Below are 48350 nucleotides of genomic sequence, written 5' to 3' on the forward strand. Positions count from 1 at the left end.
GATAGTCCGGTTCGGCGCGAGATGTCGCGGATCGAAAGATGGTCTCGGTAGTGCCAGCGTCGGATGACGCTCAATAACTCCATGTCGATCACTCCGATGTCCCCCACACAATCCGTGTGGGAGGAGCTTCAAACATGGGTCAATTCTCGATGGAAAAACCTCCGTCGACTGGGTCACTTCTCAGTGGAAATCAACACTCGCACATCATCGCGGCGGTGACGCTAGCTATCCCGAGCATGATCCTGGCCGAATCCGCGCTCAGCTTTCTAGGTCTCGGCCTTCAACCGCCGATCGTTTCTTGGGGCGTCCTGCTGCAGGACACACAGAATGTGCGGGCCATCACGCAGGCGCCATGGCTTTTCCTACCGGGCTTTTGCGTCGTCATCGCCGTGCTCGCACTCAACTTCCTCGGCGACGGCCTCCGCGACGCCGCAGATCCATACTCGAAGTGACAACCATGGCTGAACAACCGAAAGCCAAGACGCCGATCCTCATTGTGCGCAATGTCTCGGTAGATTTCCCCATCCGCAATGGCGTCGTCCATGCCGTCAAGAACCTCTCCTTCGACCTGCTGGCTGGGGAGACGCTGTGCGTCGTCGGCGAGAGCGGCTCGGGCAAGTCGGTGACGGCGCGCGCGATCCTTCAGCTTCTGGTCAAGCCGGGCAGGATCACGAATGGTGAGATCATCCTGCGCTCCCGCGACGACGAGACGGAGATCGACATCGTCAAGCTCGGCGCGACGGGTAAGGCGATTCGCGATGTTCGCGGCCGGCGCATCGCGATGATCTTTCAGGAGCCGATGAGCAGCCTTTCGCCTGTTCATACGATTGGCCACCAGATTTGCGAAGCCATCATGCTGCATGAGCCGGTGAGCGGGGAGGAAGCGCGCCGGCGCGCGGCGAAGCTGCTCGACCGTGTGAAGATCCCGAATCCCGAAAGGGCGCTGGATCGCTATTCCTTCGAGTTCTCGGGCGGCATGCGGCAGCGCGCCATGATAGCGATGGCGCTGTCCTGCAATCCGGACATCCTGATTGCCGACGAGCCCACCACCGCCCTGGACGTGACGACGCAGGCCGAGATCCTGTCGCTGATCCGCGAGTTGCAGCACGACCGCGGCATGGCGGTCTTCTTCATCACCCACGACATGGGCGTCGTGGCGCAGATCGCTGACAGGGTGCTGGTGATGTTCAAGGGCGACCCGGTTGAGACTGGCGACGTCTTCGAGATATTCGGATCGCCAAAGGAACAGTATACGCGGGCCCTGATCGGCTCCGTGCTGAAACTGGAAAAGCCGGCGCCACGGCCGGCGCGTCCCGCGAATGAAAAGCCGCTTGCACAGGTCAACGACCTTTCTTTGCACTTCATGACCGATCCGGGCGGCTGGCGGCGACCGCCGACCTATTTCAAGGCCATAGACGGCGTCAGCCTGACCATCAACCAGGGCGAGACGGTGGGCGTGGTCGGCGAGAGCGGCTCGGGCAAGACGACGCTCGGCCGCACGATCCTTCGTATCTACAACCCCACCAGCGGGCGTGTGGACTATACGCGCGCGGACGGCTCCCATGTCGACATGGCGAGACTGAACAGGGACGAGATGAAGGCGCTCTATGGCGAAGTTCGCATGGTCTTCCAAGACCCGCATTCTTCCCTAAACCCGCGCATGACGGTGTTCCAGATCATCTCTGAGCCCTTGCGCATGAACACCCGTATGTCGGAGAAGGATATCCGCGGCCGAGTATCGCAGTTGCTGGAACGCGTCGGCCTGCCCGCCGAAAGCGGCGATCGCTATCCGCACGCGTTCTCGGGAGGGCAACGCCAGCGCATCTCCATCGCCCGCGCCATCTCCCTCAACCCCCGCCTGATCATCGCCGACGAGCCGACTTCGGCGCTCGATGTGTCGCTGCGCCACCAGATGCTCGACCTGATGCGCGGACTGCAGACCGAGTTCGGCCTGTCCTACCTCTTTATCAGCCACGACATCTCCGTGATTCGCTATTTCTGCGACCGCGTCGCCGTGATGAAGAATGGCAGGATCGTCGAGATTGGCGATGTCAGGCAGATCTGCGATGCCCCGCAGCATCCGTATACCCAGACGCTGATCCGCGCGGTTCCGCGGCCGGATCCCACCCTGCGGCAGCTCGCCCAGACTTGAGGGTTAAAAATGTCACGTATCCTGCTCACAGGCGCCGCTGGCCGCCTTGGAACCTACCAACGCCGTCGCTTCGCCGAGCTGGAGCTCGATGTCCTGGCGACGGATATCGTCCAGCCGCCAGGAGCGCCGCCCCTGGAAATCGCGGATTTCTGCGACCCGGCGCAGGTGGCCCGGCTGATGCAGCAGGATATCTCCGCCGTGGTCCACCTTGGCGGCGTCGCCAACGAACAGCCCTGGCAAGCCATCCTCAGTGCCAATATTGTGGGCACATACAACATATTTGAAGGCGCGCGCCTCGCGGGCGTCAGGCGCATCGTCTACGCCTCCAGCTATCACGCCGTGGGCATGTACCCGGTCGATGACATGCCCGTCGACACGCATGCCGCGTTACGGCCAGACTCCCTTTACGGCCTCAGCAAGGGTTTCGGCGAAACCCTGGCGCGGCTGTACCACGACAAGTTCGGCATCGAGTCCATGTCGATCCGGATCTGCACGGCGCTCAGGCCGAAGACCGAGCGCGAACTGCATCTATATTGCAACCAGGACGATCTGTTCGACCTGGTGAGGACCGCCATTGAAGCGCCGCGACTAGGCTGCAAGCTCGTATACGGCATCTCCGAGCGGGACGGCGCGTGGTGCGTCAACGACGAGGACCAGTTGCTCGGCTGGGAGGCGAAGCACCGTTCGAGCGAGCTGCCGCCTCCTGGCGGCAACAGTTGGCCATCGCGCGATCCCAGCTATGTCATGCTCGGCGGCGTCTTTGGTATCCGCGGCCACCCGGATGACCTCGACGTTCTGGCCCCGGCCCCGATGGCGGGCGCGGGGCGCTCGCAGACAAACTAGGCGCGCCGGCGCGTCACCCGAGGTCTGAAAGCAGTTGCCGCCGGCGTGCCGCGACGGATTGGAGCGTTGAAGATGACTAGCCAACCTGTCTATGTTGCAAGCAATCTTCCATTCGACGCGGGCCAATGGAAGCGACTCGAGGATGCGATCGGACCGAATCTCATGATGCGGGTCGATCCGGCGGACGAAGCCGCCAGCGCCGAGGCGTTGCGGAAAGCGAAGGTTGCCATACTTTCGGGAGATCTTGATGAACGACATCTCGGCGCACCCAATCTCAGATGGATCCATTGCGACCATTCGGGGTTGACCAAATCCGCCAGACCAGAGATTTTCAGGCGTGGCCTTCTCGTTACCGGGTCGGCCGGGAGATCGGCACCTGCTCTTGCAGAGCACGTCATGATGTTCGCACTCCTGCTAGGGTCGCGCTATCCGGACTTCTATGAAAGCCAGAAGCGGCATGAGTGGAGGCGCACGCCGGACATGGCAGGCCTCCGGGCCCTCTGCGGCCGGACAATCGGTATCCTCGGGATGGGCAAGACTGGCATGGAACTGGCCAAGCGCGCGAAAGCGTTCGAGATGCGCGTGCTCGGCTATCGTCGTCGCGACCTGCCCGTCCCGCCGGGGGTCGACCGCATGTACAGCACCGACAAGGGCGAAGGGATCAACGACATCTTGAAGCAGGCCGACATCTTGGCACTGGTCTTGAACCTGTCGAACGACACTTACCACCTGATAGGACGCGACGAGATCGCGTTGATGAAGTCCTCGGCGATCATCATCAACCTGGCCCGGGGACAGGTCGTCGATCAGGATGCGCTCGTAGACGCGCTAAGGAGCAACCGGCTCGCGGGTGCCGGTCTCGATGTCACGACCCCCGAGCCCCTGCCTCGCGACCATCCGCTATGGGATGTCCCGAATCTGCTGATAACTCCGCACTTCACGGCTGCTGTCCCCGACAGGAGCGAGCGGTCCCTTGCAATAATCACCGAGAATCTACGCCGGTATAAAGCGGGCGAGACTCTACTCAATCTGCTCACGCCGGAAGACGTCTACACGTATTGACTGACGGCGCGTGAAGTCATGGTCGCGGAGCAAGCAAAGCGGTACCGTCGCCTTAACTCGGGATGAAGCGTGCGGAGGCTCGAGGGCCGTTTTCACCCGGCGGTCGGGATGGTAATCCGGCTCCATGTTTCCATGGAAGCCGTTCGAAGTTTGCGATACTGGGCTGAGGTGAGAAGGTTGCGCGGATAGTGGAAGAGATTTGCTATCGGGCCGTGGATGGAAACGAAGCGCTGACATTGCCGGCTCGACTTGAAACGCTTCATCGTCCGCTCCCGTCTTCGGACGATAAGATGAGAATTCTCCGCCGTGTTGTTCAACCCCTTGTGGGATCGATGTTCCATGTCGGGCATGAGTTCGTTCCTTGCCGCGCCATATGAACGAAGATTATCTGTAATCATGACGCGGGGTGCGATACCCTGTTGCTTGAGCAGCTTTCGCAGTAGCCTCAGCGCAGCTTTACGGTCTCTTCGGCTTTGCACAAGGGCGTCGAGAACATGGCCGTTTGCATCGACCGCTCGCCACAGCCGGTGTTTCCTGCCCTTGATGGAAACGACCACCTCATCGAGGTGCCAGTTGGAGGCCTCGAAATACCTCGCCATTGACGTCCCGAACTGATTCACTGTCCCGGTAATTTGGGGGGAGGGAATGGATGCGGGGACAGGCAGGGTTTTGGGACGTTGACGAGCGGTATATCCGTCTGAGCGAGGCCGGCGATCCGCTGGAAAAACTGAATGCGGTAGTGCCGTGGGAGGTCTTCCGGAAACCACTGGCCAAGGCGCTGAAGCGCTCGGACGGCGCGAAGGGCGGCCGGCCGCCTTACGATCCAGTAATGATGTCCTGGTGCTGCAGGCGCTCTACAGCCTGTCGGATGACCAGGCCGAATTCCAGATCATGGACCGGCGCACCTTTGGCCGGTTCCTTGGTCTTTTGGATGCTGGCGACAGAGTGCCGGACGCCGAGACGATCTGGCTGTTCCGGGAGCACCTGACGCAGGCCCGCGCGGTGGAGAACCTGTTCGCCCGCTTTGACAAGCACCTCACCAAGGCCGGTTATCTTGCCATGGGCGGGCAGATTGTCGACGCCAGCATTGTTGCGGCACCGAAACAGCGCAATACCGACGCCGAGAAGGCCGACATCAAGGCAGGCAAGGTACCGGACGCGTGGAAGGACAAGCCCGCGAAACTGCGGCAGAAGGATCGCGACGCGCGTTGGACGGTGAAGTTCTCGAAGGCCAAGGCGGCCGAGGATGGCAAGCCGCAGCAGCGCGACATCGCCATTCCCGCCTTCGGCTATAAGAACCATGCCGCGATTGACCGCCGGCATGGCTTCATCCGCGGCTGGAACGTCACAAGCGCGGCGGCCTATGACGGCGCTCAGCTTCGCAATTCAACGAGGAAACAACGAAAATCCCCCAGAGACCGCTTCCATATGTCTCCGAGCGGTCCAGCCGGAATCGGAGCAAGGCATCAGCATCGAGGGGAAAGGGGAGATTTCTCTTCCGCAGACTAATATCTTTCTCTAGTCTGCGGCATCCTGCTAAGCTATTGAAAAGATTGGCGCGCCCGAAGAGATTCGAACTCCTGACCCCCAGATTCGTAGTCTGGTGCTCTATCCAGCTGAGCTACGGGCGCGCGGAAGGCCGTAACGACGACCCGCGAGGGTCAGCCGACAGGCCAACCGCAAGCGAGACGTTCCCTAATGGCTGGCTTTCGGAAAAGCAAGCCGCCGCAAGAAACTTTTGATGGCGCCTGTGGAAGGGTGGCCGTGGGCTTTCGCCCTTCTCGTCTTTCGAGGTCGTCTGTCCCGATCCCTGCGACCGATCGAGTGCTTGTGGGCCGATCGCCGCAACGGCGCCGGCCATGGATGGGGTACGCCTGCGCCGGTTGGTGCATCGCGCACCTGTGCAGACCATGCATCGAGCGGGCCGGCCGGTCGCGGACCGAACAATCATGTGGCGGGAAAGCGGCGTCTGAAGCGGGGTGGTCAATGGGCCTCTCGATCTCGCCGACGTGACGCGAGTGCGATCCCTCATCGGCGAGGTGGAGACGCAAGCCGGTCAACCATGCCTCCGCAGGCCGCCGCGCGCTTCGTCCAATCGTACCGGCTGGTCGGGGATGGTCACCGAAAACACCGTGCGGCCGCCACGGCTCTCGACCAGCTCCAGCGAGCCGCCATGGGCGCGCACCAGTTCGTGGGCGATGGCGAGGCCGAGCCCGGTGCCGCCGCTGCGCGCCGCGCCGCGGAACGCCGCGAACAGGTTTTCGCGCGCTTTCTTCGGCAGGCCGGGACCGGTGTCGGTCACCAGGATGCGGCTGACGCTGCCCTGCCGCTCGGCGGTGATGCTGAGCCGGTTGACGGCGGCGGCCTCGGTCTCGGCCGTCATCGCCTGCACCGCGTTGCGGCACAGATTCGTCAAGATGCGGAAAAGCTGCTCGGCGTCGGCGTCCACCTCGAAAGCGGCATCGACACCGTTGACGAACTCGACGCCGCTCTCCGGCTCGATGCCGAGCAGATTGTGAACCTCGTCGACGACTTGCCGAAGCCTGAGCCGCCGGCGGGCGGGCGGCGGTTCCTGGGTACGGCCGTAGGCCAGAACGCCTTCCGAATAGGAGACGGCGCGGTCGAGCGCGCGCAGCAGGCGCGGCGCCAGCGCCTGCACGGTCGGATCCTTCACCGTGCCCAGCCTGTCCGACATCAACTGCGCGGAAGCAAGGATGTTGCGCATGTCGTGGTTGATCTTGGAAACGGCGAGGCCGAGATCGGCCAGATGTTTCTGCTCGCCAAGGGTCTTTTGCAGCCGCGCCTGCATGCCCGCCAGCTCGCGCTCGGCGACGCCGATTTCGTCGCCCCGGTCCTCCGGCCGGATAATCTGCGCGGGATCGTCGGGCCGGCGCGAAAAATCCAGCATGGAACGTGTCATCGCCCGGATCGGCCGGATCATGATGCGGTCGATCGTGTAGAAAACCAGCATGGCGGTGATCAGCGAGATCAGCAGCGACAGCAGCGCGACGTTGCGCGAATAGTCGAGCATCGCCACGCGCAGCCGGCTGTCGGGGATGATCAGCTCGAATTCCTTGTTGCTGTCGCCGACCTTGCCGAACACCCTGAGGACGCGGCCGCCGCCATAGACCAGCGTGTCGACCGCCCCGGTCATCGCCTCGAACAGGCCGATATTGCCGAGGTCGATGTGCTCGTCGACTTCCGGCGGCACCTCCGTCACGACCAGCAGGCGCGACATGCCGTCGTCGCGCACCGCGATCGCCTTGGCGCCGATGGCCATCAGCACGTCGTCCTGCACCTGCCGCGACAGGCTGTTGGCGTCTTCCTCGACAAGCACGATGGAAAGCGCGGCCGCCGTGCCCAGCCGCTCTTCCAGCCAGCTTAGCCGGAAATTGGCGATCGACGGCACGAAGATCAGCACTTCGGCGATCAGCACGAAACAGGCGGTCAGCACAAGCAGCTTGGCGGAAAGGCCCCTGGCCAGCGAGACCGTCCTCGTGGCGTCGGTGGGGTCTTGCCTGTCGTCCGCGATCTCCCGGTCGCTCATGCGGCCGTATGGTCCTTCTCCAGCGGCCGCGCAATGTTCTCCGGTGTGAAGGGCGGCACGTGCAAGCAATGAATGCAACATGCCGGCGACATTCGGGCAGCACGGTCAAGATAGGGGATTGCGCCGCATTTGCCAAATTGGCCGATCGAAGGAGGCGGGTGTGCTGATGGGTGGGCGGTTTTATTTCCCGGGGGGAAAATCGCAGCCGCGCTCGCCGCCACGCCGCGAAAAATCGGCGCCGGCCGTCGACCCTTCGGTTTACGGTGTCCGGCCAGCGTCGCGGTCATGACGTGTCGCGGCGATCCAGCGCGTAGACGGCGAGCGCGTGGGCATGGGCAAGAATTTCGTCGACCTCGCGGATTTTTCCCGGATGGGTCGCGCCCGGCTCGTAGCGCGACAGCCGGCCGCCGGGCGGACGTCCGCGCCGCAGCGCCGAGACGCGCCGGCCGGAGACGGGGCCGTCCCGCGCGATTGCGGCGTCGCGCCGTGCCTGCCAGCGGGCGAAGCGTTGTGCCTGGCCCGGCAGGTCGTCGAGCGCGGCGCCGAGCGCGGCAAGGCGCTGGCCGAGACGCGCGGCATCGATCGGATCGTTGGAAGATGGCGGCGGCGGCAGCGGGCGGTACGTCGCGCCGAAATCGAGGCCGAGGATGCGCGGGGCGGCGTGGGCGGGCACAGCGCGGCGGGGGACGTGGAACGGTCGACGCGGCGGATCGAGCAGGGACAGCGAGAGGGTGCGCGGGGCGGGCTTGGGACGTTTCTTCGGGCCCTTTGGCAGGAAGGCGCGGGGCCCTCGCAAGGTCGCGGGCTTTGGCTTGCGCGGGCGTAGCGGCGGAAGTGTTACCACGATCCCACGCGCGGCCGCGATGATCAGCCGCCGCGCGGCGGCTTCGGCCGGACGCAGCAGCCGCAGGATGGCGAGGTAGAGATGGCGGGGGAGGCTAAGTGCCGGGTTAAGTGCCGGGGACAGTTTACTTTTTTCCGCCAGCACCAGCCTTGAAGCGGCTGCGTCCTTCCGCGGAAAGAAAGTAAACTGTCCCCCAGCGCCAACGCCCCCAGCGCCCATCTCGGCCATGGCGACGAGCGTGACGAGGATGCGTTTCAACGCCTCCCAGTTTCGTTCGATTGCCGCACGTCCGTCCATCGCCACTCCTTCCAGGCCGGCGAGGATTGTCGCTCAGGTCGGGAAGGTGGGGATGAACTCGCAAAAAATTCACGGCACGCGGCGGCGGGCGATTGGTCAAGCCATTGAAAACGTGGGGGAGGGACCACCGGAAACAAAAAAATTTCTGGACGGAACGGCATTTCCCATCCCCTTTTCAGAGGGCCGTCGAATATTCCGCCTCCGGCGAGCGGCGGAGCAATCTGATAGGACCATGCCGTGCGGAGCGATCCGCCGCCTCTTCGCCCGATCGCAGGCGAAGCCGCCGATTGACTCGAAATACCTCTGCCCCTATAAGCCCGCCACGCTCGGGCGCGGTCGTCCGGCGCACCTTTTGTGTGCGCCTCGCAATGCCCGGCAAAGCTCCTGTTACTCGGTGACAGAATCAAGAAGGGCCGCACGCCGCGGTATTAAAACAAATGAAGCGTACCTATCAGCCGTCCAAACTCGTCCGCAAGCGCCGGCATGGTTTCCGCGCGCGCATGGCCACCAAGGGTGGACGCGACGTCGTCGCCGCGCGCCGCAACCGTGGCCGCAAGCGTCTCTCCGCCTGAACGAGAGGCCGGCGCGTTGCCGGTTTCCGGCATCTCCCAGCCGGCTGCTCCCGCGCGCCTGCGCAAGCGGGAAGAATTTCTGGCCGTCCGGCGTGGTGAAAAACGCCGCGGGCGGCTTTTCCTCATGGAAGTGCTGGATCGTGGCGATACGGCCGCGGCCCGCGTCGGCTTCACGGTGACGAAAAAGGTCGGCAACGCCGTGGTCCGCAATCGCGTGCGGCGGCGCCTGAAGGAGGCGGTGCGCGTCCATGCCGCCCGTGACATGGCCGCCGGCCATGACTATGTCATCGTCGGGCGCGAGGATGTGCTGACGGTGCCCTTCACGCAGCTTGCGGACGAACTGGCGCGGCGCATCCGCCCGAGGCGTTGAGATCTAGGACCCGATGGAAAACAACCGGAATTTCTTCATCACCATCGCGGCGTCGGTGCTGATCCTGACCTTGTGGCAGGTGTTCTACATGAACCCCCGCATCGAATCGCAGCGGGAAACCGCCCGCATCGAGGCGGAGCGCGTGGCGGCGGAGCAGAAGGCGGCGCAGCCTGCCCAGCCGGGAACCGCCGGAACCGATGCCGGCGTGCCGCCGCAGGGTGGTGTGCCGGGCCTTCCCGGTACCGATGGCGCGACGGAAGCCGGCCGCGAGCAGGCGCTCGCCAAGGGGCAGCGCGTGCCGATCGATACGCCGAGCCTTTCCGGTTCGATCAACCTGACCGGCGGCCGGCTCGACGATCTGCGCCTGAAGGATTATCGGCTGACCGTCGATCCCAACTCGCCGACCATAGAACTGCTGAATCCGCAGGTTTTGCCGAATGGCTATTTCGCCGAGATCGGCTTTGTCGGCAACGCCGAGACCGGCGCCGTTCCCGGTCCCGATACGGTCTGGACCGTCGAGGGCAACCCGACGCTGACCCCCTCCACGCCGGTCACTCTCACCTGGACGAACGACAAGGGCCTGACCTTCAAGCGCACGATCAGTGTCGATGCCGATTATATGTTCACGGTCTCCGACACGGTAAGCAATGCCGGAACGGTGCCCGTTAGCCTCTCGAACTATGGCCGCGTCACGCGCTTTGACAAGCCGCTGCACCCCGCCGGCTGGGTTCTGCACGAGGGGCTTATTGGCGTTACCGATGTCGACGGTTCGGGCAAGCTTCATGAGCACACATACGCCTCTATCGAGGAAGACAAGCAGTCTCAGCCCGACAAGACGTCACAGGGTTGGCTGGGCATCACCGACAAATACTGGGCGGTGACGCTGGTCCCTTCGACGAAGCAGCCGTTCCAGCCGCGCTTTGCCTTTTTTCCCGATGGCCGCCCCCGTTATCAGTCCGATTTCCTGACCGACGCCATTCCCGTGGCACCCGGTCAATCGGCCACGGTCGAGACCATGGTCTTTGCTGGCGCGAAGGAAGTCGCCAAGATCAATGCTTACGAACAAGGTCGCAGCATTCTGCGCTTCGACCTTCTCATCGACTGGGGTTACTTCTATTTCATCACCAAGCCGATGTTCTGGCTGATCGACAACCTCTACAAGCTGCTCGGCAACTTCGGTCTCGCCATCCTCGCCACCACCGTGCTCGTCAAGGCCGTGTTCTTCCCGCTCGCCAACAAGTCCTACAAGTCGATGGCGAACATGAAGAAGGTGCAGCCCAAGATGCTGGAAATCCGCGAAAAATACGCGGACGACAAGATGAAGCAGCAGCAGGCGATGATGGAGCTGTACAAGACCGAGAAGATCAACCCGATCGCCGGCTGCTGGCCGGTGCTGATCCAGATCCCGGTCTTCTTCGCGCTCTACAAGGTGCTCTACATCACCATCGAGATGCGGCATGCGCCGTTCTTCGGCTGGATCCAGGACCTTGCCGCGCCCGATCCGACCTCGCTGTTCAACCTGTTCGGCCTGCTGCCCTTCGACCCCAGCACGGTGCCGGTGTTCGGGCATTTCCTGATGCTCGGCGTGTGGCCGATCATCATGGGCATCACCATGTTCCTGCAGATGCGCATGAACCCGACGCCGCCGGACCCGACCCAGGCGATGATCTTCAACTGGATGCCGCTGATCTTCACCTTCATGCTGGCCTCGTTCCCGGCCGGCCTGGTGATCTACTGGGCCTGGAACAACACGCTGTCGGTCATCCAGCAAGGCGTCATCATGAAGCGCCAGGGCGCCAAGATCGAGCTGTGGGACAATCTTGCCGGGCTGTTCAAGCGAAAACCGACGCCGGCGGAGTGACGGCTGGCGGGTGCGTCCTTCGAGGCTCGCCCGCCGATAGTATCATTCAATCTGCTGCGTCGTGCGGGCTCGCACCTCAGGATGAGGGAGGTCGTACCTGCAACGCAAATCGTCGAAGTCCGCGACGTAGTATCGGCGAGCCATGAGAATCCGCGACGTCAACGATTGGCGTTGCAGGTAGGACCTCCCTCATCCTGAGGTGCGAGCCCGCCCGACGGCGCCTTGTTGAGCGATAATCTCGAAGGGCGAGCCTCGAAGGACGCACGGCTCACTTCTACAGCAATACCGCCAGCGCCATGCGTTTATAGGCCTCGACCAGCGCGTCGCCTTCGGCGCGCGGCACCGAGATCGCCAGCCGCATCGCCTCCTCGCCGAGATGCATGGCGATGAAGGCCGATGTTTCCAGCGCTTGCGGGTCGGCATCCGGCCTGATCCGCCTGAGGGTTTTGGCGACGAGCGCGCCGTTGCGGCGGCTGTCGGCCAACTGCGCGTCGCGCAGCGCCTTGTCGGCCTGCGCGCCGAACCAGATATCGCGCATCACCGGTTCGGCCAGGAAGATGCGGTAATAGATGTCGATCAGCGCCGAGAAGGCGCGGCGCATGTCATCCTCGCTTGTTACATCGGCCATGCCGTCGGCGATGCAGCGGCGGCCCGCTTCGTTGTAGCGCTCGACCAGCGTGCCGACGATCGCGCTCTTGTCCGGAAAGAACTGATAGAGCGAGCCGATCGACACGCCGGCGCGCTCGGCGACCTCGCTCATGCGCAGGGCGTCGCTGCCTTGCTCCGCAATCAGCGCGGTCGCGGCGGCCAGCATCCGCTCCACCCGCTCGCGGCTGCGCTTTTGCGTCGGCGTCTTGCGCGGCCCCGCAGCGTTGCCGGCCTCGGCCACCCCTGTCGGATTCTCCATATCCCGTTCGTCCTTCTTCCGAATGCCGCTTGACATTCATAATATGAGGATTTATTACATTTGCAAATATGAGGATTACTCATATTTAGATGGAGGTTTCGATGACCATCAATACTGAGGAAAAGCCGGTCCTTCTGGTCGGCGGTTATGGCAAGACCGGGCGGCGCGTCGCCCAGCGGTTGCAGGCGCGTGGAGTGCCGGTGCAGGCAGCCTCGCGTTCGGCAGCGCCGGCGTTCGACTGGGAAGATTCCGCGACATGGGCACCGGCGCTGCAAGGCGTGCGCACGGCCTACATAACCTACTACCCCGATCTTGCTGCGCCCGGAGCGGCGGACGCCATTGCGGCCTTCGCCGCGGCGGCTCTCGATGCCGGCGTGCACCGGTTGGTGCTGCTGTCCGGGCGTGGCGAACCCGAGGCTCAAAGGGCCGAGGAGGCGCTGCAGGCATCGCGTGCCGACTGGACGATCGTCCGCTGCGCCTGGTTCAACCAGAATTTTTCGGAAAGCTTTCTGCTCGACCCGATCCTGGCCGGCGTGGTCGCGTTGCCGGTCGGCGGCGTGCGCGAGCCCTTCGTCGATGCCGAGGATATCGCCGATGTGGTGGCCGCGGCGCTCACCGACGACCGCCACGTCGGAAAACTCTACGAACTGACCGGCCCGCGCCTCCTGACCTTCGGCGAGGCCTTGGCCGAGATCGCGGCGGCGACCGGCCGAAAAATCCGGCTGGAGCAGATATCGGCGGGCGAATTCTCCAACCTGCTGGTGGCGGAAGGCGTGCCGGACAGCCTGGTCCGACTGATCGTCATGCTGTTCGCCGAGGTGCTGGATGGCCGCAACGAATCCCTCACGGGCGGCGTCTTCGAGGCTCTGGGCAGGCCGCCGCGAGACTTCGCCGACTATGCAAAGGAAACCGCCGAAGCCGGGACATGGACGCCGCGCCGTGCGCGCCGTGCGGTGGGAGCGTGAGATGAGCGACCGTGTGTTGCAGACCCTCACAATCCTAGCCGCACTCGGCTCCGGCGTCATGGGCGGCCTGTTCTTCGCCTATTCGACCTCGGTGATGGGGGCGCTTGGGCGGGTTGCGCCGGCCGGCGGCATCGCGGCCATGCAGGCGATCAACGTCGTCATCCAGAACCCGGTGTTTTTCATCGCCTTCTTCGGCCCGGCGCTGCTCGCCATCGTGCTGGCCGCCGCGGCCCTGCTCGGCTGGCACGGCGGCAGCGCGGTGGCTATTTGCGCCGGCGCCTTCTTCTATCTCGTCGGCATCATCGGCGTGACAATCCTCATCAACGTGCCGATGAACAACGCGCTCATGGCGGTCGATCCCAACAGCGCCGAGGGCGCGCAATATTGGAGCACCTACCTGACCAACTGGACGGCGTGGAACCATGCCCGCACCGTCGCCGGCATCGCCGCCTGCCTGTCGTATATCCTGGCGCTGCGCTAGGCTTGTCGGCCAAGGGATGGCCGCCATGCGCGGCCGTTTCCGCTTGAACGGTTTTCTGCCCCGTGCAATGAGCCGAAGCGATCGAGAAGCAAGCGCCCGGCCGGCGGGCGGGCGACCGGCGCGGAAAGATGCTTCCGACCGACGGAGCGAGGCGCGCCATGCACGGACCCCACCCGAACATAAAACACCCGATCCCGATGCATTCGCGCGTGGGCTACCTGAAGCCGCTGGTCGAGGCGGAGAACATCGAGATCGGCGATTTCACCTATTACGACGATCCGGACGGGCCCGACCGGTTCGCGGAAAAATGCGTGCTGCACCATTATCCGTTCATCGGCGACAAGCTGATCATCGGAAAGTTCTGCGCCATCGCCGAGGGCGCGCGTTTCATCATGAACGGCGCCAACCATGCGATGTCCGGGTTTTCGACCTATCCGTTCAACATCTTCGGCCACGGCTGGGAGGAAGGGTTCGACGTGTCGACCTGGGAACAGGAAGTGCGCGGCGATACGGTGATCGGCAACGACGTGTGGGTAGGCATGGACGCGGTGATCATGCCGGGCGTCAGCATCGGCAGCGGCGCCATCGTCGGCGCGAAGTCGGTGGTGACGCATGACGTTCCCGCCTACGCCATCGTTGCCGGCAATGCGGCAAAGGTGGTGAAGAAGCGTTTCGACGAACGCACCATCCGACGCCTGCTCGAAATCGCCTGGTGGGACTGGCCGGTGGAAAAAATCACCCGCAATCTGAATGCCATTCGCGGTGCCGACCTGAAGATGCTGGAGGCAGCGCAGTGAGCATGACGACGAACCCGGCCGATACGACACCGGACTTTTTCGCAAAACCGTGGGTCTTCATCCGCAGCGTACCGTCGATGGACCTGCTGCCGCCGCAAGGGCCGGCCGAGATCGCTTTCGCCGGCCGCTCCAATGTCGGAAAATCGTCGCTGATCAACGCACTCACCGGCAAGAAGGGGCTGGCGCGCACCTCCAACACGCCGGGCCGCACCCAGGAACTCAATTATTTCGTGCCGGACGGTTTTACAGGGGAGGGGGCCGACCTGCCGCCGCTGGCGCTGGTCGACATGCCCGGCTACGGCTACGCCAAGGCGCCGAAGACCGAGGTGGATCGCTGGACCAAACTGGTGCTCGACTATCTCAGAGGCCGCGTCACGCTGAAGCGCGTCTACCTGCTTATCGATGCCCGCCACGGCATCAAGGCGAATGACCTTGAGGTGATGACGCTGCTCGACAAGGCCGCCGTCTCCTACCAGATCGTGCTGACCAAGATCGACAAGATCAAGGCCGCCGGCGTCCCGCGCCTGCTGGCGGAGACGGCGGAGAAGATCAGGAAGCGACCGGCTGCTTTTCCGGAGATTATTGCGACGTCGTCGGAGGAAGGCGAGGGAATTGAGCCTTTGCGTGCTGCGATTTCGTTGGTGGTGACGCAGTAGGCGTCGCGAGCATTTTCTTTTCTGGGGCGATTATCCTTTGAAGCAAGTGTCATGGAACCGGTCTAGTTGCGCATTCTTTGTCAGGAACCTCTTTGACCCCGTCTCTCACAATAGTGAGCGTGCGCCTTGGAAAGCTTTGGACGACGACAAAGCCAATTTTCTCACAAGCTACGACGCACCGCGTCACATTCAGGGGCGCCTTATTGTCCCGTCCGAAGATGTTTACTCCATAAGTGCCGCTTGAGCAGACCGCAGCGGCGCCATCCGACGCGCGGTGCATTATGACGCTGTCAAAAGTCTCGCCACCATAACATCCGGCCAACGCCGCCACCGAGAAAATGACGGCTCCGAAATTATGAGATTTCATGGATGAGTCCGTCTCTGCGCAATGTGATGCGAGAGGATAAAGCGTTGCCGCACACCGTCAACGGAGCTGCTGGCACGCACTAGCTAGCGGTTTTCGTCTGGCAAAGTAAAACTCCATAAAATTACGTTAACGTAAGGGTAAGTCAACGCCTAGGCGGCAACAATCGATTGTCACGGATTGTTGATTGGCCTACGGCTAGAGTCGCTTTCCACAGGTGTCGGCAACATCGATTATCTGATTATCAGACGAAGAGTTGCCTTTTCCTCAAGGTCAGCCTATATTAGGGCATGGCATTGGCGTTGCGCGAATATCTCCACGCTCGTCGTTCGGAGCTTGCCGAAGAAATCGGCACGCTCCGTCTCGAAGTCATGGAAAAGGAGAAGGAACTGGCGGAATGCCGGTCGCTTTTGGCTAGTCGTGAGCGTGAAATGGCCGATGTTGATCGTGCTGCATCGGCAATCCAGATGGTTAACAGAGTCCAAACGGACATTCCCAAACCCCTCCCGGACATCAAGGCTACCCGAAAAGGGACGATCAAGGACTACGTTGTTCAGGTTTTGTCCGATCATCCCGGTGGTCTTGTCGCGCTCGACATTCTTGCGAAAATGAACGAGCGGTTCGGGACCGAATTCGAGAGGACAAGCCTCAGCCCACAACTTACTAGGCTGAAGAATGATGAGATCATCGATCGCCGGGGCATGGTTTGGCATCTACTAGACACCGGAAAAGACGAAGGCCCGGACGACAATTCGTCCGGGCCTTCTATGGGAGACGTGTCCGTGTGGCAAGCGGTAACCAGATTACCCGTTTAGGAGCATCCTAGTTATGCTCGACCTTGGAGGCGCTTCGCGTTGCGGGGCGCCTTCATCATACAACAATATGGTCCGTATGGCGGAAAGTGTCAAGAGATTCAGCATCTTACACTTCTCGAAAGCCGCGAAAGACGGGCGATTACAAGAGTTTATAGGCCTTTAGGAACCCAGCATCGGTCCGATTGATGAGGCCGCATATTTTGCTCCGGCCTCGAAGGTCATCAAGCACGAGACACGATCGGGTGTCCCCTACCTGCCCTTCCCCACCCCATACGCCTTCAAAAATACCTCCACCCCGGACGTCACCACACGCTTGACCTCTTCCTCGGTCGGCGGCGCGCTGCGGTAGCCGAAGATGCATTGGCGGAACAGGCCGGCCATGCACAGGTCGGCGAACTGGTAGGCGGCGAGGTCGACGTCGGGGATGGCGAGCCTGCCGTCCTTGATTGCGCGTTCAAGATATTCGGCCAGCTTGTCGTGGCCGCGCTTCGGGCCGCGCTCGTAGAAGCGCACACCGAGTTCCGGCATGCGTTCGCAGATGCTGATCACCGTGCGCTGCGCCTTCAGCACCGTCGGCGAGGTGATCTTCCAGGCGAGCGCGATGCCGTAGCGGATCAGCGTCTCGCGCACGTCGCCCTTGCCTTCCAGCGCGTCATAGAGATTGGCGAAGATCGTGTTGCGCTCGTCCTCGATCAGCGCCTCGAAAAGTTCTTCCTTGTTGGCGAAGTAGACGTAGATGGTGCCCTTCGAGACGCCGGCCTCGCGGGTGATGTCGTTCATCGAGGCGGCGTCGAAGCCCATGTTGATGAAGATGCGGCGCGCGCCATCGATGATCTGCTTGCGTTTGGCGGGATCCTGGCCCGCCACGCGGCGGCCGCGGGGCAGGCTTTCCAGCGTGTCGTCGGCCGTCGCCACTGCCGACGTTGTGTCAGGAGACATCGTTTCCTCGAAAATATTCGAACCAGGCGGTTCGATTGCCTCTTGATATGCCTCTTTTAACGCGCTAAGTCAAGATCGAACCGAACGGTTCAGTTCAATCTCAAGGCCGATGTCCATGTCCGTCCGCACAGCCACAGCCCCGGTGTCCGAAGCGCTCGCCGATGCCTCCGTGCATCCGTTCCCGGCCATGAAGAACGTTCCGGACGCCGAGCGTCCGATTCCCGAGATCGCGCCGTCGCCTCCGGCCGCGGCGGCTCCGCCGGCCCGCAAGAAGCGGTCCGTGAAATCGTTCCTGCTGCCCATCATCGGTCTGGCGCTGCTGGGCGGCGCCGGCTGGTACGGCCATGAGTATTGGACCGTCGGCCGCTTCATGATCTCGACCGACGACGCCTATGTGCAGGCCGACATGGCTTTCGTCGCGCCGAAGATCACCGGTTACGTCGCGCGGCTCAATGCCGACGAGAACCAGCACGTCAAGGCCGGCGACCCGCTGGTGACGATCGACGACGGCGACTACCGCATCGCGCTGCAGCAGGCCGAGGCGCAGATCGACGTGCAGACCAGGACGCTGGACCGCATCAAGGCGCAGACGGAAGCCGCGCGCGCAGCCCTTGGTCAGGCCGAGGCGCAAAAAACTTCGGCGACCGCGGCGGCCGGCAATGCGCAGAGAACCTCCGATCGCGCCACCAAATTGCTGAAGACCCAGGTCGCCACGCAGGCGCAGGTCGACGACGCGCAGACGGCGGTCGACCAGGCCAATGCCGCGCTGGTGGGCGCCGATGCGCAGATCGCCAGCGCCAAGGCCAATATCGGCGTGCTCGACGCGCAGTATCAGGAGGCGCAGGCTTCGATGCGCAATCTGGAGCTTGCCCGCGACAAGGCGGCGCGCGACCTGTCCTTCACGGTGCTCCGCGCGCCCTATGACGGCGTGGTGGGAAACCGCGCGGTGGAAGTCGGCGACCTCGTCTCGCCCGGCCAGAAGCTCGCCGTCGACGTGCCGCTGAACAAGCTGTACATCGTCGCCAACTTCAAGGAGACGCAGCTTGCGCAACTGGCGCCTGGCGAGAAGGTGAAGTTTTCGGTCGACGCGATCCACAGCGACGCGTTCGAAGGCACGGTGTCCTCGCTGGCGCCAGCATCCGGCGCGGTGTTCTCGCTGCTGCCGCCGGAAAACGCCACCGGCAACTTCACCAAGGTGGTGCAGCGCGTGCCGGTGCGCATCGACGTGTCGGAGGCGGCACTTGAGTCCGGCAAGCTGCGCGCCGGCCTGTCGGTGATCGTCGACGTCGACAGCCGCACCGCGCCGCCGACCAAGACGGCCAGCATCAACTAAGAGGCCTCCCGGAGGCACCACCATGGCCACTGCTACCGCTACAATGGGCGCCGCGCCCGCGGTGCCACACGACGCTATGCCGGCTCGCCGCGTCATCGCCTTCCTGGCGATGGTGTTCGGCATGTTCATGGCGATCCTCGACATCCAGATCGTCTCGGCCTCGCTGGCCGAGATCCAGGCCGGCCTCAGCGCCAGTTCGGACGAGATATCCTGGGTGCAGACGTCCTACCTGATCGCCGAGGTCATCATGATCCCGCTGTCAGGCTTTTTGGCGCGCCTCGTCTCCACCCGCGTGCTGTTCGCCGCCTCGGCGGCGGGGTTCACGGCGGCCAGCGCGCTTGCCGCCACCGCCACCAACATCGACCAGATGATCGTCTACCGCGCCATCCAGGGCTTTATCGGCGGCGGCATGATCCCCAGTGTCTTCGCCGCCGCCTTCACCATCTTCCCGCCGTCGCGCCGTGCCATCGTGTCGCCGATGATCGGCCTCGTCGCCACGCTGGCGCCGACGATCGGCCCGACCGTCGGCGGCTATCTGACCAACGCCATGTCGTGGCACTGGCTGTTCCTGATCAACGTCGTGCCGGGCATCATGGTCGCTACCGCGACCTGGATGCTGATCGATTTCGACAAGCCGGAACCCGGGCTGCTGAAAAAATTCGACTGGTGGGGCCTGGTCGGCATGGCCGCCTTCCTCGGCTCGCTGGAATTCGTGCTGGAGGAAGGGCCGACCAACGACTGGTTCCAGGACGAGGCCGTCTTCATTTTCTCGATCGTGCTGGTGGTCGGTGCCGTCGTCTTCTTCTACCGGGCATTCAGCCAGGAGGAGCCGATCGTCGACCTCAAGGCCTTCACCAATGTGAATTTCGCCTTCGGCTCGCTGTTCTCCTTCGTACTCGGCATCGGCCTCTACGGCCTGACCTATCTCTACCCGGTCTATCTCGGGCGCATCCGCGGCTATGATTCCCTGATGATCGGCGAGGCGCTGTTCGTCAGCGGCCTGGCGATGTTCCTGACCGCGCCGGTCGCCGGCTTCCTGTCCAGCAAGATGGACCCGAGGAAGATGATGATGATCGGCTTCCTCGGCTTCGCGGCGGGCACATGGCGGATGACATATCTGACTGCCGACTGGGACTTTTATGAACTGCTCGTCCCGCAGATCCTGCGCGGCGTGTCGTTGATGCTGTGCATGGTGCCGATCAACAACGTGGCGCTGGGCACGCTGCCGCCCAGCCGGCTGAAGAACGCGTCCGGCCTGTTCAACCTGATGCGCAACCTCGGCGGCGCGGTCGGGCTGGCTGTCATCAACCAGGTGCTGATCGACCGCAACGCCTTCCACTACGAACGGCTGGCCGAGCACGTCACCTGGAGCAATCCGGAGGCGCTGCAGAAACTGAACCAGATGACGCAGAATTTCCAGTCGCACGGCTATGACGGGCCGACGGCGGCGCTGTCCAAGCTGAGCGGCATGGTCAGCCAGCAGGCGTCCGTCATGTCGTTCATGGACGTTTTCACCATGCTGACCATCCTGTTCGCATCATTGGCCTTTTTCGCCCTGATGATGCGCAAGCCGGCGCCTGCCCATGGCGGCGGCGGAGGCGGGCACTGAGGCGGTCAGGCGGCCAGCCCGGCGGCCTCCTCGCCGACTGCCTTCGCCAGGACGAAATAGCCCGGTTCGACGCCGTCGACGAGTTGGCGGATCCTGGCGGCATGCTCGGCGAAACGATCCGTCGCGTGAACGCGCTGGTGGTCGGCGATCGAATCGAAGGTGGTGACCATGATCGCCCTGTTGCCGTCGAGTTGGCGGTGCAGGCGGCTGCCGCGCCAGCCCGGCACCTTTCCACGCGAATCCTCCAGATAGGCCCGCTGGAGCGCGACGAATTCCTCCAACCGACCCGGCTTCACCGTGAAGATATTAATGAAAACAACGGGTTCCTTTTCCATATCGACGACGCGGTCCATGGCGGCTTCCTTTCCGGTTTGTCCAGGGACGAAGGCGTACGACCTCAACTATAGTTGAGGTCAAGAGGGGGGCGCCGAACTGGCGGTTCGCGCAAGGCGACGTCGCGGGAACTTCTGCCCGGTCTTATGGGTTCAGTCGGTCGAGGGAGCCTTTGGCGCGCCCGTCACCCAGACTGAAAGCGAATTTTCCGACCGATGCGAATTGCCCAGATTGCCCCCCTTTTCGAACCCGTTCCCCCGCCGCTTTATGGCGGCACGGAACGGATCGTCTCCACCCTGACCGAGGAACTGGTGGCGCGTGGCCATGAGGTCACGCTGTTTGCCAGCGGCGAGTCGAGGACGACAGCCAGGCTGGTCGCGGGCCGGGAGCGGTCGTTGCGGCTGGACCCGGCGCCGCTGAAATCGGAGATCGCGGCGCATCTGTCGATGCTGGACGACGTGCGGCGGCGCGCAGGCGACTTCGACGTCCTGCATTTCCATCTCAGCCATTTTCAGCATTTCCCGTTTTTCGAGCAGATGCGGGAGAAAACTGTGACGACGCCGCATGGCAGGCTGGACTATGTCGACCTTGTGGGGGCGTACCGGCGCTGGCCGGGTTTTCCGATGATCTCGATCTCGAAACGCCAGCGAAAGCCGTTGCCGGAGGCCAACTGGGTCGGCACCGTCTATCACGGCCTGCCGCTCGATCATTACCGGATGCCTGCCGAGCCAGACCGGAGCGGGCGGCCCTATCTCGCCTTCCTCGGCCGGCTGTCGCGCGACAAACGGCCGGACCGCGCCATCGAGATCGCCAGGCTGAGTGGGATGCAACTGCGCATGGCGGCGAAAATCGGCGATGGCGACCGCGCTTACTTTCACGAAAACATCGAGCCGCTGATCGACGGCGAAAACGTCGTCTATCTCGGCGAGGTCGGCGAGGAATCCAAGGCAAAATTCCTGCACGAGGCCGCGGGCCTGCTGTTCCCGATCGACTGGCCTGAACCCTTCGGGCTGGTGGTGATCGAGGCGATGGCGTTCGGCACGCCGGTCATTGCATGGAACGAAGGCGCGATGCCGGAGATCGTCGACGAGGGCGTTACCGGCTTTGTCGTCGGCAGCATCGAGAAGGCGGTTGAAAGGGTAGGGCAGCTCGCCGGGCTGGATCGGGCGAAGATTCGGCGGACGCTGGAGGCCCGCTTCTCGGTTCCGCGCATGGTGGATGACTACGAGGCGATCTACGCGGTCCAAATAGCGAGAATGGGCGGCGGCGCTCGCACCCCGTTGAGGGCTGTCTCCGGAGCGACGGCATGAACGAGCTTGCTCAAAACATTCCGCCGGCTGGTCTGTCGCTGGATGAGCAGAGGCTCGACCCTGCAGTTGCGCTTTCGTCGATCGACGAATCCGCGCCTCGCGAGCCGCATCGTCAGTTCGCGCTGAAGCACGAGGACTGTTTCATCGTCTCCGACGCCTATGGCGACATACGCGGTTCCGGTGACGGACTGTTCCGCGACGACACCCGCGTGCTGTCGCATTTCCGGCTGTTGATCGGCGGCCGGACGCCATCGCTGCTCGGCGCTTCGCTGTCGCAGGACAATATTTTGTTCACGGCCAACCTCACCAATTTGCCGCTCAGGCTGCAGGACGGACCGGACCTGCGCCAGGGCGTCGTGCACATAGAGCGGACGCGCTTCCTCTGGCAGGAGCGCATGTATGAGCGGCTGACGCTTTCCAACTATTCCGGGCGGCCGCTGCGCATCCCGCTGCGTCTCGAATTCGACGTCGACTTTCGTGACATGTTCGAGGTTCGCGGTTCGACCCGCAGCCGCCGGGGACGTTCCTACGACGCCGAGACCGTGCCGGACGCCATCACCTTTCGCTATGACGGGCTGGACGAGGTGGTCCGGCATTCGGTCGTGGCGTTTTCGAGGAGCCCGGACGAGTTGTCGCGCGCCCACGCGGAATTCAGCGTGCCGGTGGCGCATCGCGCGCAGGAGGTTCTCTACATCGAGGTCGGCAAGGAGCACGCGGTTCCCGACCGCGAGCGGTTCCGTGCCGCCGCCGCCCGCGCCCGCTGGGCGATGCGCACGAAACGCCGGCTGGGCGCTACCGTGCATAGTTCAGGGCGCGTCTTCAACGACTGGCTTACGCGCACCCGCGCCGATATCGCGCTGCTGACCACCGATCTCGCGACCGGGCCTTATCCCTATGCCGGAATTCCCTGGTTCTCGACGGCCTTCGGCCGCGACGGCGTGATCTCGGCCTTGCAGATGCTGTGGCTCAATCCCGGCCTGGCGCGTGGCGTGCTGGCATTTCTGGCCATCCACCAGGCGACGGAAACCGCGCCCTTCAGCGATTCCGAACCCGGAAAGATCATGCACGAGACGCGCAAGGGCGAGATGGCGGTGATGCGCGAACTGCCTTTCGCGCGCTATTACGGCGGCGTCGACACGACGCCGCTCTACATCTATCTCGCCGCCTCCTATGCCGAGCGCACCGGCGATCTTGCTTTCGTAGACCGTATGTGGCCGTCGCTCTGCGCAGCCGCTGGCTGGATCGAGGAAGCCTGCGCGCGCAATGCCGACGGTTTTCTCACTTACAAGCGGGCGGCGGATTCCGGCCTGTCCAACCAGGGCTGGAAGGACAGCGCCGACGCGATCTTTCATGCCGACGGCCGCATTCCGCCCGGCCCGATCGCGCTGGTGGAAGTCCAGGGCTATGTCTTCGCCGCCTTCCAGGGTCTGGCCGGGCTTGCGGCCATGCGAGGCGAGGAGGAGCGCGCCACCCATTGGCAGGGGCTGGCCGAAAAGATGCGCGACGCGGTCGAGGACCGGTTCTGGATGGAGGAGCAGGGGCATTATGCGCTCGCCATCGACGGCGACGGGCTGCCTTGCCAGGTGCGGGCCTCGAATGCCGGTCATCTGCTCTATGTCGGCCTCCCTTCGCGCGAGCGCGCGGCGCGGCTTTCAGAACAGTTGCTGGCAGGTTCGCTCTACACGGGGTGGGGCATCCGCACGCTAGCCGAGACCGAACTGCCCTTCAATCCGATGTCCTACCACAACGGCTCGATCTGGCCGCACGACACGGCAATCTGCGCCGCCGGCTTGGCGCGCTATGGCGACCGCGACAACGTCGTGAAGTTGATGAGCGGCACTTTCGAGGCGGCGGTGCATTTCAGCATGCGGCTCCCCGAACTGTTCTGCGGTTTTACGCGAGCGCCCGGCGAGGCGCCGGTCGCCTATCCCGTCGCCTGCCTGCCGCAGGCCTGGTCGGCGGGCTCGGCCTTCATGCTGCTGCAGGCCTGCCTCGGCCTCAAGGTCGACGGCTGGAAGGGCGAGATCGAGGTGACCAATCCGCGCCTGCCGATCGGCATCGACAATCTGGCGGTCCGCCACATCCATGTCGGCGACGCCAGCGTCGACCTTGTCTTCGAGCGCGTCCGCGACCGCGTCGTCTGCTACCTCGACCGCCGCCACGAGGGCATGGCGCCGCTGATCGTGAGGAGTTGAGGTAAGGGAAGCATGAGCGGGAATCCCGGTCGCATTGGTTCTCCTGTATGCCCCCTCCACCGCCTTCGGCGGTCCCTCTCCCCCGTACACGGGGGAGGATCAAGGGCGTACCGACGGCGCCGCCACGGTTCCTCCCCTGCGAAGCGGGGGAGGGGGACCGCCGAAGGCGGTGGAGGGGGCACGCAAGAGCGCTGCAAAAACGCATCTATTTTTGTGGGAACGTATTGCGCTGCGAAAAGTTAACCGTCCGCCGCCTGTTCGAAAGATCGGTGCCGGCAGCGTCGGGTGACGGCGGTGCGGGTGGTGATCGACCACAAGAAAAGTGACGATGACGCCAGACAGTTTGTTTCCCGCCGCCCTCCACTGGACCATCCTTGCCTCAAGTCTGATCGTATCGCTGGTCGCTCTGGCCTGCGTGATCGTGGTTCTAAGACGCCGTTCGCCGGTGCCTCCCTTCGCCGCCCCTCTGCCCGATCCTGCTCCCTTGCTGCGTGAGGGCGAGAAGAACGGACGATCGCCGGACGAGGCCTTCGTGCAATGGTCGCCCGACATGCTGCGGCAGATCCTGGCCAGTGAATTGCCGAACACCGAACTGATCGTCGTGTCGAACCGCGAGCCATACATCCACGAGCATGGTGAGGACGGCATCGAGCTGAAGGTGCCGGCCAGCGGCCTCGTCTCGGCGCTGGAGCCGATCACCCGCACCTGCGCCGGAACCTGGATCGCGCATGGCGGCGGCTCGGCCGACCGCGAGACAAGCGACCGCAACGACCATGTGATGGTGCCGCCGGACGCTCCCGCCTACACGCTGCGGCGCGTCTGGCTGAGCGAGGAGGAGTACAAGGGTTATTATCTCGGCTTCGCCAATGAAGGTCTTTGGCCACTCTGCCATATCGCCTTCACGCGCCCGCTGTTCCGGGCGGCGGACTGGGAGTGCTACCAGGCCGTCAACCGCAAATTCGCCGATGCGGTGGTCGAGGAAGCGAAGACCAAGCGGCCGATCGTGCTGATCCAGGACTACCATTTTGCCCTGTTGCCGAGGCTGATCCGCGAGCGGCTGCCCGACGCGATCATCATCACCTTCTGGCATATTCCATGGCCGAATTCGGAGGTGTTCAGCGTCTGTCCGTGGCGCGAGCAGATTCTTGACGGGCTGCTCGGCAGTTCGATCCTCGGTTTTCATATTCAGTTGCACTGCAACAATTTCGTCGAGAGCGTCGACCGCTTCCTGGAGTCGCGGGTAGACCGCGAGGGTGCTGCCATCTCCTATGGCGGCCAGACGACGCTTGTGCATTCCTACCCGATCTCGATCGAGTGGCCGGAAGACAAGGAGCGCCGCGAGACGGCGGCGGAGGCACGCCGCAGGGTCTTCGAGCGCTACGATCTCGCGCCGGACGTCAAGCTGGCGGTGGGCGTCGAACGCCTCGACTACACCAAGGGCATTCTCGACCGTTTCCACGCCCTGGACGAATTCTTCCACCAGCATTCCGACTGGATCGGCCGTCTCGTCTTCCTGCAAATAGCCGCACCCAGCCGCGGCACGCTGCCGGCCTATCAGGCACTCTATCAGGAATGCCTGGATCTGGTCGCCGAGATCAACGACCGTTATGGCAGCGACGGGTATCAGCCGATCGTGCTGGTGCCCGAACACCACGATCACAAGGAACTGGCCGACCTGTTCCGCGCCGCGGATGTCTGCGTCGTCTCCAGTCTGCATGACGGCATGAATCTCGTCGCCAAGGAATTCGTCGCGGCGCGCGACGACGAGGCCGGCGTGCTGGTGCTCAGCGCCTTCGCCGGCGCCTCGCGCGAATTGCTGGAGGCCCTGATCGTCAACCCGTTCGACGCCAGCGGCATGGGCGAGGCATTCTTCCAGGCGTTGACCATGCCGGCCGAGGAACAGACGATGCGCATGCGCCGGCTGCGCGAGGTGGTGCGCGCCAACAATGTCTACCGCTGGGCCGGCAGCATGCTCCTGGATGCGGCGCGGCTGCGCCAGCGGGAACAGTTTCGGGACCTCGGAGGGGGACCGGTGAACCGGATGACATCCAGGCCCGAGGACAATGTCGTGAGGTTGCGCGCATGAATGCTTCAATGAACCCCCCTATGCCCGAAAGCCCTTTCGCGCTGTTTCTCGATATCGACGGCACGCTGATCGAGCACCAGGCGCATCCTGAGGGCATCGCGGTCGATGACGAACTGCGTGACCTGCTGGTTTCGGCCGGCGAGGCGGCGGGCGGCGCGCTGGCTTTTGTCACCGGCCGGTCGGTGGCGATGGTGGATCGCATCTTCGCGCCCATGGCGATTCCGGTGGCCGGGCTCTATGGCCTGGAACACCGGCTGACGCACGGCGGCGAGATAGAGACTGCCGACGAACCGGAGGACGTGGCGGCGGTGGCGGAGGCCATGCAGCGCGAGTTCGCTGACGCTTCAGGGGTCTATTTCGAGCGCAAGGGACCGGTGTTTGCTGTTCATACGCGCGCCGCGCCGGAGGCCTTCGATGCCGTCAAGGCCTCGGCGGAGGCGGCGCTGGCGCGGCTGCCCACGGGTTATCGCATCGTCGCGGGCAATGCGGGCCTGGAATTCATGCCGGTCGGGGCGCTGAAAAGCGCGGCCATCGATCGATTCCTGCGGATCGAACCGTTCAAAGGGCGAGTGCCGGTGTTCATAGGCGACGACGTTTCGGACGAGAGCGGCTTCGAATTCGTCAACGACATCGGCGGCCTGTCGATCCGCGTCCGGCCGCGTGGCGAGACCGAGGCGCACTATGCTTTGCCCGACGTGGCGGCGGTGCGCCAATGGCTCGCCGAAATCATCGTGCCGGAGACGATCAAATCTCGTCGAACCGGCTCCCTTCGCGCGACGGATCGCGCTGGATGACCTTTTCTTCCAGATCGTCGGGCAGCGCCTCGTCGCTCTCCTGATAGGCGTTGTCGTCGTCCTCGTCGGGCAGATCGCCAGGCACCTCGCCTTCGATCTCTTCCTCTTCAAGCTCCGCCTCCGGGGCGAAGGGATCGGCGGCCTCGATATCGTCCCAGTCCGTCTCTTCCAGTTCCGGCGCCTCCTTTGCGGCTTCGAGGGCGGATTGTTTCGTCGTGCCGTTTGTCATCTGCGTTTCCTCCGCTGCTTGCATTTCAAACTCGCAGCGGGAAAAAACGCTCCGCGGAACTGGAAATTCCGTCGGCGCCTGCCGACGGCGAATGGAAAGCATGCTGAGCACCTTCTTTTCCCGAAGCGCTGTGGAAGTCGCCGGCGAATTGATCGGCGCGAGCCTTCTCGTTGCCGGTGTGGGCGGCATCATCGTCGAGACGGAGGCCTATCAGCCCGACGATCCGGCCTCGCACGCCTTTCGCGGCCCGACGCCGCGCAACCAGGCGATGTTCGGCCCGCCCGGCCATGCCTATGTCTACCGCTCCTACGGCATCCACTGGTGCCTGAATTTCGTCTGCCTGCCCGGCAGCGCCATGCTGATCCGCGCGCTGGAGCCGCGCCACGGTCTCGATACGATGCGCGCGCGGCGAGGGGTGGAGCCCGTGCGCCTGTTGTGCTCCGGACCCGGCCGGCTGACGCAGGCGCTCGGTATCGACCTCTCGTTCAACGCCCTGCCGCTGGATCGTGCGCCCTTCGACCTGACGGTGCCTGGCGAGAAGGCCAAGACGGTTTCCGGTCCGCGCATCGGCATCACGCGGGCGATGGAATTGCCCTGGAGGTTCGGGTTGGCCGGCTCAGCCTTCGCCAGCAAGCGTTTCTAGCGGACGGGGCAGCGCCGGCGACGCGACCGGGCCGCTGAAACGCACGACCAGCAAGGTGATGTCGTCCGACTGGTGCACGCCGTTCTCGAAGGTCTTGACGGTCGACAGGATGCCCTGCGCGACGGCGTCCGGCCCGCTGGCGTCGCGAAAATCCTCCAGCGCAAGGAGCAGGCGCGCATCGCCGAATTGGTCGCCCTCGGCGTTGAAAGCCTCGCTGACGCCGTCGGTGTAGAGCACGATCATCTCGCCCGGCGCGAGGTCGATCGAATGGCTGGTGAACTCGACCTCGTCCATGACGGCGACAGCGACATCGCTGTGGTCGGGGACCACCGAGACGCCGCCGTTCGGGCTCACCCGGATCGGTGCGCTGTGGCCGGCATTGACATAATCGACATGGCCGGTTCGCGGATCGAACACGCCGAACACCAGCGTCACGAACATCATCTGGTCGTTGTCGACCACGAGCAAGTCGTTGAGCTGGCGCACGCAGACGGCCGGGTCGTTCTCGAACAGCGCGATGGCTTTCAGCAGCGTGCGCGAGATTGCCATGAAGAAGGCGGCCGGCACGCCTTTGCCCGACACGTCGGCGATGACGAAGACCAGCTTGCCGTCGCCGCGCTCGAAGAAGTCGTAAAAATCGCCGCCGACCTCGTTGGCCGACTGCATCAGGCCCTTGACCGCGAAGCTCGGCCGTTCCGGGAAGTCGGCGGGCAGGACGGAGCGTTGCAGGTCGCGGGCGATGGCCAGTTCCTGCTGCAGCGTGGCGAGCTGGGTTTCGCGCACCAGCGCCTCGCGCAGGCGGGCGACCAGTTCGGACAGCCGCCGGTGCTGGTCGACGACGCGGCCCGACATCTGCTGCAGGACGGCCGCGATCGGGCCGAGCTGGTCGTCCTCGCGGATAAGCCGGGCGATCGGGTCGACGGCCTCCGAGGGTTCTGCGCCGCCCTTGGTTGCCGCCACGATGCGGCCGAGATCGCCCAGCACTTCCTCGCGGGCGCCGGGTTCAAGCGTTTCGGCGAGCGATTCCATCTGCCGGCGCACGAAGCGCTCCTGGCGGCGGCGCTGCAATTCGCGCTGCCGCCGCGCCTCGTTGAGCGCGACGAGGTTATGCCGCAGATCCGTGATCGCGGAGGCGATCTGGCCGATCTCGTCGTCGCTCCTGCGCACCAGTGTGGCCGAGGTGTCGCCGCGCGCCAGCGCCGCCAGGATGGTAACGGCGCGCCGCAGCGGGTTGAAACTGTAGCGGAGATAGAAGTAGAGGCCGCCCACGGTGAGGATTGCCACCGCGGCCATGATTATCATGGTGAGTGTCGTCAGCCGGTCGAGCGCCAGCAGCGTTTCGGTGGCGTCCTGCGCGGCGACCAGAAGCCCCGCCGAGCCGGCCGAGATGTCGGCCAGCGGAATGGCCGTGACCGCGTAGAGGCGGTCGTTGACTTCGTCCTGCTGGACCGAGCCGATGCGCTGCGGGAAGCTAAGCGCCAGATTCTGCCAGAGTTGCGATTCCGTGCCCTCGACCAGCCTGCCGCGCGTGCTGACCAGATAGCTTTCGGCGTTCATCGCCTCGGCAAAGCTCTTTAGCGGCCCGCTGGCCTTGGAGCCGATGGCAAGCACCGTCGGCGAGCCGTCCCAGTTCTCGAAGCGCTTGGCCGCGACGATGCGGAAAGCGTCCGACGAGACCTGGCGGATGCCGGCCGGTTCCTGCCCGTCGAGGATGGCGCCGATCGTGCTGATGTCCAGAAGCCGGGCCGGTTCGGCCAGCGCCGAACTGGAGACGAGAATGTGGCCCTGGTGATCGAGGATCTGCAGGTCGGAGAGTTCGCCCGAGGTCAGCCAGGGTTGCGTCCAGGTCAGCGCCATGCGCCGCAGCGAGGGCAGGTCGCCCCGGCGGAACGCATCGATGACGCCGGCGTCGGTGGCGATGCGCTCCCGAAGCATGGAAAGGCGGCGCGTCTCGGTCTGCAAAATCTCGCGCCACAACGCCTCCTGTCCGGCGATGGCGATGCGCGTATAGGGCTGGGCCGCCAGCGTCTCGCGCTGCGCGCCGATGACCGCCAGCGTGCCGAAGGCGAGGATGAAGGCCAGCGAGACGAATACCGCGATGCGTGTGCTGAGGAGCATGATTGTCCTCAGGCCGGAACGGGTTCGGCGGAACGCCAGCCGAGGAACTGGCCGGCAGCGACCGCGAGGCCCACCACGGCGACCGCTATCGCGTAGGGGATGCCGGATTGGGCGGTCGCTCCCGCGATGGCGAGGCCTGCCGCGGCGGAGCAGCCAAGTGCCAGCCAGGGCCGATTGGCCGCGCCGCCGAGGGACCGGATGGCGCCACCGGCGGCTAAGCCCAGGAGCGCACAGGCAGCCATTGTCGAAACGACCGGGTTCGACAGCGGATCGTAGAGCATGACAGCGCCGACAAGCATCGCGCCGCCGCAAGCCAGCGGCGGCAGCGCCTGTGCGACGAGGGCGGCGATGGCCAGCACCGCCGCGGCCCCCGTGCCGACGAGATAATTGTCGAAGCCGATCCCGGCCGGAAGCCCGACCAGGACCATCGCGGCGGCCGGAAGCACGGACAGGCCGAGCAGCAGATCGCTCAGGCCGATCGGCGAGGCGCTGGGCATTCGCGCCGTTCCGGCTGGCGTGGTCTCGCCATAGGCGATGAACGGCGTGGCCAGCAGCGCCGCGATGCCGAGCACGAGGAAGCCGGAGCGACGGCCGATCGCTTCCGCATAGAGGCCGCTGGCGAGCGGGGCGGCGAGCAGCGCAGAGAAGATCAACAGTGTCGCGAGGCTGACCCTGGGCAGGTCCATGCGCCGGTGGACAAGCAGCGCGGCGGCCATGAACCCGCCGGAGAGACCCGCCAAGGCTCGGAGCATCACGAAGACATCATAGGTGCGGCACCAGTAGGTCGCGCCGAGCGCCAGGGCGAGCGCCAGTCCGGCCAGCGCCAGCAGCGCACCGGATCGCCCGGCCGTCTTTCGGCCGATCAGCGCACCGGCGAATGCGGCGGCGAGTTCTGCCAGCAGCGGCAGGACCGGCAGCCAGGGGAGCGCCACGATCTCCGACTCGCGGTCGATCGCAAAATTGGCGACGTAGGGAAACGCCGCCGCATAGATGGCGAGCAGCAGAGCGACGCGCCATGCCGCGCCGCCACTCGGGGCGGTCTCCACGGCAACATCGTCACCGCTGTCGGCAAAGGTGTAGCGGCTGTCGATCGGCAGCAAAATGGCGTCGACTCGGCGGCCGAGGCTGCCGTCGAAATCGATGGCGCGGATGGTGGCAACGGCCTCGACGAGATTGCGGCGCGCCGCCTTGACCCGCTCGATGTTACGGGCCAGCGCGCGCGACGCCGAAAACAGCACGCCGCGATCGTCGCTATAGAGATGCGCGCTGAAGTCTCCCGCCGAAACGCGCTCGATGTCGGCAAGCAGACGCGACTGCGCGGGATAAAGATTGAAGGCGACGAAGAAGGCGACCATGCCGCCGGCCACCGTCCCCGCCAGCACGGCGGTAATGGCCAGCGCGATCCGCACCTGGGAAACCGCCTGCTCGATCAGCGGCGATTCACCCTCGACTACGAGCGTCGCCGACACGCCGTCGCCGCTGATCGGGAAACTCTCGCCCGTTACGTCTCCGCCGGTCGCTGCGACCGTCTTGCCGGCGCTGTCGATAATCGCCAGCCCCAGCACCTGCGGAGAACTGTCGGCGACATGCCGCAGGTAGGGTTCGATGCCGGGCAGCTTGTCGAGCGGGATGCCAAGCTGCAGCGCGTGCGAAAACTGCCCGGCGACCGCCATGCCGACCGCGGCGGCGCCGGTTCGTGTCGCCTCTTCCAACGTCGGCGCGCTGCGCTTGAGGCCGGCATCGAGCAGCAGGAAGGCGGACAGGCCGACCGCCGCCGCAACGACCACGGCGACGATGGCTGCCGGAACCCAGGCTCGCGCGCGCTCAAGCTTCATCGCGGTCGTCGCTTTCGTCGACTTTCAGCACCTCGGCTGTGGCCCGGTCGAAATCCGAGACAGCTCGGTCGACGGACAGCCGCACGCCGTCGGCGCCCGCGAGGTAGCGCACCGGCAGAGCGGTGTCGCCCGTTGGAGCATCTTGTGCGGCAAGCCGTTCAGCAAGCTTCCTCAGCGGGCGACCCGACAGGTCCAGCAGCACGACCGAAACGATGAGAACCGCCAGCAGCGCCGCCGGAACCACCCACAGAGCACGCCACCCCAGCCCGGCCAGCACGTTACGGGCGAGGGCCGCGCGTGCTTCGCCGGAAACCGTGATGGCGAGATGCCCGATCGGCTCCCCGAAATCGTTGCGGATGATCTGCCCGACCACGATGTTGCCGAATTCCTCGACGCGCCAGCGTTCGTGCTCGACGCGGTAGCGCACCGCCGTCTGCCACGCCGACGAGATGGCCTCGCCGATGCTGCCGCGATCCGTGTTGAACAGCGACACACCATCCGGGGAGAATACCTCCACCGCCACGACCTGCGGATCGGTCGCCTTGGCGCGTTCGATGAGGTCCTGGACGACCCGCACATCGGCCAATGGCAGGCCGAGCCCGGCATTGGCTTCAATGGTGTCGCGAAGCTGGGTAAGCAGGAAGTCGACATTTGCCTCGGCGGTGCGCAGCGCAACGCGGTCCAGGCTGCCGAAAACCAGCGCCGCGCACAGGGCAAGGCCCGCGCTCGTGACGCCAAGGATAGCCAGAATGATCCTCGTACCGGGGGCCATGGCGGGTTTGTATGAGTCGCAACTGTGTGTGGCAACGGTATTCGAGCCGCCCCCCACTGTCATCCGACAAAACCTATTGATTATAATAATATTCTGCTAATCTCGCAGTGCTCCAATGGGGCGAGCGAATTCCAGTGATTCCCAAATGATACGGCTAGCGCTGCGCACAGTACCGGTTTTCGCCGTGATCATCGGCTTCGCCATGTTTCTGGCTGCCTACATGAATTTCAGCGGGGTGCGCTCGGCCTATCTCGATCTCATCCGCTCGCGCATGGCGATGACCGCCGACGGGATCGGCAACGACATTTCCACAGCCTCCACGTTGGGCATCAGGCTGACCGAGCAGACAACCCTGCCCGGGTTGCTGGCGCGCCAGGCCGCGACCGATCCGCTGACGCTTTCGATAGACGTTGCCTCCGACGACGGCACCGTGGTGTTCAGCAGCGACGCCAAACGGGTCGGAATCAAGGACGCAGCCGCCGACGATGCAGGCGCTTTCCGCCAGGAGGAGCATGTCGCCAACGACATCGGGGCGGCGGTGGGCACGGTCGTCGTGCGGCTGGACCGCGCCGCGATCGACGGCGCGATCGACCGGCTGCGCTTCGAGATTCTCAATGGCGCCATTCCCGCCGGTATCGCGGCAGTCGCCGCCGGCAGCCTGATCTGCCTGCTGCTTCTCACCAATCTGCACCGCCGCGCCAGGCAATCGGCGCTCGGCGCCTCGGATGACGATCCGATCGGCCGGGCCGCGCGGGAAATGCAGCGCCTTCAGCCGGAATCGCACGCATGAACAGCTTGCGCGTCCGCCTGTCGATCACCGTGCTCGCGGTGCTCATCGTGGCGCTGGTGTTCCTGTCGTTCCAGACGGCTGAGCGCGCGCAGTCGGTTCTCCAGCCGGAACTCGAGCGCAAGGCTGCCACCGTTGCCGGCTCCACGGCCTCGCTGATCGGCCGGGCGCTCGAGTTGGGCGTCCCGCTCGACCGGCTGCAGGGGCTCGACGCCTATCTGCAGCGCATCCTCGCCGGCAATCCGGACCTTTCCTACATCGCGCTTCGCGACGCCGGCGGCGCGACGCTTTATCAGGCGGCGACGGGCGATGCTGCGAAAGTCGCGACCGCCGTCGATCCGACGCACAGCGTCAGCGTGCCGATCTCGGTACAGGGCGGTGGTCAGGAAACGCTCGTCGTCGGCCTCGACCCGGCTTATGCGCGGCAGGTCGTGTCGACGCTGTGGATCGATCTCGTCATCGTCATGTTCGTGACGGCGGTGGTGGCGCTCGAACTGGTCTATGTCGGCTTCGGCGCCGGCCTCTATGGCGCCATCGAAGGCGTCGAGCGGCGGCTGAAGACCATCCGCAAGGGCGACCTCAGGCTGCATCCCCCGGTCGATGCCGGCAGCGAGTTCGGCGGCTTCGCCCGCTCGCTCGACGACCGACTCGGACAATTGCATTCGACCTATACATCGCTGCGCAACAATGTGGTTGAACGCGGCGACCAGATCTCGCAACAGGCGCTGGACATGATGCGCGGCCGCTTCGGCCTGGGCGAGGGCGTGATTGCAGCACCGGCGCAGGTCATCGCCATGCGTGCGCCGCTGTTCGTGTTCATGCTGGCGGAGGAACTGACCCGGCCGTTCCTGCCGGTCTATATCCGCTCGCTGGCGACGCCGATTGCCGGCCTTTCCCCCGAATTCGTCATCAGCCTGCCGATGATGACGTTCCTGATCGTCGTGGCGCTGTCGCAGCCGCTGCTCGGCAATGTCACCGAGCGCATCGGCCGCCGCAACTGCCTGATGGCGGGCGCGCTGCTCGGCCTGATCGGTTATTGCGCCTCGGCCTTCGTCGGCGATCTGATCGGGCTGACGGCGGCGCGGGCTGTCTCCGGACTCGGCTTCGCGCTGGTCTTCGTCAGCGCGCAGGGTTTCGTCATCGACTCGACCGACATCCGCCAGCGGTCGAGCGGCATGGCGATGTTCATCAGCGCGATCCTCGTCGCCGGCCTTTGCGGCCCGCCCATCGGCGGCATCCTCGCCGATCGCATCGGCATTCCCGGCACATTCGTCATCGCCGGCCTGTTCGCCCTTTGCAGCCTGGTGCTCGCCTGGTTCTGCATGCCTGCGACCGGGTCCCGCACGTCGCAGGGGCCGGCGATCCGCTGGCGCGATTTCGGTCCGATCATCTCGTCGCCGCCGTTGGCCGGGCTGCTGTTCCTCTGCGCCATGCCGGCAAAGATCATCCTTGTCGCTTTCTGCTTCTTCCTCGTTCCCTTGCAGATGGAGAACATCGGCGCGACGCAGGCGACGACCGGCCGGATGCTGATGATCTACCCGATCGCCATGGTCTTGCTGGTGCCGTTCTTCGCCTCGCTGGCCGACCGCTGGAGCATGCGCGCGCCGTTCGTGGCACTGGGCGGGCTGGTGGCCGGCGTCAGTGCTTTTGCCGTATTCCTCGGGGGCGCCCACATCCTGCCAATCGCCTTGATGCTGCTCGGCCTCGGTCTGGGCCAGGCGATCAGCATCGCGCCGCTCTCCGGCCTTGTCGGCGAGATGGGGCGGGCGCTGCCCGGCAATGTCAGCGAGAATTCGGTCTACGGCATATTCCGGCTGGTCGAGCGCACCGGCAACGCGCTGGGGCCTCTGGTCGGCGGCGTGCTGCTTGGCATTTACGGTTTCTCGACGACCGTGATGATCATCGGCGGCGGCATGGCGCTGTGCGCGCTGCTGTTTTTCGCCGTGCTGGGGTCGCGGCGCCAGCCAAAACTCGAACTGCCGGCCACGGGGAGGCGACCATGATCAGGCGACGCGCGTTTCTCGGAATGGCGGCGGGCAGTGTCGCCGGTGTCCTTTCGCCCGGTATCGCCGCTGCGCAGTCAGGCGGCCAGACAAAACCTTACCGGATATATCGCATCACCTATCGCGGCCGCACCGAGGTTGAGGACGGTTTTGACGATTATCTGGCCAGCAACGGCATCGCCGTCGAGTTCATCGAGCGCGATGCCGAACGCGGTGTGGCGAAGCTGCCTGGCTTCGTCGACGAGATCCGAGAAGTGAAGCCGGACCTGGTCTATACCTGGGGCACGCCGGTGACGCTGGGCATTGCCGGCCGCTACGACGCGCCCGACAAGGCAAAATTCATCACCGACATCCCGATCGTCTTCGCGCTGGTGGCCTCGCCGGTCGCGGCCGGGCTGGTCGCCGACCGCATGGTGCCGAACCGCAACCTGACCGGCGCGGTGCATGTCGTGCCGACCGACACGCAGTTGCGCGCCATGCATTCCTACCGGCCGATCACGAAGCTCGGCGTGCTCTATACCGCCACCGAGCAGAACTCGGTCTCGATCGTGCAGGAGGTTCGCGATCTTCAGAAGCCGATGAATTTCAGCCTGATCGAACGCCAGTTCCGCGCCGGCGCCGACGGGCGCCCGGTGGCCGACGGCATCGAGGAACTGGTCGCGGAGATCAAGCACGAAGGTGCCAACTGGCTCTATTTGCTGCCCGACACGTTCCTCGGCACGCAATATAACCGCGTTACCCCCGCGGCGATGGCCCAGAGCCTCCCGACATTCGGCGCCGCCGAACTGGCGATCCGGCAGGGCGGCGCGCTGGTGGCGCTGATCAGCCGCTATTATTCGGTCGGTCAGCTCGCCGCTTCCAAGGCGGTGAAAATCCTCAGGAAAGAAACGCCGGTCGGCGAAATCCCGATCGAGACGCTGAAGCGCTTTTCGCTGATTATTAACATGCCTGTGGCAAAAAAACTCGATCTGTATCCGCCGATCGACATGCTGAACTATGCGGAAGTCCTCACGGGCTGAGAGCCGCTGATATTCAGAGCCTGAATCTCAGCAGATCGAACCGTATCCGGGGCCGGGGGGCCGCCGAATGATCGAGATGAAAGAAGCGCCGGACACAAGCGGGCGTCACGTCAGCCTTTCGGCGTCGGACCTCGACGCCGTCTACGGCCTGCATCTTGCCGCCACCGGCGCAGTCGGCCGGCCCGAACTGATCAAGCCGGAATCGCGCGACTTCTTCCACCGCATCCTGTCGGGCGGCGGCCGCATTACCGGCGTCCTGCGCGGCGACACTCTGGTCGCCTATGGCGTGCTGCAACTCGAACTGCCTCCATCGGAGGACGCCCGCCCGCTGCTCGGTCTGTCGCCCGGCGACCGATTGGGGAAGCTGGCCGGCGCGGCGGTGTTGCCGGACGCCTGGGGCGGCGGCATTCACGACGATCTCATTCATCTGCGCGTCGAGGATGCCCGCCAAATCGGCATCGGCCATCTCTATGCGACCTCCGCGCCCGGCAATTTCCGCAGTTGGCCGAATCTCGTCGATGCCGGCTTCGTCGTGCGCGCCATTGTCGAGAAATATGGCGGACATCTGCGCTACATCCTCTATCGTGACCTGGCCGCGGCCGAACCGCGGGATGCGGACGGTGTCTGGTGCGGTGTCGAGGATATCGAACAGCAGCGTTCGCTGATTGCCGCCGGTTGTGTGGGCTCGCGCTGGCGCAAGCGCGCCGATGGCGACCGCGACCTGTGGTACAGGAGCGCGGCGTGAACAAAGTCTTTTCGCTTGCAGTGGAGGTGAACGCCACGTCGCCCGAGAATGCACCGTCACTGCGCATCGACCTTGGGGCGGTGCGCTCGAACTTCCAGGAAATGCGCCGCCGCTACCACGGTCAGGTGCTGTCCGCCGTGGTGAAGTCCGACGCCTACGGGCTGGGGCTGGAACCGGTCGTACGCGCGCTTGTTGGAGCCGGTTGCCGCGACTTCTGGGTCAACGACCTGGAGGAGGCGGCACGAGTCCGGCTGACGGCTCCGCAGGCCACGGCCTATACGCTGATGGGCCTTGCCGGCGCTGATATAAGCGATTTCGAGGCGGTCCGCGCCATGCCGGCTGTCGCCACGCTCGCCGAACTGGAGCATTGCGCGCGCCATGCGATGCTTGCCGGGCGCAGGATTTCCATAGCCGTCCAGGTCGACACGGGTCTCGGCCGCCTTGGCCTTTGCGAGGAGGAACTGGCCTTCCTCGCAGGCCAGCCGGACATGCTGGCCTATCTGGATATAAAGCTATGGGTGTCACATCTGGCGGCCTATAATCTGCCCGATGATCCCGAAAATGCCGAGCAGCGGCGAAAACTGCGCGACTGGGTGTCCGCCCTGCCGCACGCGCCGATCAGCCTTGCCGCTTCGTCAGGGGTGTTCATGCCGGACGACTGGCATTTCGACATGGCCCGCGTCGGCAGCGCCCTCTACGGCGTGCAGACCTCCGCCGTCTGGCAGGACGGGCTGATCCCCTGCTACGAACTCAGCGCGCCCGTCATCCGCATCGCCGAATTCCCGGCGGGTCGGCATCTCGGTTATCGCGGCACCACGGAGCTGAAGCGCCCGTCGCGCATCGCCACGATTGCCATCGGCTATGCCAACGGCCTGCCGCAGCGTTTCGCGGAGATCGGCATGGTGCGTTTTGCCGGAATACCGGTTCGGTTGGTCGGCGGCATTGCCATGAACATGACGATGATCGATCTCACCGATGTACCCGCCGGCGTTGATCTCGTGGCGGAACGGGCGGTGTTCCTCGACCGCGGCCAGCCGGTCGAACCCTTGGCCGAGCGTCTTGACTGCGCGCCCAATGTGCTGCTGACGCAGATCGGCGCCGCGACCCGCAGGACCTATCTCAAAGAGTGATCGGCCGCGTCACGCCTTTCCTTGCGCCGCGAGCGCCTCGGCGCGGTCGGCATGGATCTGGAACAGCTTTGCAAAGCCGCTGATCTTGAACACCTCGTCGACCGGTTTGCTCATGCCGGCGAGCGAAAGCGGCAGTCCCGTCGCCTTGCTGCGCCGCGCCGCCAGCAAAAGCACGCGCAGCCCGGCGCTGGAGATGTAGTTGAGCTGCCCGAAATCGACCAGCACCGGCTGGCCGGCGTCGAACAGCGGCAGCAGGGCATCCTCGACTTCGCGCGCCGAATTGCTGTCGACGCGGCCGACCGGCGTCAGCACCATCGTCCCCTCGATCGTCTCCTTGTGAATCTCCACTCTGCTCTCCTGTCCTGCGCCGCGCTCAGCGCGCGATAAGTTTCGTCAATGTCAGTTGGTTATGCCCGTCGATGCGGGCGTAGCGGACCTCGTCCATCATCGCCCGCACGATGTGGATGCCGAGCCCGCCGATCGGCCTGTCGTCGAGGTCCAGGTCGAGATCGGGGTCTCCGGCCTCGGTCGGATCGAAGGCCACGGCATCGTCGCGGATCGTCACCGTTGCACGGTCGCCGGCGGCCTCCAGAGCGATGTCGATGGCATGCTGTCCGCCATCCTCAAAACCATAGCTGATCGTGTTGGTCAGCAGTTCGTCGAGCGAAAGGTTGACGGCATGCGCGACCTCCTCCCCCAGCCCATGCTCGGCGCAGAATTCCTCGATGACCGGCGCGATGCGGCCGATCTCGGCAAGATCGTTGGCGATGCTGAGGCGCAGAGCGGGCGGGTGCAGGCGGGACATCCTTCGCGGTCTATCGCTCGTTGGAAGTGTCTGCGGTGGGCAGCAGTCGATACAGCGCTTCGCTGCCGAAATGTTTCGGCAGTTTTACGCGGCCAACATACTCCACCCTGTAGGGCCGTCGATAGGTTCCGCCGGTCAATCTCGCTTCATGCTGAAGAGAGTCCATTTCGGCCCACAGCAATGCCACGAAATGCTGCGAGGCATAGGCCTCGCCGGGCGCCGCAACCGTCTCGATGCGCGCCGCCCGGTTGACGTGGTGGCCGTAGACCATACTGCGGCCGGTCAGCGGCTGCAGGCCGACATAGACCGGGCCGGCATGCAGCGCGACGCGGAACCGCGGCCGGTTCGCCAGCCCGAAGGGCTCGGGATCGAGCGTGGCGATGGCGTCGACCAGGGCCAGCGCGTAACCGGCGAGGTCCAGTGCGGTTTCGGCCGCCGCATGAACGGCGTCTCCCCAGGTGTTGATGAGGATCGGGGGTTTCGCACGCGCCTCCACCACCTGCTGCACCTCGGCCAGAAAATCCCAGAGCAGCGGAACCTGCTCGTCGCTGAACGAGGTATAGGTCGCCATGTCGGCAAACAGGATCGCCCGCACCACCAGCGGGCTCAGGCCGATCGCCAGCGCGCTGACGCTGCCGGATAGGTCGGCGGAGGGGCCGCCGCCGTGCCCGGTGCGTTGGCGCAGGTCGTCCAGGTCGATCAGCGACAGATGCTCGAGTTCCGGCCACTGGTCCATGAAATCCGCCGGACTACCGGGATCGGCCGGCGCCTCCGGGCTCCAGACCGCGAGCAGCCTGGCGTGCCCGCCAAGGCGCTCGGCATGGATGCGCGCCATGCCCTGAAGGATCTGGTTGTTGTAGCGCAGCAGCGTGTCGTCGCCGATCAGCCGCTCCTCGCAGCTTATCTCGACTTCCGTTGCCGAGGCGACGAGGCTGCGGAACCGCGCCATCCATTCCTCGCCCGCCGGCGCGACATATTGCTCGGCGAAATCGTCACGCGGGCAGGGCAGGAAGATGTGCAGTTCGCCGGAGCGCGCCAGAACTTCCTCGCCGAAGATGATGTCCGCGCCCGCCGAGGCCGAAGCATAGCCGACGGCGACGGCATGCCGAGCCAATTCGTCGCGGATCTCCCGCCGCAGCGCCGCCAACGCTTCGGCTCCCATCGTGCCGGCCGAAGCGGCATCGAGCCGCTGTCCGGCGCAGAGCATGATTGCGGCCTCGGATGTCAACCCATCGTCCTTTTGATCCGCGGATTGTACGCGGTTTCTGCTCCACCTTGCACGATCGAACTTGCGGATAGGTGAACGACGGGAGGCTTCTGTTTGTATGGCGGTTTCCGATTTTGTTGCCGACATGGCGCCGATCGCACGGAACCTCCGGAGGCGGTCGGTGCTTTGGGGTGTCAGGAGGTGAAGCATATGCCCAAATTCATGACCATCGGCTACGGCGACGAGGCGGGCTACCGGCAGACCGCGCAAGACGTGCGCGACGCCGCGCATGCCCATGACGCCGAACTCAAGCAGAACGGCGCCGTGATCGGCATTGCCGGCAAGCCGGTGCAGGTCCGCAACCCCGCTGCGCAAGGCGTCGAAACGCGGCGGGGCGCCTTCATGTCGGCTTCGCTGCCGCTGGCCGGCTTCGCCCTGATCGAAGCCGCGGATCTTGCCGAGGCGATCAGGCTGGTGTCGCTAACCCCTTGCGCGGTGGCAAAGGGCGTTGTCGAGGTGTGGCCTCTGGAGGAAGCGTGACGCGCGGGTTTTTCCCGATCGCGCAGAGATGATGCTCACCGGGAGAGGAATACCCGGTTCGCCTGGAAGCCCGAAACTTTTCCGCGCGAGGCCGCCGGCGGAATTAAGTAAATTGTCCCCGGCGTTTGCCCGGTCAATCCGGCGTGATTTGGAAGAGAATATGCTCGATCTTCAGTGCTGCTGCGGTCTTTTCCAAGGTCTCGTCGAGGGTAGAGGCGTTTATTGACAAAAATGTCAGCGCGAAATCGGTATAGTTTTCGCCACCTTCAACGAGGCGCTTAGGCACTTCGATGCGCGCGAACTCCAGAAATGCACGCACGACACAGTTCTGTATGTCGGCCGTCCTCTCGCTGATATGCAGGATGTTAAGCTCGCGATTACCGACAGGCGCCCTCATGAACGTACAATCGTCCCTCAGATCATAAACTGCCTTCCGACCGAAACTCTGGAAGAAAGTCGTTCCAGCCGGAAGAAAGGCAACGATGAGCGCGGGATCGCCATAGTCGAACGTTAGCTCGATCTCCAGTCGATCGTCCTTCCGCTTCCCTACATAGGCCTCGATGAGGCTTGCCCAGTGGCAACCACCCTTAAATCTTATTGGTTTTCCTTCGGTGTCAATTTTACAGGTGATGAGATAGCGCCGTTTCTGGCTGCCAAGAGCTTGTTTCTCTTTATACAACTGCTCGATTTCGGCGCGTTGAATGGTGATCTCTTCAAATCTCGCAGCGAAACTAGGCTCCCACTGCAGCAATATGCCCAGCATCAGAACGACGAAGCAGACGATGTGAGCCATTTTGATAGATGGCCATCCCCGGAAGCCCATGCCAATCTCCCTCTGGACAAAGCTTCTAGCACACCGAAAAGCCCGAATCCGAGCCCCACATAGGGTAGTCCGATAGGCGGCGAACTGACAGATCTCCGCGTTCCTCCGATTGCATACTCACCGGGAGAGGAAGGTCTCGACGGCTCCTCCCTGACAGGCATGAAACATGCCGATGAACGCGCCCGCGCGAGCCGACAGGCCTGCGCGACCCCAAAGCGGCTTGCTTGACTTTCTCTCCGGTGGGACCGACCGGAGAGGTGAGGGAAGCGTGCTGTTCATGCATCCGAGGATATAGGCCCGAACCGCGTCGATCCCGCATTGAGCGCCGCGTGCATTGAGATCGCGAGATCTGACTTGCTTCAGCCGCTGTTCCGCACCGGCCATCAAAAATGTCCGCTCGCTCTTCGGCAAACCGTTCGATGATAAAAGCCGTAGAAGCTTGCTGCGTTCGGACGCGTGGCTGATGCTCGGGCAAGTGCCTGCCGCATCCGCGTGCGTCCCGCCGGATGCGAGAAGGGCTATCGCGAAACCCAGGCTGACAGCGACGTTGGAGTGAGACTGCATGAGAGGAGCCTAACGGCGCTCGCCAATGGCCGCAATCGACCCCCCATTGCGGACGTTGCGCGCCGAGTCTATATGTAGGCAACCGATGGTTGCAAGAGGAAGCCGCAATTGAGCATACGTTTCCCTTACCCCCGCAGGGGCCTTTTGCTTACCTCGTTTGTGTTGCTCATGCTCGTAACGCAGGCGAATGCTGAGTCTTATTCAAGGCTGCAAGCGAGTGGCTACAAAACTGGTAGTATGACCCGAGGTGCATCCGGCTCGCTGGGCTGGTTCGTTTCAAATGGTGAGAAGAAGTTCTTTTGCGCAAGTACCGTTTCACTGGCCTACACCGGCAGGAACGGAATGGTCGGGTTCACGGCCTCGGGACGGCAGATACCGATCGATAGGAAGGTATATGAAGAACGCGCAGGCAAGAGCGAAAAAGGTATCCCGCAACTGTCAGATCTGAAAGCTGGCAGATTGCACCCGCGTGACGTGGGCAATTGCAGTCCTGTCAGGAAATAGAACGTCAGATTGAAAGTCGGTGCGTTCATCGCGTCCGCTTCTCACCCCTTCCCGACTCAAGCCGAGACACTCAGGGCCGCCCGTATGTCGGTCCCTGAAACCATATCCTTGCGCCCGGCAATCTTTCCGGCCTCGCTGGTGGAACGCCGGGCGGCGGGAGGCAAAACGCGCCTTCGCGGCGATGATGGACATGAAGAAGATCGACGTCGCCGCGATCGAGGCGGCGCGGCGGGACTGAGGGGGCCGGATAGCCGACGGTTTGTCTCCCTCACCGCGCCCAAAAAGCCGGCGTGAACATCACCAGCACGGCCAGGATTTCGAGGCGGCCGAGCAGCATCAGGAACGACAAAACCCACTTCGCCGTGTCGGGCAGCGAGGAAAAATTGCCGACCGGGCCGATGATCGGCCCCAGCCCCGGCCCGACATTGGTGAGCGCCGTCAGCGCGCCGGTGGTGGCGGTGACGAAATCGAGCCCGGTGGCGCCAAGCAGGATGGTGCCGATCGCCCAGATGACGAAGAAGGAGGCGATGAACAGCGCCACCATATGCTGCATCTCTGCTGGTACGGTGCGGTCCCCATAGCGCACCGGCAGCACTGTGTGCGGGTAGATCAGGCGGCGCAGGCCGTTGGCGAGCAGTTCGAACAGGATGAGGAACCGGTAGGCCTTTATGCCGCCCGTGGTCGAACCCGAGCAGCCGCCTAGAAAGGTGGCGACGAAGATGCAGGCCACGGCGAACGGCCCCCAGAGCGTGTAGTCGTCGCTGGCGAAGCCGGCGGTGCTGATGATCGACATGAAGTTGAAGGTGGAATGGGTGATGGCGTCGCCGAACGGCATGTCGAGTTTCACCCGAAGATAGATTGCGACGGCGACGGCGAAGACGATGCAATAGCCGGCGAAAACGCGGATCTGCGGGTCGCGCAGCGCGTCGAGCCGGCCGCGCACGGCAAACAGGATCATGATCGAGAAGGGCAGGCTGCCGATGAACATGAAAATGCTGCCGGTCCACAGGATGATCGGCTTGTCCGCATAGCGCAGGAACGATGTGTCGTGGGTGGAGAATCCGCCCGTCGCCACCGTCGACATGGCGTGGTTGATCGCGTTGAACGTGTCCATGCCACCGGCTGCGTAACCAATGGTGCAGGCGACGGCCAGCGCGCCATAGATGCCGATCAGGCTGATGGTGAAAGTCTGGAAACGCTCGAACGGCCGGTCCTCGATGTCGGAGGATTCGATCTTGAAGTAGGAGACTCCGCCGATGTTGAGGAAGGGCAGCAGGAACAGGCCGAGTACGATGACGCCGAGGCCGCCCATGAAGCAAAGCAGCGAACGCCACAACAGCAGGCCGGGCGGCGCCTGGTCGAGGCCGTTGATGACCGTGCCGCCGGTGGTGGTGATGCCCGAGACAGCTTCGAAGAAGGCATCGGTGGGGCTGAGCTGTATCGACGAGAGCATCAGCGGAACGGCGCCGGCCACCGCCATCGTCACCCACAGCAGATTGACCAGCAGGAAGCCGAAACGGGTTGTGACAGCGGGCGGCTTGCCCTGCGTCGCCAGCGCCACGGCCAGTGCAAAACCGCCGACGAACAGCGCAGAGAAGGCGAAGGCCTTCCAGTCGGGATTGCCGTAGTAGAGATCGATCAGTGCCGGCACGAGCATAGCGACCGAAAGGTAGATCGCGAAGACCGCCGCGACATGCACCGCGGCGCGGACTGCCGATCTGTTCACGATATGCCGACCTTGCCTGTCTCGGTTCTACGGACGGCGGTTGGTGAAGCTGTCCGAGCGCGATAATGGCCGGAAGGCAGGGGTGTGACAACTGCGACGGCGCGCCATCCCAAGATTTCGCGCGACCGGCGGACCTGCCGCTGCGGTTCCTTTGAAGCGAACCGGCTGCCGCGCTTGCGGCGCGCGCTACCCGTGCTTCAGAAAATGCCGCGTCAGGCCAACCAGCAGCGTCATGTCGCGCGCCGCGTGTTCCGGCCGGTTCACGACCGGTGCGCCATCGACAATCGCGGCGTGGAAGCCGCGCAATTCCTCGACGAACGCCTCCTCATAATTGGCGAGCAACTCGTTGCATGATGCCTTGTGGCCGTCCGAGGTCTTGACGGTCAGCCGCGTCGGCTGGTGGTTGAGATAGGGCGACGGGAATTCCAGTTCGAGGATCGCGTCGTCGAAATAGAGCGAGATGCGCTCCTTGTAGTCGGCCAGCGACGGCACGGCGAGATGCGTCATCGTCCACAGCGCCTGGCCGCCAAGCAGCCGCACGGTGCCCTGGCCCCCGCCGCCATTGGCAAAAATCTGCGCGCCGACCACCTCGCCGTCGGGCACGCCGAGCACATCGAGAATGCCGTGCACGGCATTGACGTCGTGCACCAGTGACGAACTGTAGGCGGCGGTGAACCCCTTGAAGGCGAGGTCGGTGAGCGGCTGGCCGATGACGCGCTTGGCCTGTGCCCTGCGTTTTGCCGTTGTCGCCGCGATCAGTTCCTGCGGCACGTCGCTGGCGAAGCGTGTGCGAAAATGATGGATGAACGGCCAGGAATCCGGGTCGTTCACTTCGACAGACACGTAGCGCAGCGTCTTCGCCGTTCCCGGCAGCGATTGCAGCGCCAGCCGGTAGTTTGGATCGAAGCGCTTCATGTAGCCGACCTGCACGACCCTTCCGGCCTTGTCGCGGGCCGCGACGATGTCGGCGATTTCTTCAGGCGAATAGCAGAGCGGCTTTTCGCAGAAGACATGCAGCCCGCGTCCGAGCGCGGCCAACACCTGCTCGTGATGCAGCGGGTCCGGCGAACCGATCACCACCGCGTCGAGGGGTTCTTCCAGCAGCGCATCCGGCGTTGCGAAACCGGGTATGCCATAGGTTTCGGTTACGAAGTCGCGTGCGGTCTTCGACGGATCGGCGACACCCTTGACCTCGAACAGCGTGTTCAGCGCCAACAGGTTCGGGATGTGCTCGACCTGGCAGATGGTCCCGGCGCCGATGACGCCCACGCGAAGTCTGGTCATAAAGAGTCTCCTGTCTTTGGCGCCGCCGCGCCGCCTTCCCCCTCCCCCTTGAGGGGAGGGTGGCCGCGAAGCGGCCGGGTGGGGTCATCGCGGCCATACGCCAACGTTGCTTTGCGTCGGAGCACTGCCGGACCGACCCCTGCCCCGGCCTGCGGCCGGACCCTCCCCTCAAGGGGGAGGGGAAGTCGGCGCTACGCCGCCGCCCTGTTGCCGATCGACGCCAGCAGCCGCTCGATCTCGGCCTCCACCGCCTTCAGATCCTCGCCGCCGGACATGATGGAAATCACCTCGTCGCGCGTGATGGCCGACTTGGCATAAGTGCCGCGGTTGCGCCCGCGGTTGAGCAGCGTGAACGTGTCGCCGACCGGATAGGCGTGGTGGATGTTGTGGCTGATGAAGATCACCGCCAGCCCGCGCATGCGCGCCTCGACGATCAGCTTCAGCACCATCGCCGCCTGGTGCACGCCCAGCGCCGAAGTCGGCTCGTCGAGGATCAGCACCTTTGCGCCGAAATGCACGGCGCGCGCGATCGCCACAGATTGCCGCTCGCCGCCCGACAGCGTGCCGACAGCTTGCGTCGGATCGCGAATGTCGATGCCGATATCGGCCATAGCCTGCCAGGCAGTCCGGTTGGCAAGCTCCTTGTCGATGCGCGAGAAGGGCAGGCTGCTTTTTGTCGGTTCGCGTCCGAGAAAGAAGTTCCGCGTGATCGACATCAGCGAGATCATGCCGAGGTCCTGGAACACGGTCGCCACGCCATAGCTCTGCGCGTCGCGCGGGTTACGGAACGCCACGGGGCGGCCCTCGACCAGAATCTCGCCGCTGCTCGGCCGGTGCACGCCCGACAGCACCTTGATCAGCGTCGATTTTCCCGCGCCGTTGTCGCCGAGCAGGCAATGCACCTCGCCGGGAAACACCTTTATGTCGATGTCCTGCAGCGCCTTGACCGAGCCGAAATTGACGCTGACGCCGCGTAGTTCCATCGCCGGAACGTTCATTTGCCGCCTCCGCGCCCCAGCGCTTTTACGCGAATGTAGTTGTTCACCAGCACTGCGATCAGGATAACGATGCCGAGGAACACCTTGAACCAGTCGGTGTCGATGCCGGTGTAGAAGATGCCCATCTGCACCAGCCCGAAGATCAGCGCGCCGAACAGCACGCCATACACCGTGCCGTAGCCGCCGGTGAGCAGCACGCCGCCGATGACGGCCGCGATGATCGCCTCGAATTCCTTCAAGAGGCCGCGCGTCGTGTCGGCCGAGCCTGCCTCCATCACCTGGATGGTGGCGAGCAGCGTGGCGGCGCAGGCCGTGTAGATGAACAGGCTGATCTTCACCCGGCCGACCGGCACGCCGACATTGCGGGCGATGTCGGCATCGCCGCCGGTGGCGAAAATCCAGTTGCCGTATTTGGTCTGAGTGAGCACGTAGCCGGCGAGCGCGGTGAGGGCCAGCCACCAGACGATCGACATGGGGATGCCGGTGACGAAGGGCGTGCCGTCGCTGCGCGCCGCGATCCAGCCCTGCGTCGCCATCCACTGGAAGAAGCCGGTGAAGATGTGGCCGTTGAAAAGCCCTGCCGTCGCCGGGTCCGGCACGCCGTCGAGGATATAGGGGATCTGCGTGCGCCCGGTCACGGCCCGCGTGATGCCGATCGACAGGCCGCGCAGGATGAACAGCGAGGCCAGCGTGACGATGAAGGAGGGCAGCCGCGTCTTCACCACGATCAGCCCGTTGAGGTAGCCGGTCAGGATCGCGGCGGCGAAGGCGAGAGCGATGCCGCCCCACAGCGGCAGGCCCCATTCGCGCACGCCGAGCCCGATGACCACGCCCGCGAAGCCGATCATCGAGCCGACGGAGAGGTCGAACTCGCCGGCGATGATCAGCAGCGCGGCGGCCGTGGCGATGATGCCGAGTTCCGCCGACAGCGTCAGGAAGGTCATCGACCCCTGCAGCGAATAGAGGTTGGCGGCGCCCGGCAACACGGCGAAGATGATCATGGTGGCAAGCAGCCCCGCCGCGGCGCCCGCCTCCGGGCGCCTGATCAGTTGCGTGAAGCGGCCGGTCGCGGCGAGCCGCTCGTCCGGCCCGCCGGCACTCTTGCGGCGCATGCCGAACCGGTCGGCGCTTTCGCCGGATGATGCCTGGTGTTCCACGGCGGCCATTAGGCGCTCCAAATGCCGGTTGTGCAATGAGGATGGAGTTGGCGCTTTTCCCCGTTCACGGAAGGACAGTCGCATGTCGCATATGGATACTATCCTCTCCGATCCGGCTTCGCCGGCTCGTCTCGGCATCACCCCCTTGTATCTGCACGAGAGTGATTTTGTGCGATTGCAGCGACTGAACCTCGAACCGGATGGCCATCCGGTTCGAGGTTTGGCGAAGTCGCCCGTACCCCCTTCGGCCACAACCGTCGGTGAGCCTGGGATCTTCGCCTTTGTCACGCACGACCGAATAGTCGCTTGGCTCCAATCGCACGCACAAG

42 protein-coding genes, 1 tRNA gene and 4 pseudogenes are annotated in these 48350 nt (G+C 64.3%); 28 read left to right on the plus strand and 19 right to left on the minus strand.

Going from position 1 to position 48350, the window contains the following annotated elements; translation table 11 throughout:
* Positions 1-197: 197 nt before the first annotated feature.
* The 4 genes and pseudogenes from ABMA59_RS32745 to ABMA59_RS32760 form a co-directional block, all read left to right on the plus strand.
* Positions 198-452 (plus strand): annotated as a pseudogene (locus ABMA59_RS32745) (ABC transporter permease subunit); the annotation flags it as partial.
* 5 nt (positions 453-457) lie between these two features.
* Positions 458-2152: an ABC transporter ATP-binding protein gene (locus ABMA59_RS32750; RefSeq protein ID WP_349009565.1), complete on the plus strand. Its 1695-nt coding sequence runs from the start codon at positions 458-460 to the stop codon at positions 2150-2152.
* A gap of 9 nt (positions 2153-2161) precedes the next feature.
* Positions 2162-2995 carry an NAD-dependent epimerase/dehydratase family protein gene (locus tag ABMA59_RS32755; protein ID WP_349009566.1) on the plus strand — a complete coding sequence of 278 codons (834 nt, stop codon included), beginning with the start codon at positions 2162-2164 and terminating at the stop codon, positions 2993-2995.
* A gap of 72 nt (positions 2996-3067) precedes the next feature.
* Entirely contained in the window at positions 3068-4057 is a 990-nt protein-coding gene (locus tag ABMA59_RS32760) for a D-2-hydroxyacid dehydrogenase (RefSeq protein ID WP_349009567.1), read from the plus strand.
* A 92-nt stretch (positions 4058-4149) separates the two neighbouring features.
* Here ABMA59_RS32760 and ABMA59_RS32765 read toward each other — a convergent pair.
* Positions 4150-4638: pseudogene (locus ABMA59_RS32765) on the minus strand (IS6 family transposase); the annotation flags it as partial.
* A 68-nt stretch (positions 4639-4706) separates the two neighbouring features.
* Between ABMA59_RS32765 and ABMA59_RS32770 the strand changes: the two are divergent.
* Positions 4707-5566: pseudogene (locus ABMA59_RS32770) on the plus strand (transposase).
* 45 nt (positions 5567-5611) lie between these two features.
* Here ABMA59_RS32770 and ABMA59_RS32775 read toward each other — a convergent pair.
* The 3 genes from ABMA59_RS32775 to ABMA59_RS32785 all read right to left on the minus strand — a co-directional run bounded on the left by ABMA59_RS32775 (position 5612) and on the right by ABMA59_RS32785 (position 8745).
* Positions 5612-5688, minus strand: a tRNA-Arg gene (locus tag ABMA59_RS32775).
* A 425-nt stretch (positions 5689-6113) separates the two neighbouring features.
* Positions 6114-7604, minus strand: coding sequence for a sensor histidine kinase (locus ABMA59_RS32780; RefSeq protein ID WP_349009569.1), 1491 nt, complete (start codon positions 7602-7604; stop codon positions 6114-6116).
* Between the two features lie 283 nt (positions 7605-7887).
* Positions 7888-8745 (minus strand): hypothetical protein, encoded by an 858-nt coding sequence (locus tag ABMA59_RS32785; protein WP_349009570.1) that lies wholly within the window; start codon positions 8743-8745, stop codon positions 7888-7890.
* Positions 8746-9182: 437 nt separating this feature from the next.
* Here ABMA59_RS32785 and rpmH point away from each other — a divergent pair, with 437 nt between their 5' ends.
* Genes rpmH through yidC form a run of 3 tightly spaced genes read left to right on the plus strand, consistent with a single transcriptional unit; the run spans position 9183 to position 11548 of the window.
* Positions 9183-9317 carry a 50S ribosomal protein L34 gene (gene rpmH / locus ABMA59_RS32790; RefSeq protein ID WP_287093473.1) on the plus strand — a complete coding sequence of 45 codons (135 nt, stop codon included), beginning with the start codon at positions 9183-9185 and terminating at the stop codon, positions 9315-9317.
* 16 nt (positions 9318-9333) lie between these two features.
* The gene (gene rnpA / locus ABMA59_RS32795) at positions 9334-9687 is read left to right on the plus strand and encodes a ribonuclease P protein component (protein ID WP_349009571.1); all 354 of its coding nucleotides are present in this window, start codon (positions 9334-9336) and stop codon (positions 9685-9687) included.
* 13 nt (positions 9688-9700) lie between these two features.
* A complete protein-coding gene (gene yidC, locus ABMA59_RS32800) occupies positions 9701-11548 on the plus strand; it encodes a membrane protein insertase YidC (protein ID WP_349009572.1) in 1848 nt (615 codons plus the stop codon).
* A 274-nt stretch (positions 11549-11822) separates the two neighbouring features.
* On the opposite strand, the gene ABMA59_RS32805 is transcribed toward yidC, so the two are convergent.
* Entirely contained in the window at positions 11823-12455 is a 633-nt protein-coding gene (locus ABMA59_RS32805; RefSeq protein WP_349009573.1) for a TetR/AcrR family transcriptional regulator, read from the minus strand.
* Between the two features lie 101 nt (positions 12456-12556).
* Here ABMA59_RS32805 and ABMA59_RS32810 point away from each other — a divergent pair, with 101 nt between their 5' ends.
* The 5 genes from ABMA59_RS32810 to ABMA59_RS32830 all read left to right on the plus strand — a co-directional run bounded on the left by ABMA59_RS32810 (position 12557) and on the right by ABMA59_RS32830 (position 16533).
* The gene (locus ABMA59_RS32810; protein WP_349009574.1) at positions 12557-13420 is read left to right on the plus strand and encodes an NAD(P)H-binding protein; all 864 of its coding nucleotides are present in this window, start codon (positions 12557-12559) and stop codon (positions 13418-13420) included.
* A 1-nt stretch (position 13421) separates the two neighbouring features.
* Positions 13422-13901: an anthrone oxygenase family protein gene (locus ABMA59_RS32815; protein WP_349009575.1), complete on the plus strand. Its 480-nt coding sequence runs from the start codon at positions 13422-13424 to the stop codon at positions 13899-13901.
* Between the two features lie 158 nt (positions 13902-14059).
* Positions 14060-14698, plus strand: a complete 639-nt coding sequence (locus ABMA59_RS32820) for a CatB-related O-acetyltransferase (RefSeq protein ID WP_349009576.1) — start codon at positions 14060-14062, stop codon at positions 14696-14698.
* Positions 14699-14700: 2 nt separating this feature from the next.
* Positions 14701-15354: a ribosome biogenesis GTP-binding protein YihA/YsxC gene (gene yihA / locus ABMA59_RS32825; protein WP_349009604.1), complete on the plus strand. Its 654-nt coding sequence runs from the start codon at positions 14701-14703 to the stop codon at positions 15352-15354.
* A 666-nt stretch (positions 15355-16020) separates the two neighbouring features.
* Positions 16021-16533, plus strand: coding sequence for a hypothetical protein (locus ABMA59_RS32830; RefSeq protein ID WP_349009577.1), 513 nt, complete (start codon positions 16021-16023; stop codon positions 16531-16533).
* A 249-nt stretch (positions 16534-16782) separates the two neighbouring features.
* Here the strand turns inward: ABMA59_RS32830 and ABMA59_RS32835 are convergent, their stop codons facing one another.
* Positions 16783-17472: a TetR/AcrR family transcriptional regulator gene (locus ABMA59_RS32835; protein WP_349009578.1), complete on the minus strand. Its 690-nt coding sequence runs from the start codon at positions 17470-17472 to the stop codon at positions 16783-16785.
* Between the two features lie 109 nt (positions 17473-17581).
* On the opposite strand from ABMA59_RS32835, the gene ABMA59_RS32840 reads away from it, so the two are divergent.
* Both ABMA59_RS32840 and ABMA59_RS32845 read left to right on the plus strand, forming a co-directional pair.
* The gene (locus ABMA59_RS32840) at positions 17582-18805 is read left to right on the plus strand and encodes an HlyD family secretion protein (RefSeq protein ID WP_425476024.1); all 1224 of its coding nucleotides are present in this window, start codon (positions 17582-17584) and stop codon (positions 18803-18805) included.
* A gap of 22 nt (positions 18806-18827) precedes the next feature.
* Entirely contained in the window at positions 18828-20414 is a 1587-nt protein-coding gene (locus ABMA59_RS32845) for a DHA2 family efflux MFS transporter permease subunit (RefSeq protein WP_349009579.1), read from the plus strand.
* A gap of 5 nt (positions 20415-20419) precedes the next feature.
* On the opposite strand, the gene ABMA59_RS32850 is transcribed toward ABMA59_RS32845, so the two are convergent.
* The gene (locus ABMA59_RS32850; protein ID WP_349009580.1) at positions 20420-20767 is read right to left on the minus strand and encodes a putative quinol monooxygenase; all 348 of its coding nucleotides are present in this window, start codon (positions 20765-20767) and stop codon (positions 20420-20422) included.
* Positions 20768-20962: 195 nt separating this feature from the next.
* On the opposite strand from ABMA59_RS32850, the gene ABMA59_RS32855 reads away from it, so the two are divergent.
* The 4 genes from ABMA59_RS32855 (at position 20963) to otsB (ending at position 27132) form a co-directional block, all read left to right on the plus strand.
* Positions 20963-22057, plus strand: coding sequence for a glycosyltransferase family 4 protein (locus ABMA59_RS32855; RefSeq protein WP_349009581.1), 1095 nt, complete (start codon positions 20963-20965; stop codon positions 22055-22057).
* Entirely contained in the window at positions 22054-24252 is a 2199-nt protein-coding gene (locus tag ABMA59_RS32860) for an amylo-alpha-1,6-glucosidase (protein ID WP_349009582.1), read from the plus strand. The genes ABMA59_RS32855 and ABMA59_RS32860 overlap by 4 nt, the downstream gene beginning before the upstream one ends.
* Positions 24253-24580: 328 nt before the next feature.
* Positions 24581-26338 (plus strand): alpha,alpha-trehalose-phosphate synthase (UDP-forming), encoded by a 1758-nt coding sequence (locus tag ABMA59_RS32865; RefSeq protein WP_349009583.1) that lies wholly within the window; start codon positions 24581-24583, stop codon positions 26336-26338.
* A gap of 20 nt (positions 26339-26358) precedes the next feature.
* The gene (gene otsB / locus ABMA59_RS32870; RefSeq protein ID WP_349009584.1) at positions 26359-27132 is read left to right on the plus strand and encodes a trehalose-phosphatase; all 774 of its coding nucleotides are present in this window, start codon (positions 26359-26361) and stop codon (positions 27130-27132) included.
* On the opposite strand, the gene ABMA59_RS32875 is transcribed toward otsB, so the two are convergent.
* Positions 27083-27361 (minus strand): hypothetical protein, encoded by a 279-nt coding sequence (locus ABMA59_RS32875; protein ID WP_349009585.1) that lies wholly within the window; start codon positions 27359-27361, stop codon positions 27083-27085. The two genes, otsB and ABMA59_RS32875, sit on opposite strands and share 50 nt — an antisense overlap.
* Before the next feature lie 100 nt (positions 27362-27461).
* Here ABMA59_RS32875 and ABMA59_RS32880 point away from each other — a divergent pair, with 100 nt between their 5' ends.
* Positions 27462-28004 carry a DNA-3-methyladenine glycosylase gene (locus ABMA59_RS32880; protein ID WP_349009586.1) on the plus strand — a complete coding sequence of 181 codons (543 nt, stop codon included), beginning with the start codon at positions 27462-27464 and terminating at the stop codon, positions 28002-28004.
* On the opposite strand, the gene ABMA59_RS32885 is transcribed toward ABMA59_RS32880, so the two are convergent.
* From ABMA59_RS32885 to ABMA59_RS32895, 3 genes are read right to left on the minus strand one after another with little or no spacing between them, the layout of a single operon-like run.
* Positions 27978-30122, minus strand: coding sequence for a SpoIIE family protein phosphatase (locus ABMA59_RS32885; RefSeq protein WP_349009587.1), 2145 nt, complete (start codon positions 30120-30122; stop codon positions 27978-27980). The two genes, ABMA59_RS32880 and ABMA59_RS32885, sit on opposite strands and share 27 nt — an antisense overlap.
* 8 nt (positions 30123-30130) lie before the next feature.
* Positions 30131-31957: a hypothetical protein gene (locus ABMA59_RS32890; protein WP_349009588.1), complete on the minus strand. Its 1827-nt coding sequence runs from the start codon at positions 31955-31957 to the stop codon at positions 30131-30133.
* Positions 31947-32729 carry a hypothetical protein gene (locus ABMA59_RS32895; protein WP_349009589.1) on the minus strand — a complete coding sequence of 261 codons (783 nt, stop codon included), beginning with the start codon at positions 32727-32729 and terminating at the stop codon, positions 31947-31949. The genes ABMA59_RS32890 and ABMA59_RS32895 overlap by 11 nt, the downstream gene beginning before the upstream one ends.
* A gap of 145 nt (positions 32730-32874) precedes the next feature.
* On the opposite strand from ABMA59_RS32895, the gene ABMA59_RS32900 reads away from it, so the two are divergent.
* The 5 genes from ABMA59_RS32900 to ABMA59_RS32920 all read left to right on the plus strand — a co-directional run bounded on the left by ABMA59_RS32900 (position 32875) and on the right by ABMA59_RS32920 (position 38413).
* Positions 32875-33519 carry a hypothetical protein gene (locus ABMA59_RS32900; protein WP_349009590.1) on the plus strand — a complete coding sequence of 215 codons (645 nt, stop codon included), beginning with the start codon at positions 32875-32877 and terminating at the stop codon, positions 33517-33519.
* Positions 33516-35519, plus strand: coding sequence for an MFS transporter (locus ABMA59_RS32905; RefSeq protein ID WP_349009591.1), 2004 nt, complete (start codon positions 33516-33518; stop codon positions 35517-35519). Before ABMA59_RS32900 ends, ABMA59_RS32905 begins: the two co-directional genes overlap by 4 nt.
* The gene (locus ABMA59_RS32910) at positions 35516-36538 is read left to right on the plus strand and encodes an ABC transporter substrate-binding protein (RefSeq protein WP_349009592.1); all 1023 of its coding nucleotides are present in this window, start codon (positions 35516-35518) and stop codon (positions 36536-36538) included. The genes ABMA59_RS32905 and ABMA59_RS32910 overlap by 4 nt, the downstream gene beginning before the upstream one ends.
* Before the next feature lie 67 nt (positions 36539-36605).
* Positions 36606-37283 (plus strand): N-acetyltransferase, encoded by a 678-nt coding sequence (locus ABMA59_RS32915; protein ID WP_349009593.1) that lies wholly within the window; start codon positions 36606-36608, stop codon positions 37281-37283.
* Positions 37280-38413 carry an alanine racemase gene (locus ABMA59_RS32920; RefSeq protein ID WP_349009594.1) on the plus strand — a complete coding sequence of 378 codons (1134 nt, stop codon included), beginning with the start codon at positions 37280-37282 and terminating at the stop codon, positions 38411-38413. Before ABMA59_RS32915 ends, ABMA59_RS32920 begins: the two co-directional genes overlap by 4 nt.
* Before the next feature lie 9 nt (positions 38414-38422).
* Here ABMA59_RS32920 and ABMA59_RS32925 read toward each other — a convergent pair whose 3' ends face one another.
* Genes ABMA59_RS32925 through ABMA59_RS32935 form a run of 3 tightly spaced genes read right to left on the minus strand, consistent with a single transcriptional unit; the run spans position 38423 to position 40446 of the window.
* On the minus strand, positions 38423-38761 hold the full coding sequence (locus ABMA59_RS32925; protein ID WP_349009595.1) for an STAS domain-containing protein: 339 nt from the start codon (positions 38759-38761) through the stop codon (positions 38423-38425).
* Between the two features lie 25 nt (positions 38762-38786).
* Positions 38787-39218 carry an ATP-binding protein gene (locus tag ABMA59_RS32930; RefSeq protein ID WP_349009596.1) on the minus strand — a complete coding sequence of 144 codons (432 nt, stop codon included), beginning with the start codon at positions 39216-39218 and terminating at the stop codon, positions 38787-38789.
* 10 nt (positions 39219-39228) lie between these two features.
* Positions 39229-40446 (minus strand): adenylate/guanylate cyclase domain-containing protein, encoded by a 1218-nt coding sequence (locus tag ABMA59_RS32935; RefSeq protein WP_349009597.1) that lies wholly within the window; start codon positions 40444-40446, stop codon positions 39229-39231.
* Between the two features lie 189 nt (positions 40447-40635).
* Here ABMA59_RS32935 and ABMA59_RS32940 point away from each other — a divergent pair, with 189 nt between their 5' ends.
* Positions 40636-40965: a YciI family protein gene (locus ABMA59_RS32940; protein ID WP_349009598.1), complete on the plus strand. Its 330-nt coding sequence runs from the start codon at positions 40636-40638 to the stop codon at positions 40963-40965.
* Positions 40966-41098: 133 nt separating this feature from the next.
* Here ABMA59_RS32940 and ABMA59_RS32945 read toward each other — a convergent pair whose 3' ends face one another.
* A complete protein-coding gene (locus tag ABMA59_RS32945; RefSeq protein WP_349009599.1) occupies positions 41099-41788 on the minus strand; it encodes a hypothetical protein in 690 nt (229 codons plus the stop codon).
* Positions 41789-43001: 1213 nt separating this feature from the next.
* Between ABMA59_RS32945 and ABMA59_RS32950 the strand changes: the two are divergent.
* Positions 43002-43094 (plus strand): annotated as a pseudogene (locus ABMA59_RS32950) (VOC family protein); the annotation flags it as partial.
* Between the two features lie 30 nt (positions 43095-43124).
* Here the strand turns inward: ABMA59_RS32950 and ABMA59_RS32955 are convergent.
* The 4 genes from ABMA59_RS32955 to ABMA59_RS32970 all read right to left on the minus strand — a co-directional run bounded on the left by ABMA59_RS32955 (position 43125) and on the right by ABMA59_RS32970 (position 47976).
* On the minus strand, positions 43125-44582 hold the full coding sequence (locus ABMA59_RS32955; protein WP_349009600.1) for a TrkH family potassium uptake protein: 1458 nt from the start codon (positions 44580-44582) through the stop codon (positions 43125-43127).
* Positions 44583-44768: 186 nt separating this feature from the next.
* Entirely contained in the window at positions 44769-45866 is a 1098-nt protein-coding gene (locus ABMA59_RS32960) for a Gfo/Idh/MocA family protein (protein ID WP_349009601.1), read from the minus strand.
* A 191-nt stretch (positions 45867-46057) separates the two neighbouring features.
* Positions 46058-46864 carry an ATP-binding cassette domain-containing protein gene (locus ABMA59_RS32965; protein WP_349009602.1) on the minus strand — a complete coding sequence of 269 codons (807 nt, stop codon included), beginning with the start codon at positions 46862-46864 and terminating at the stop codon, positions 46058-46060.
* Positions 46861-47976 carry an ABC transporter permease gene (locus ABMA59_RS32970; protein WP_349009606.1) on the minus strand — a complete coding sequence of 372 codons (1116 nt, stop codon included), beginning with the start codon at positions 47974-47976 and terminating at the stop codon, positions 46861-46863. The genes ABMA59_RS32965 and ABMA59_RS32970 overlap by 4 nt, the downstream gene beginning before the upstream one ends.
* Positions 47977-48103: 127 nt before the next feature.
* On the opposite strand from ABMA59_RS32970, the gene ABMA59_RS32975 reads away from it, so the two are divergent.
* A partial coding sequence (locus ABMA59_RS32975) for a hypothetical protein (protein WP_349009603.1) occupies positions 48104-48350 on the plus strand: 247 nt, incomplete at its 3' end.

Source organism: Mesorhizobium yinganensis (assembly GCF_040081985.1).
GTDB classification, from domain to species: Bacteria; Pseudomonadota; Alphaproteobacteria; order Rhizobiales; family Rhizobiaceae; genus Kumtagia; species Kumtagia yinganensis.

Excerpts from the sequence above, each read along its gene's own strand:
- ABMA59_RS32750 (WP_349009565.1), top strand. The coding sequence starts at position 458 with ATGGCTGAACAACCGAAAGCCAAGACGCCGATCCTCATTGTGCGCAAT.
- ABMA59_RS32755 (WP_349009566.1), top strand. The coding sequence starts at position 2,162 with ATGTCACGTATCCTGCTCACAGGCGCCGCTGGCCGCCTTGGAACCTAC.
- ABMA59_RS32760 (WP_349009567.1), top strand. The coding sequence starts at position 3,068 with ATGACTAGCCAACCTGTCTATGTTGCAAGCAATCTTCCATTCGACGCG.
- ABMA59_RS32780 (WP_349009569.1), bottom strand. The coding sequence starts at position 7,604 with ATGAGCGACCGGGAGATCGCGGACGACAGGCAAGACCCCACCGACGCC.
- ABMA59_RS32785 (WP_349009570.1), bottom strand. The coding sequence starts at position 8,745 with ATGGACGGACGTGCGGCAATCGAACGAAACTGGGAGGCGTTGAAACGC.
- rpmH (WP_287093473.1), top strand. The coding sequence starts at position 9,183 with ATGAAGCGTACCTATCAGCCGTCCAAACTCGTCCGCAAGCGCCGGCAT.
- yidC (WP_349009572.1), top strand. The coding sequence starts at position 9,701 with ATGGAAAACAACCGGAATTTCTTCATCACCATCGCGGCGTCGGTGCTG.
- ABMA59_RS32805 (WP_349009573.1), bottom strand. The coding sequence starts at position 12,455 with ATGGAGAATCCGACAGGGGTGGCCGAGGCCGGCAACGCTGCGGGGCCG.
- ABMA59_RS32810 (WP_349009574.1), top strand. The coding sequence starts at position 12,557 with ATGACCATCAATACTGAGGAAAAGCCGGTCCTTCTGGTCGGCGGTTAT.
- ABMA59_RS32815 (WP_349009575.1), top strand. The coding sequence starts at position 13,422 with ATGAGCGACCGTGTGTTGCAGACCCTCACAATCCTAGCCGCACTCGGC.
- ABMA59_RS32820 (WP_349009576.1), top strand. The coding sequence starts at position 14,060 with ATGCACGGACCCCACCCGAACATAAAACACCCGATCCCGATGCATTCG.
- yihA (WP_349009604.1), top strand. The coding sequence starts at position 14,701 with ATGACGACGAACCCGGCCGATACGACACCGGACTTTTTCGCAAAACCG.
- ABMA59_RS32835 (WP_349009578.1), bottom strand. The coding sequence starts at position 17,472 with ATGTCTCCTGACACAACGTCGGCAGTGGCGACGGCCGACGACACGCTG.
- ABMA59_RS32840 (WP_425476024.1), top strand. The coding sequence starts at position 17,582 with ATGTCCATGTCCGTCCGCACAGCCACAGCCCCGGTGTCCGAAGCGCTC.
- ABMA59_RS32845 (WP_349009579.1), top strand. The coding sequence starts at position 18,828 with ATGGCCACTGCTACCGCTACAATGGGCGCCGCGCCCGCGGTGCCACAC.
- ABMA59_RS32850 (WP_349009580.1), bottom strand. The coding sequence starts at position 20,767 with ATGGACCGCGTCGTCGATATGGAAAAGGAACCCGTTGTTTTCATTAAT.
- ABMA59_RS32855 (WP_349009581.1), top strand. The coding sequence starts at position 20,963 with ATGCGAATTGCCCAGATTGCCCCCCTTTTCGAACCCGTTCCCCCGCCG.
- ABMA59_RS32860 (WP_349009582.1), top strand. The coding sequence starts at position 22,054 with ATGAACGAGCTTGCTCAAAACATTCCGCCGGCTGGTCTGTCGCTGGAT.
- ABMA59_RS32865 (WP_349009583.1), top strand. The coding sequence starts at position 24,581 with ATGACGCCAGACAGTTTGTTTCCCGCCGCCCTCCACTGGACCATCCTT.
- otsB (WP_349009584.1), top strand. The coding sequence starts at position 26,359 with ATGCCCGAAAGCCCTTTCGCGCTGTTTCTCGATATCGACGGCACGCTG.
- ABMA59_RS32875 (WP_349009585.1), bottom strand. The coding sequence starts at position 27,361 with ATGACAAACGGCACGACGAAACAATCCGCCCTCGAAGCCGCAAAGGAG.
- ABMA59_RS32880 (WP_349009586.1), top strand. The coding sequence starts at position 27,462 with ATGCTGAGCACCTTCTTTTCCCGAAGCGCTGTGGAAGTCGCCGGCGAA.
- ABMA59_RS32885 (WP_349009587.1), bottom strand. The coding sequence starts at position 30,122 with ATGCTCCTCAGCACACGCATCGCGGTATTCGTCTCGCTGGCCTTCATC.
- ABMA59_RS32890 (WP_349009588.1), bottom strand. The coding sequence starts at position 31,957 with ATGAAGCTTGAGCGCGCGCGAGCCTGGGTTCCGGCAGCCATCGTCGCC.
- ABMA59_RS32895 (WP_349009589.1), bottom strand. The coding sequence starts at position 32,729 with ATGGCCCCCGGTACGAGGATCATTCTGGCTATCCTTGGCGTCACGAGC.
- ABMA59_RS32900 (WP_349009590.1), top strand. The coding sequence starts at position 32,875 with ATGATACGGCTAGCGCTGCGCACAGTACCGGTTTTCGCCGTGATCATC.
- ABMA59_RS32905 (WP_349009591.1), top strand. The coding sequence starts at position 33,516 with ATGAACAGCTTGCGCGTCCGCCTGTCGATCACCGTGCTCGCGGTGCTC.
- ABMA59_RS32910 (WP_349009592.1), top strand. The coding sequence starts at position 35,516 with ATGATCAGGCGACGCGCGTTTCTCGGAATGGCGGCGGGCAGTGTCGCC.
- ABMA59_RS32915 (WP_349009593.1), top strand. The coding sequence starts at position 36,606 with ATGATCGAGATGAAAGAAGCGCCGGACACAAGCGGGCGTCACGTCAGC.
- ABMA59_RS32930 (WP_349009596.1), bottom strand. The coding sequence starts at position 39,218 with ATGTCCCGCCTGCACCCGCCCGCTCTGCGCCTCAGCATCGCCAACGAT.
- ABMA59_RS32940 (WP_349009598.1), top strand. The coding sequence starts at position 40,636 with ATGCCCAAATTCATGACCATCGGCTACGGCGACGAGGCGGGCTACCGG.
- ABMA59_RS32945 (WP_349009599.1), bottom strand. The coding sequence starts at position 41,788 with ATGGGCTTCCGGGGATGGCCATCTATCAAAATGGCTCACATCGTCTGC.
- ABMA59_RS32960 (WP_349009601.1), bottom strand. The coding sequence starts at position 45,866 with ATGACCAGACTTCGCGTGGGCGTCATCGGCGCCGGGACCATCTGCCAG.
- ABMA59_RS32965 (WP_349009602.1), bottom strand. The coding sequence starts at position 46,864 with ATGAACGTTCCGGCGATGGAACTACGCGGCGTCAGCGTCAATTTCGGC.
- ABMA59_RS32970 (WP_349009606.1), bottom strand. The coding sequence starts at position 47,976 with ATGCGCCGCAAGAGTGCCGGCGGGCCGGACGAGCGGCTCGCCGCGACC.